The organism is Marinobacter sp. W-8, assembly GCF_044342215.1.
Taxonomy (GTDB): domain Bacteria; phylum Pseudomonadota; class Gammaproteobacteria; order Pseudomonadales; family Oleiphilaceae; genus Marinobacter; species Marinobacter nauticus.
This window is the reverse complement of the sequence record NZ_CP172297.1, coordinates 1379449-1436562: the sequence shown is the minus strand read 5'-3', so window position 1 is coordinate 1436562 and position 57114 is coordinate 1379449. Positions and strand designations below refer to the sequence as shown.

General features: G+C 56.4%; 51 protein-coding genes and 6 tRNA genes (1 of these 57 only partly in view). 22 read left to right on the top strand and 35 right to left on the bottom strand.

Annotated features, from left to right (window positions below):
- Positions 1-400: 400 nt before the first annotated feature.
- The 4 genes from ACF8YQ_RS06585 (at position 401) to ACF8YQ_RS06570 (ending at position 3720) form a co-directional block, all read left to right on the top strand.
- The gene (locus tag ACF8YQ_RS06585) at positions 401-1306 is read left to right on the top strand and encodes a phage tail tube protein (RefSeq protein WP_396622938.1); all 906 of its coding nucleotides are present in this window, start codon (positions 401-403) and stop codon (positions 1304-1306) included.
- Positions 1307-1566: 260 nt separating this feature from the next.
- The gene (locus ACF8YQ_RS06580; RefSeq protein WP_396622937.1) at positions 1567-2100 is read left to right on the top strand and encodes a hypothetical protein; all 534 of its coding nucleotides are present in this window, start codon (positions 1567-1569) and stop codon (positions 2098-2100) included.
- Positions 2101-2173: 73 nt separating this feature from the next.
- Positions 2174-2605, top strand: coding sequence for a hypothetical protein (locus ACF8YQ_RS06575; protein WP_396622936.1), 432 nt, complete (start codon positions 2174-2176; stop codon positions 2603-2605).
- A gap of 539 nt (positions 2606-3144) precedes the next feature.
- The gene (locus ACF8YQ_RS06570; RefSeq protein ID WP_396622935.1) at positions 3145-3720 is read left to right on the top strand and encodes an HNH endonuclease signature motif containing protein; all 576 of its coding nucleotides are present in this window, start codon (positions 3145-3147) and stop codon (positions 3718-3720) included.
- 296 nt (positions 3721-4016) lie between these two features.
- Here ACF8YQ_RS06570 and ACF8YQ_RS06565 read toward each other — a convergent pair.
- The 4 genes from ACF8YQ_RS06565 to ACF8YQ_RS06550 form a co-directional block, all read right to left on the bottom strand.
- Positions 4017-4101, bottom strand: a tRNA-Leu gene (locus ACF8YQ_RS06565).
- Positions 4102-4166: 65 nt separating this feature from the next.
- Positions 4167-4242 (bottom strand) — tRNA-His (locus tag ACF8YQ_RS06560).
- Between the two features lie 88 nt (positions 4243-4330).
- Positions 4331-4407, bottom strand: a tRNA-Arg gene (locus ACF8YQ_RS06555).
- A 32-nt stretch (positions 4408-4439) separates the two neighbouring features.
- Positions 4440-4516: transfer RNA gene (locus ACF8YQ_RS06550), tRNA-Pro, on the bottom strand.
- Between the two features lie 222 nt (positions 4517-4738).
- On the opposite strand from ACF8YQ_RS06550, the gene folD reads away from it, so the two are divergent.
- On the top strand, positions 4739-5599 hold the full coding sequence (gene folD / locus ACF8YQ_RS06545) for a bifunctional methylenetetrahydrofolate dehydrogenase/methenyltetrahydrofolate cyclohydrolase FolD (RefSeq protein WP_023009946.1): 861 nt from the start codon (positions 4739-4741) through the stop codon (positions 5597-5599).
- Between the two features lie 93 nt (positions 5600-5692).
- Here folD and ACF8YQ_RS06540 read toward each other — a convergent pair whose 3' ends face one another.
- The 3 genes from ACF8YQ_RS06540 to ACF8YQ_RS06530 form a co-directional block, all read right to left on the bottom strand.
- Positions 5693-7873: a malate synthase G gene (locus tag ACF8YQ_RS06540; RefSeq protein WP_396622934.1), complete on the bottom strand. Its 2181-nt coding sequence runs from the start codon at positions 7871-7873 to the stop codon at positions 5693-5695.
- Positions 7874-8019: 146 nt separating this feature from the next.
- Complete coding sequence (gene cysS, locus ACF8YQ_RS06535) at positions 8020-9411, bottom strand: cysteine--tRNA ligase (protein ID WP_396622933.1); 1392 nt, start codon at positions 9409-9411, stop codon at positions 8020-8022.
- Positions 9411-11090 carry a glutamine--tRNA ligase/YqeY domain fusion protein gene (locus ACF8YQ_RS06530; RefSeq protein ID WP_396622932.1) on the bottom strand — a complete coding sequence of 560 codons (1680 nt, stop codon included), beginning with the start codon at positions 11088-11090 and terminating at the stop codon, positions 9411-9413. The genes cysS and ACF8YQ_RS06530 overlap by 1 nt, the downstream gene beginning before the upstream one ends.
- 161 nt (positions 11091-11251) lie before the next feature.
- Here ACF8YQ_RS06530 and ACF8YQ_RS06525 point away from each other — a divergent pair, with 161 nt between their 5' ends.
- The gene (locus ACF8YQ_RS06525; protein WP_011785324.1) at positions 11252-11752 is read left to right on the top strand and encodes a peptidylprolyl isomerase; all 501 of its coding nucleotides are present in this window, start codon (positions 11252-11254) and stop codon (positions 11750-11752) included.
- Complete coding sequence (gene lpxH, locus ACF8YQ_RS06520; protein WP_396622931.1) at positions 11749-12474, top strand: UDP-2,3-diacylglucosamine diphosphatase; 726 nt, start codon at positions 11749-11751, stop codon at positions 12472-12474. Before ACF8YQ_RS06525 ends, lpxH begins: the two co-directional genes overlap by 4 nt.
- On the opposite strand, the gene ACF8YQ_RS06515 is transcribed toward lpxH, so the two are convergent.
- The 3 genes from ACF8YQ_RS06515 to ACF8YQ_RS06505 form a co-directional block, all read right to left on the bottom strand.
- Positions 12458-13327 carry a hypothetical protein gene (locus ACF8YQ_RS06515; RefSeq protein WP_396623282.1) on the bottom strand — a complete coding sequence of 290 codons (870 nt, stop codon included), beginning with the start codon at positions 13325-13327 and terminating at the stop codon, positions 12458-12460. The two genes, lpxH and ACF8YQ_RS06515, sit on opposite strands and share 17 nt — an antisense overlap.
- Positions 13328-13376: 49 nt before the next feature.
- Positions 13377-13778: an acyl-CoA thioesterase gene (locus ACF8YQ_RS06510; protein ID WP_396622930.1), complete on the bottom strand. Its 402-nt coding sequence runs from the start codon at positions 13776-13778 to the stop codon at positions 13377-13379.
- 106 nt (positions 13779-13884) lie between these two features.
- Positions 13885-14655 (bottom strand): ferredoxin--NADP reductase, encoded by a 771-nt coding sequence (locus ACF8YQ_RS06505; RefSeq protein WP_222562572.1) that lies wholly within the window; start codon positions 14653-14655, stop codon positions 13885-13887.
- A 136-nt stretch (positions 14656-14791) separates the two neighbouring features.
- Between ACF8YQ_RS06505 and ACF8YQ_RS06500 the strand changes: the two genes are divergently transcribed.
- Positions 14792-15697 (top strand): LysR family transcriptional regulator, encoded by a 906-nt coding sequence (locus ACF8YQ_RS06500; RefSeq protein WP_396622929.1) that lies wholly within the window; start codon positions 14792-14794, stop codon positions 15695-15697.
- Here ACF8YQ_RS06500 and ACF8YQ_RS06495 read toward each other — a convergent pair.
- Positions 15670-16281 (bottom strand): tRNA-(ms[2]io[6]A)-hydroxylase, encoded by a 612-nt coding sequence (locus ACF8YQ_RS06495; protein ID WP_396623281.1) that lies wholly within the window; start codon positions 16279-16281, stop codon positions 15670-15672. The genes ACF8YQ_RS06500 and ACF8YQ_RS06495 overlap by 28 nt on opposite strands.
- A 257-nt stretch (positions 16282-16538) precedes the next feature.
- Between ACF8YQ_RS06495 and acnB the strand changes: the two genes are divergently transcribed.
- Positions 16539-19133: a bifunctional aconitate hydratase 2/2-methylisocitrate dehydratase gene (gene acnB / locus ACF8YQ_RS06490; RefSeq protein WP_396622928.1), complete on the top strand. Its 2595-nt coding sequence runs from the start codon at positions 16539-16541 to the stop codon at positions 19131-19133.
- Between the two features lie 299 nt (positions 19134-19432).
- Here the strand turns inward: acnB and putP are convergent, their stop codons facing one another.
- The 12 genes from putP to ACF8YQ_RS06430 all read right to left on the bottom strand — a co-directional run bounded on the left by putP (position 19433) and on the right by ACF8YQ_RS06430 (position 30029).
- On the bottom strand, positions 19433-20923 hold the full coding sequence (gene putP, locus ACF8YQ_RS06485) for a sodium/proline symporter PutP (RefSeq protein WP_023009935.1): 1491 nt from the start codon (positions 20921-20923) through the stop codon (positions 19433-19435).
- A gap of 312 nt (positions 20924-21235) precedes the next feature.
- Positions 21236-22015, bottom strand: coding sequence for an AraC family transcriptional regulator (locus ACF8YQ_RS06480; RefSeq protein WP_114434996.1), 780 nt, complete (start codon positions 22013-22015; stop codon positions 21236-21238).
- A 98-nt stretch (positions 22016-22113) separates the two neighbouring features.
- The gene (gene tmk, locus ACF8YQ_RS06475; protein ID WP_114434995.1) at positions 22114-22758 is read right to left on the bottom strand and encodes a dTMP kinase; all 645 of its coding nucleotides are present in this window, start codon (positions 22756-22758) and stop codon (positions 22114-22116) included.
- The gene (mltG, locus tag ACF8YQ_RS06470; protein WP_396622927.1) at positions 22755-23825 is read right to left on the bottom strand and encodes an endolytic transglycosylase MltG; all 1071 of its coding nucleotides are present in this window, start codon (positions 23823-23825) and stop codon (positions 22755-22757) included. The genes tmk and mltG overlap by 4 nt, the downstream gene beginning before the upstream one ends.
- Positions 23825-24643, bottom strand: a complete 819-nt coding sequence (gene pabC / locus ACF8YQ_RS06465) for an aminodeoxychorismate lyase (protein WP_396622926.1) — start codon at positions 24641-24643, stop codon at positions 23825-23827. Before pabC ends, mltG begins: the two co-directional genes overlap by 1 nt.
- A gap of 6 nt (positions 24644-24649) precedes the next feature.
- Complete coding sequence (fabF, locus tag ACF8YQ_RS06460; RefSeq protein WP_396622925.1) at positions 24650-25897, bottom strand: beta-ketoacyl-ACP synthase II; 1248 nt, start codon at positions 25895-25897, stop codon at positions 24650-24652.
- 125 nt (positions 25898-26022) lie between these two features.
- A complete protein-coding gene (gene acpP, locus ACF8YQ_RS06455; protein ID WP_008938713.1) occupies positions 26023-26256 on the bottom strand; it encodes an acyl carrier protein in 234 nt (77 codons plus the stop codon).
- 132 nt (positions 26257-26388) lie between these two features.
- Entirely contained in the window at positions 26389-27132 is a 744-nt protein-coding gene (gene fabG / locus ACF8YQ_RS06450) for a 3-oxoacyl-ACP reductase FabG (RefSeq protein ID WP_396622924.1), read from the bottom strand.
- Between the two features lie 16 nt (positions 27133-27148).
- On the bottom strand, positions 27149-28087 hold the full coding sequence (fabD, locus tag ACF8YQ_RS06445; protein WP_272998699.1) for an ACP S-malonyltransferase: 939 nt from the start codon (positions 28085-28087) through the stop codon (positions 27149-27151).
- A 127-nt stretch (positions 28088-28214) separates the two neighbouring features.
- The gene (plsX, locus tag ACF8YQ_RS06440; protein ID WP_396623280.1) at positions 28215-29219 is read right to left on the bottom strand and encodes a phosphate acyltransferase PlsX; all 1005 of its coding nucleotides are present in this window, start codon (positions 29217-29219) and stop codon (positions 28215-28217) included.
- Positions 29220-29261: 42 nt separating this feature from the next.
- Positions 29262-29441 carry a 50S ribosomal protein L32 gene (gene rpmF / locus ACF8YQ_RS06435; protein ID WP_011785345.1) on the bottom strand — a complete coding sequence of 60 codons (180 nt, stop codon included), beginning with the start codon at positions 29439-29441 and terminating at the stop codon, positions 29262-29264.
- 30 nt (positions 29442-29471) lie between these two features.
- The gene (locus tag ACF8YQ_RS06430; protein ID WP_011785346.1) at positions 29472-30029 is read right to left on the bottom strand and encodes a YceD family protein; all 558 of its coding nucleotides are present in this window, start codon (positions 30027-30029) and stop codon (positions 29472-29474) included.
- A 141-nt stretch (positions 30030-30170) separates the two neighbouring features.
- Between ACF8YQ_RS06430 and ACF8YQ_RS06425 the strand changes: the two genes are divergently transcribed.
- The gene (locus ACF8YQ_RS06425) at positions 30171-30764 is read left to right on the top strand and encodes a Maf family protein (protein WP_396622923.1); all 594 of its coding nucleotides are present in this window, start codon (positions 30171-30173) and stop codon (positions 30762-30764) included.
- 13 nt (positions 30765-30777) lie between these two features.
- On the opposite strand, the gene ACF8YQ_RS06420 is transcribed toward ACF8YQ_RS06425, so the two are convergent.
- From ACF8YQ_RS06420 to rluC, 3 genes are read right to left on the bottom strand one after another with little or no spacing between them, the layout of a single operon-like run.
- Positions 30778-31827, bottom strand: a complete 1050-nt coding sequence (locus tag ACF8YQ_RS06420; protein WP_396622922.1) for a S49 family peptidase — start codon at positions 31825-31827, stop codon at positions 30778-30780.
- 29 nt (positions 31828-31856) lie between these two features.
- On the bottom strand, positions 31857-32507 hold the full coding sequence (locus ACF8YQ_RS06415) for an HAD family hydrolase (protein ID WP_023009931.1): 651 nt from the start codon (positions 32505-32507) through the stop codon (positions 31857-31859).
- Entirely contained in the window at positions 32507-33574 is a 1068-nt protein-coding gene (gene rluC, locus ACF8YQ_RS06410; RefSeq protein ID WP_396622921.1) for a 23S rRNA pseudouridine(955/2504/2580) synthase RluC, read from the bottom strand. Before rluC ends, ACF8YQ_RS06415 begins: the two co-directional genes overlap by 1 nt.
- A gap of 630 nt (positions 33575-34204) precedes the next feature.
- Between rluC and rne the strand changes: the two genes are divergently transcribed.
- Both rne and ACF8YQ_RS06400 read left to right on the top strand, forming a co-directional pair.
- A complete protein-coding gene (gene rne, locus ACF8YQ_RS06405) occupies positions 34205-37375 on the top strand; it encodes a ribonuclease E (protein ID WP_396622920.1) in 3171 nt (1056 codons plus the stop codon).
- 2 nt (positions 37376-37377) lie between these two features.
- The gene (locus ACF8YQ_RS06400) at positions 37378-37920 is read left to right on the top strand and encodes a YecA family protein (RefSeq protein WP_014421126.1); all 543 of its coding nucleotides are present in this window, start codon (positions 37378-37380) and stop codon (positions 37918-37920) included.
- A 4-nt stretch (positions 37921-37924) separates the two neighbouring features.
- Here ACF8YQ_RS06400 and ACF8YQ_RS06395 read toward each other — a convergent pair whose 3' ends face one another.
- Positions 37925-38791 carry a PHP domain-containing protein gene (locus tag ACF8YQ_RS06395; RefSeq protein ID WP_396622919.1) on the bottom strand — a complete coding sequence of 289 codons (867 nt, stop codon included), beginning with the start codon at positions 38789-38791 and terminating at the stop codon, positions 37925-37927.
- An 87-nt stretch (positions 38792-38878) separates the two neighbouring features.
- Between ACF8YQ_RS06395 and ACF8YQ_RS06390 the strand changes: the two genes are divergently transcribed.
- The 4 genes from ACF8YQ_RS06390 (at position 38879) to ACF8YQ_RS06375 (ending at position 41756) form a co-directional block, all read left to right on the top strand.
- Positions 38879-39178, top strand: a complete 300-nt coding sequence (locus ACF8YQ_RS06390; protein ID WP_011785354.1) for a YciI family protein — start codon at positions 38879-38881, stop codon at positions 39176-39178.
- A 117-nt stretch (positions 39179-39295) separates the two neighbouring features.
- Positions 39296-39964: a TIGR04211 family SH3 domain-containing protein gene (locus ACF8YQ_RS06385; protein WP_011785355.1), complete on the top strand. Its 669-nt coding sequence runs from the start codon at positions 39296-39298 to the stop codon at positions 39962-39964.
- 5 nt (positions 39965-39969) lie between these two features.
- Positions 39970-40260 (top strand): PilZ domain-containing protein, encoded by a 291-nt coding sequence (locus ACF8YQ_RS06380; RefSeq protein WP_014421122.1) that lies wholly within the window; start codon positions 39970-39972, stop codon positions 40258-40260.
- A gap of 83 nt (positions 40261-40343) precedes the next feature.
- The gene (locus tag ACF8YQ_RS06375; protein WP_396622918.1) at positions 40344-41756 is read left to right on the top strand and encodes an IS1182 family transposase; all 1413 of its coding nucleotides are present in this window, start codon (positions 40344-40346) and stop codon (positions 41754-41756) included.
- A 162-nt stretch (positions 41757-41918) separates the two neighbouring features.
- Here the strand turns inward: ACF8YQ_RS06375 and rraA are convergent, their stop codons facing one another.
- Both rraA and ppsA read right to left on the bottom strand, forming a co-directional pair.
- Positions 41919-42398, bottom strand: coding sequence for a ribonuclease E activity regulator RraA (gene rraA, locus ACF8YQ_RS06370; protein ID WP_014421121.1), 480 nt, complete (start codon positions 42396-42398; stop codon positions 41919-41921).
- A gap of 32 nt (positions 42399-42430) precedes the next feature.
- Positions 42431-44803: a phosphoenolpyruvate synthase gene (ppsA, locus tag ACF8YQ_RS06365; protein WP_226597767.1), complete on the bottom strand. Its 2373-nt coding sequence runs from the start codon at positions 44801-44803 to the stop codon at positions 42431-42433.
- A 132-nt stretch (positions 44804-44935) separates the two neighbouring features.
- Between ppsA and ACF8YQ_RS06360 the strand changes: the two genes are divergently transcribed.
- Complete coding sequence (locus ACF8YQ_RS06360; RefSeq protein ID WP_036148851.1) at positions 44936-45751, top strand: pyruvate, water dikinase regulatory protein; 816 nt, start codon at positions 44936-44938, stop codon at positions 45749-45751.
- A 44-nt stretch (positions 45752-45795) separates the two neighbouring features.
- Here the strand turns inward: ACF8YQ_RS06360 and ACF8YQ_RS06355 are convergent, their stop codons facing one another.
- Positions 45796-48720 (bottom strand): insulinase family protein, encoded by a 2925-nt coding sequence (locus tag ACF8YQ_RS06355; RefSeq protein ID WP_396622917.1) that lies wholly within the window; start codon positions 48718-48720, stop codon positions 45796-45798.
- Between the two features lie 99 nt (positions 48721-48819).
- Between ACF8YQ_RS06355 and ACF8YQ_RS06350 the strand changes: the two genes are divergently transcribed.
- The 3 genes from ACF8YQ_RS06350 (at position 48820) to ACF8YQ_RS06340 (ending at position 51930) form a co-directional block, all read left to right on the top strand.
- Entirely contained in the window at positions 48820-49281 is a 462-nt protein-coding gene (locus ACF8YQ_RS06350; RefSeq protein WP_011785361.1) for a hypothetical protein, read from the top strand.
- A gap of 114 nt (positions 49282-49395) precedes the next feature.
- A complete protein-coding gene (locus tag ACF8YQ_RS06345) occupies positions 49396-50781 on the top strand; it encodes a PEGA domain-containing protein (protein WP_396622916.1) in 1386 nt (461 codons plus the stop codon).
- A gap of 51 nt (positions 50782-50832) precedes the next feature.
- Entirely contained in the window at positions 50833-51930 is a 1098-nt protein-coding gene (locus tag ACF8YQ_RS06340) for a response regulator (RefSeq protein WP_396622915.1), read from the top strand.
- Here the strand turns inward: ACF8YQ_RS06340 and ACF8YQ_RS06335 are convergent.
- Positions 51910-52617: an NTP transferase domain-containing protein gene (locus ACF8YQ_RS06335; protein WP_396622914.1), complete on the bottom strand. Its 708-nt coding sequence runs from the start codon at positions 52615-52617 to the stop codon at positions 51910-51912. The two genes, ACF8YQ_RS06340 and ACF8YQ_RS06335, sit on opposite strands and share 21 nt — an antisense overlap.
- Between ACF8YQ_RS06335 and ACF8YQ_RS06330 the strand changes: the two genes are divergently transcribed.
- The gene (locus tag ACF8YQ_RS06330) at positions 52609-53463 is read left to right on the top strand and encodes a 6-carboxytetrahydropterin synthase (protein WP_396622913.1); all 855 of its coding nucleotides are present in this window, start codon (positions 52609-52611) and stop codon (positions 53461-53463) included. The two genes, ACF8YQ_RS06335 and ACF8YQ_RS06330, sit on opposite strands and share 9 nt — an antisense overlap.
- A 126-nt stretch (positions 53464-53589) precedes the next feature.
- Here ACF8YQ_RS06330 and ACF8YQ_RS06325 read toward each other — a convergent pair.
- From ACF8YQ_RS06325 to gltX, 3 genes are all read right to left on the bottom strand, one after another.
- Positions 53590-53665, bottom strand: a tRNA-Glu gene (locus ACF8YQ_RS06325).
- 7 nt (positions 53666-53672) lie between these two features.
- Positions 53673-53748: transfer RNA gene (locus ACF8YQ_RS06320), tRNA-Ala, on the bottom strand.
- A gap of 116 nt (positions 53749-53864) precedes the next feature.
- On the bottom strand, positions 53865-55346 hold the full coding sequence (gene gltX / locus ACF8YQ_RS06315) for a glutamate--tRNA ligase (RefSeq protein ID WP_396622912.1): 1482 nt from the start codon (positions 55344-55346) through the stop codon (positions 53865-53867).
- A 142-nt stretch (positions 55347-55488) separates the two neighbouring features.
- Here gltX and ACF8YQ_RS06310 point away from each other — a divergent pair, with 142 nt between their 5' ends.
- Positions 55489-56427 (top strand): zinc ABC transporter substrate-binding protein, encoded by a 939-nt coding sequence (locus ACF8YQ_RS06310; protein WP_396622911.1) that lies wholly within the window; start codon positions 55489-55491, stop codon positions 56425-56427.
- On the opposite strand, the gene ACF8YQ_RS06305 is transcribed toward ACF8YQ_RS06310, so the two are convergent.
- A protein-coding gene (locus tag ACF8YQ_RS06305) for an AEC family transporter (RefSeq protein WP_396622910.1) crosses the window boundary here: on the bottom strand, positions 56407-57114 show its 3' portion. It continues 207 nt past the right edge of the window; the window shows 708 of its 915 coding nt (coding positions 208-915); the start codon falls outside the window, past its right edge — the gene reads right to left on this strand; its stop codon occupies positions 56407-56409. The two genes, ACF8YQ_RS06310 and ACF8YQ_RS06305, sit on opposite strands and share 21 nt — an antisense overlap.

Genomic DNA, 57114 nt, shown 5'->3' with positions numbered 1-57114 from the left:
CATCACACAAAGATTAGGAGATTGGTCTAATGACACAGGTGTAAAAATCTATACAGACAACAGGAAGATGTCAGATATCACATCACCAGTTGTTAAATTAGATATTGTGTATGGCCCTACTCGTATACAGGGACGCAACACAGCCCCTGTCACCAGTCGTACAGGCAACATAGCGTTACGCATCTTTGCCCCCAAGGATAGCGGTAGTGCTGCATCGTATGAGATTGCAGAGCAGCTACAGGACATCTTTAGCTTTGTGCAATGGCTACCCAGTACACATACCTACGAGGGACAGATAGTGCCATCACCTAACTCTAACCTGTACCAACTTAATCTACTGATCAGATTTCGATACAACCCATAATTGCGCAATTAAAATAAAAATAAAGGAAATAAATTTATGTCCGATCTAAAAAAAATAGAAGTTGCTTTCCGCTCTACCGGCAGTGCAGACAACTTTAAATACATCACTTACGTAACTGAGTCTCTAAACACCTCTAACGACACCAAAGAGAGCCCGAACCAGCGTCAAAACCGCCAGCTATCTAACACCCGCATCATGTCATCTGAGGTGTCTGGTAGCCTAGATATTGCCTTTGCTCAAGACGAGTACGATAGCTTTTTAGAGTCTGCACTGTGCAGCACTTTTGATGTAAACGGTGATGTGATCATCGGAGAGGAAAAGCAGAGCTATGACATCCTCAAAATCTACACCTACGAGGACGGCACACAGGACGCGGTTTTGTTCGAAGGTATGCACGTAAACACCCTGTCAATTGAAATCCCAGAGCAAGACTATGTAACCGGCTCTATCGGCTTTGTAGGCACACACAGGACGTTTAACTATGACCTAACCGGCCTGACTATCGATCCAGCTACTAAAGGTGAAGAGTACGACGCATCTAATCAATTCGGCTCTATCGCTATCAATTCTGGCGCAATCGGTGTGATCAAAAACATCAGCCTATCAATTGATAATGGTTATCAAGCAGTTACCGGTATTGACTCACAGACACCTTTTAAACAAAAACAGGGTGACATTGCTGTGACTGGCAGTATTGAGGTAGTGATGTCTAAAGACGCCTTTGCGCTCTACAAGACCTCTATCACCAATACCCCGGCTGATATCCAGTACAGTCTAGACAATGGCTCTACTAGCTACGCTATGTCGCTACCACGCGTTAACCTTGCCGGTGATCTGCCATCTGGTAACAACACTGACGTTATCACTATGTCTCTAGACATGACCGCCACTTTTGATGCTACCCAAGGATCAGTACTCAAGATCAGCAAAACCACTGTGTAATGCTGTCAGTGACGAACTAGCCTTTGTTAGAGCTGGCCTTTGTTAAATTACTAAGCCCCTGATTATTGGGGCTTTTTTATTTCCAACAATCCCAGATTGGCACATGTGTCAGACACACTTTTGAAAACACTATGTAAATCATCACCTTACAAACTACACAATGGATACTGTATCCAACGTGTATGAAGTCTACCCATCACAGGCCCCACGGTTTAGACTGCACCAACAAGAACGGACAGACACACGCTTAAGGAGTTAGCTTGGCTATTCCCCGCCTTACCGACTTTACCGCCATGATGCACGACATAGCTGCATCGGCAAAAATTGCCACCTGCCTGCTAGTTACATCAGGTTTCTATCTACTTTCAAAAAGGTTTGAGCTGTATAGCTGGGGAGAATTACCACAGTGGGTAGACGGTATTGCTGTTGCCGTGTTGATCTACAGCGCTGTTTCCATAGTTTGGGAGGCAGTACCGCGTATCTGGAAGCTCCTAGTAAATGCAGTGATGACACCTATACGCCACTACGAAGCCAATAGACTTGATCACTATCAAAGGTTTGTGTTGCTTTGCCTTGCGATAAAACCCGCCGAATCTATGCAGATTAGAGATATGAACCATGAGGCAATAGATACAACTGAACTCGTACTCATCAACGCAACAAATGAGTTAGCTCAAAAGGGCCTCATTAGTATTAGCAGGTCATACTACGGGGACAGTATAAGACTTACTAAACGAGGGGCAGCACGAGCGATAGAAGTACAGGAGCATCACAAGAAAACCAACGAGGTTTGAACCCTAAACGCTTTAGCCCTGACAGTCTCCGATAAATAGTATCTGTGATTACTAATTATAAGGAGAATCAATCATGGCTTTAGATATTACCAACAAATCATTCCTACCAAGCGACGAAACTAAGTGGGTAGATGTGCCCAACTATCCCGGCACACGCTTTAAGATCAGACCCGCTTACACCATGGATTACAACCTTGCTCAAGCCAATTACGACAACTGGCTACAGAGACAGATAGCGCAAACCACTGACGGCTCTGATTGTGATGTGCGAGTACATCCACACGATAAGCGTAAGCTACCCCTACAGGCTGAGATACTAGCTCTACACGTTGTACAGGACTGGGAAGGTGTCGTTGCAAGTGGTGAGACCATCGAATTTACCCCTGACAACTGCACTGAACTCCTGACCAACAACCCGGACATTTACGGTTACATCAAAGCACAGGCTGAAGAGTTTGCAATAGAACTATCAGAGAAGGCTTACAAGACGCGAAAAAAGCAGTAAAGGTGCTGCACTGGCAGCTTACTGTAGGTAACCGATCTAGTAAGGATCACAGGGCACGAGAGCTACTTAGACAGATGGGGCAACAGATAGCCCCTGATCCTGACCCACCTGAGTATGACCCGATCACAGGTTACATCCTGACAGTCTATAACACTGTCACTAGGGCAAGGCGCTACGTAGATACTCAACCCCTACCGCTCTCTATGGCTGACATCAAAGCCTACTACGACACTCACACAGTGCCCTCTCTGATCAGCAAAGAGCTACTGCAACGCGTAATCATGGATTTAGATGACACTTTATTAGATCACTTGAGAGACATGCGTAAGTAATCCTGTCAGCACCTTTAACACATCATCAGGGGGTACGGGTAAAAATAAAAATATATACCCATCGTGCCCTCTCTCCCCCTCTCTAGATTTTCACTTTTAAATTTCTCACTTATTACTTTTAACCATCACGATTTAAAGTAATTTGTTGAATCTTGACAGATTAAAAAAGTGTGAGACACCTATTTTATCAAATAGGAGTCTAATACAGTGAGTGATATAATAAGAAGAAAAGAAGATTTAACCCTAGAATTATTAAAAGAGTGTGTAGAGTATAACCCTGATACGGGTGAATTTAAGTTCCTGCATCGACCGTCTTATCATTTTAAATATGACCATATTGCCAAGATGGTCAATACCAAGTACGCAGGGACTGTAGCCAGTGGTTTAAATGATCAGGGCTATCTAATAATCCGTTTGTTCCGGTATGGATACCGTGCCCATCAATTGGCTTATCTATGGATGACAGGACAATGGCCACCACCCGGATTTGTAATTGATCATATCGACCGGGTTAGAGATAACAACAAGTGGTCTAATTTAAGGCTGGCTACATTATCTGACAATGCACGTAATGCGAGTTTATCCAAACGCAATACATCAGGCGTTACAGGTGTGTACTGGGATAAACAAACTAAAAAATGGCGTGCAATGGGCGGATATAGAAAAAACGGAAAGAGACATTATTTTCAGCTTGGTAGATACGAACATAAATTTGATGCGATATGTGCCCGTAAATCATGGGAAGTAAAAGTAGGTGGCTTTACCCCTCATCATGGCACCTGAGAAGCTACAGGAGACGTTTTTAAAAGAAAGTAGAGGCTATGTAGCACTATCCCTATAAAGGCCCTCAGAAGGGCTTACAGGGCTTGCCTCTCACCCTACCCCAACCAGCCATAAAAAAAGCCCCTAGATTGTCTCTAGAGGCTTCCTTAAATCAGACCGAAAAACGTTCAGTCTGACTCTAGACCCACAGTGATTGGCAGGATGTGCTGACACTGATTGGCACATTTTTGGCACATTTTGAAATCACACTCAAAAGGCCCTGCTCTACAAAATCCCGTAAGTCTTTGATTTAAAAGTGGTGCGAGAGGAGAGACTCGAACTCTCACGGGTTGCCCCGCTGGAACCTAAATCCAGTGCGTCTACCAATTCCGCCACTCTCGCATATCCGGCGCAACTCTGAACCATAACAGGCAATCAGGGAGCTCGGAAACAAACAAGGGGAAAAGTGGGGTGGACGAAGGGGTTCGAACCCTCGACCGCAGGAGTCACAATCCTGAGCTCTACCAACTGAGCTACGTCCACCACATCAGGGAGGTGCCTGCCGGCACACTACTGCTTACTTCAACTTTGCTGGTTCGGCGAGTCCGGTACCAATCTGCGATTAACGAGATGGCGCGCCCGGCAGGACTCGAACCTGCGACCATCCGCTTAGAAGGCGGATGCTCTATCCAGCTGAGCTACGGGCGCTTGACCGTTCGCCCACCTGAATATCCAGAAAGTGGTCGGGGTAGAGAGATTCGAACTCCCGACATCCTGCTCCCAAAGCAGGCGCGCTACCAGACTGCGCTATACCCCGTTAACTGAACAACAAGTGCCTCAGCAAAGTTGGCGCGCATATTACCGGCGCCGATCGCGTCCGTCAACACGGAATTGAAAATTCCTTGCCGAGACAGCTCTATAAGCGACCACTCAAAACCACAGGAGTTCCCGACCGCTCCCTCCACATTGGCGTTAACCCTGAAGCATGAGACAATGCCCGGCCTTCACTTTCTTACGCCCAAACCGACAAGACGGAAACATGAGCGCCAAACTGATTAATGGAAAAGAAATTGCTGCCCAGGTCCGGCAACAGGTGGCCGCCGGGGTCGAAGCCAGAAAACAGAAGGGCCTGAGAGCGCCAGGCCTGGCCGTGGTACTGGTCGGTCACGATCCGGCCTCCCAGGTATACGTTGGCAACAAACGCAAGGCCTGCGAACAGGCAGGCATCCTGTCACTGTCCTATGATTTGCCGGAAGATACCTCCCAGGCGGCACTGGAAGCACTGGTTGACGAGCTGAATGAGAACCCCGCCGTTGACGGCATCCTTGTTCAATTGCCTCTGCCCTCACACCTGGACGCCGACCCGATTCTGGTAAAGATACGCCCCGACAAGGATGTAGACGGCTTTCACCCTTACAACATCGGCCGCCTGATGCAACGCAAGCCTACCCTGCGCCCTTGCACACCGGCAGGTGTCATCACTCTTCTGGACTCCATTGGAACCCCCTATAAAGGCCAGCATGCGGTTATTGTGGGCGCCTCCAACATCGTCGGTCGCCCCATGAGCATGGAACTGCTGCTCAAGGGCGCCACAACAACGGTATGTCATCGGTTTACCGACAACCTCGAGAAATTTGTCGGGGAAGCCGACATCCTGGTTGCAGCAGTGGGCAAGCCGGGCATTATCAAGGGCGAGTGGGTCAAACCGGGCGCCACCGTCATTGATGTGGGTATCAACCGGATGGATGATGGCAAGCTCTGTGGCGATGTCGATTTTGATGCTGCAGCAGAGCGTGCGGCTTACATCACCCCGGTACCGGGCGGCGTTGGCCCCATGACCATTGCTACCCTGCTGGAAAACACCCTGTACGCCGCGGACGTGCTGCACGCCGACACCTGACGCGGCATTCTTCGCATTTTTCGCATTTTTCGTTAACGGGCACAGGCCCAATAAAAAACCCCGCCGAAGCGGGGTTTTTTATTGGCGGGCGTTTTACTGCCCGTATTTGGCCTTGGCCTTCTGACGATAGGCGTGCAGCAGCGGCTCAGTGTAGCCGGCCGGCTGTTCGCGACCTTTCAGAACCAGATCCACAGCGGCCTGGAAGGCAATGCTGTCGTCAAAGTTCGGAGCCATGTTGCGGTATGCCGCATCACCAGCGTTCTGTTTATCAACAACCGCAGCCATGCGCTTCATGGTTTCCATGATCTGCTCTTCAGAGCAGATGCCGTGGTACAACCAGTTGGTCAGCAGCTGCGAAGAAATACGCAGTGTCGCACGGTCTTCCATCAGGCCCACATCGTTGATGTCAGGCACCTTGGAGCAGCCCACACCCTGGTCGATCCAGCGTACAACGTAGCCAAGGATACCCTGGGCGTTGTTGTCCAGTTCCTGCTGAATGTCTTCGGCGCTCAAGGAGGACGGATCCTCCATCACCGGCACAGTCAGGATGTCGTCCAGAGACGCGCGCTGACGGTTAGCCAGCTCTTTCTGCACATCAAACACGTTCACCTGATGGTAGTGGGTGGCATGCAGGGTAGCGGCTGTCGGAGACGGAACCCAGGCGGTGTTGGCACCAGCCTTCGGATGACCGATCTTGGCCTCCAACATACCTGCCATCAGATCCGGCATGGCCCACATACCCTTACCAATCTGGGCAACGCCAGACAGACCAGCTTCCAGGCCGATGTCCACGTTCCACTGCTCGTAGGCATTGATCCAGGCAGCCTGCTTCATCGGGCCCTTCCGGATGAAGGGACCCAACTCCATGGATGTGTGAATCTCGTCACCGGTACGATCCAGGAAGCCGGTATTGATAAACACGGTGCGCTCTTTGGCCGCGTGGATACAGGCTTTCAGGTTCACAGTGGTGCGGCGCTCTTCATCCATGATGCCCACTTTCAGGGTGAAGCGCGGCAGACCGAGAGCGTCTTCAACACGACCAAAGAATTCATTGGTGAACGCCACTTCTTCAGGGCCGTGCTGCTTGGGCTTAACAATGTACACAGAACCTTTGGTGCTGTTCTGGAATTTACCGTCGCCCTTCAGGTCGTGGATGGCGATCAGGGAAGTCACCAGGCCGTCCATCAGGCCTTCAGGAATTTCGCTACCATCTTTCAGCAGAATGGCCGGATTGGTCATCAGATGGCCAACGTTACGAACGAACAGCAGACTGCGGCCCTTTAGGGTCAGCTCACTGCCATCGGCGCCTGTGTAGGTGCGGTCGCCATTCATGCGGCGAGTCATCATCTGGCCGCCCTTCTCGAAGGACTCTTCCAGATCGCCCTTCATCAGGCCGAGCCAGTTCTTGTAGGCGACAACCTTGTCATCGGCATCTACCGCAGCAACGGAATCTTCGCAGTCCATGATGGTGGTCAGGGCCGATTCCATCAGAACGTCTTTAACGTGGCCACCGTCATCCTTGCCGATCGGATGGCTGGCATCAATCTGGATTTCGAAATGCATGCCATTCTTAACCAGCAGAACGCCAGTGGGGGCATCGGCAGCGCCGGTGTAACCTACAAAACCGGACTCGTCTTTCAGGCCGGTCACGTCACCGTTCTGCAGCTTCACCGCCAGCTTGCCGCCGTCGATGTAGTATTTTGCGGCGTCTTTATGGCTGCCGGAAGCCAGAGGCGCTGAGCCATCCAGCAGATCCCGGGCCCACTCAATCACCTTGGCACCACGAACCGGATTGTAGCCACGGCCCTTCTCAGCACCGTCTTCCTCAGAAATAGCGTCGGTACCGTACAGGGCATCGTACAGACTACCCCAGCGGGCGTTAGCCGCGTTCAGGGCGAAACGGGCATTCATGACCGGCACAACCAGCTGCGGGCCGGCCATGGTGGCGATTTCCGGATCCACATTGGAGGTGGAGATTTTGAAATCCGCCGGCTCATCTACCAGGTAGCCGATGTCTTTCAGAAACGCCTTGTACTCGGCCATGTCCAGTTTCTGGCCCTTGTGCTCGCGGTTCCAGGTATCCATTTTTTCCTGGATTTCGTCACGCTTGAGCAGCAGCTCGCGATTACGCGGAGCGAGCTCGTTCACAATCTTGTCGAACTCGGCCCAGAACTTGTCAGCGTCAATACCGGTGCCCGGAATCGCTTCGTTGTTTACAAAATCATACAGATTCTTGGCGATCTGGATGCCGCCAACTTGAACGCGTTCTGTCATCGTTGCTTGCCTCAATGGGTTTGTAGTTCCCGACTCCCCTGATGGCGCTGATAGCGCGGGGACGTTCTGATTAGAGCGCCGCATTGTACGTGAAATTCCCTACAAGGTCATTCCCACAGGTACAATGCGACATTGCGCGAATCAACTCAGTCCTGGCTCCGGCGCCAGATAGTACCCTCACGACTGTCATCCAGGATGATACCCTTCTCCAGCAGATCATCACGAATGCGATCGGCCTCCGCAAAGTCTTTGGCCTTGCGGGCATCGGCACGAGCCTGAATCATGGCCTCGATGTCCTGTGCAGTTAACTCACTGCCGGTATCCGCCTGGAAAAAGGCTTCCGGGTCCTGCTGCAGCAGGCCGAGCACAGCGCCCAGCCGCACCAGAACGGCCGCGCTGCGCTTGGCGGTTTCTTCATCACCTTCCCGACGATGATGATTGATGTCGTTTGCCACTGCGTGCAGAACAGCAATGGCGCCAGCAGTATTGAAATCATCATCCATGACCTCGGCAAAACGACGGTCGTGATCGGTTTCCGCTACATCCGCTTCTTTCGCCGGCACGATACCCCGCAGGGCATGATAGAGCTTGGTCAAAGTTCGCCCGGCTTCCGCCAGGTTGTCTTCAGAGTAATCCACCTGGCTGCGGTAGTGGCTGGACACCAGGAAATAACGCACCACTTCCGCCGGGTACTTTTCCAGAATCTCGCGAATAGTAAAAAAGTTGCCCAGCGACTTGGACATCTTTTCCTTGTTCACCCGAATGGCGCCAGCATGCATCCAGGTGTGCACAAAGGTGTGACCAGTGGCACATTCTGACTGGGCGATTTCGTTTTCATGGTGAGGGAACAGCAGATCCGGCCCGCCACCGTGAATATCGAAGGTGTCGCCCAGGCACTTGGTGGACATGGCGGAACACTCAATATGCCATCCGGGGCGCCCTTCGCCCCACGGCGACTGCCAGCTCACCTCGCCTGGCTTGGCGGCCTTCCAGAGCGCAAAGTCCGCAGGGCTGCGCTTGGCCTCCTGCACATCCACACGAGCACCGGCCACCAGGTCTTCCAGCTTTTTCTTGCTCAGTTTGCCGTAATCCGGGAAAGACTCCACGGCAAAGTACACGTCGCCATTATCGGCAGCATATGCGTGGCCGCCAGCGATCAGCTTCTGGATCATGGCAAGGATATCGTCGATAAAGGCAGTCGCCCGAGGCTCCTCATTGGGTGACAGCACGCCGAGCTTCGCCTCATCCTCGTGCATGGCCCGGATCATCCGGTCGGTCAGGTCGGTATACACCTCACCGTTTTCATCAGCCCGGCGCAGGATCTTGTCGTCGATATCGGTAATGTTGCGCACGTAGTGTACGTCGTATCCGCGATGCCGCAGATACCGAGTCACCACGTCAAACGCCACCAGCACCCGGGCATGCCCCAGATGGCAATAGTCGTAGACAGTCATGCCGCACACGTACATACGAACCTTGCCAGGCTCCAGGGTTTTGAACGCTTCCTTTTGCTGTGTCAGCGTATTGTAGATACGCATTACTTGCCTCCCTTACCCCAGGAATCCCGCAGCGTTACGGTACGGTTGAACACCGGCTTGCCAGCTTTTTCAGTCAGTTCCTGGTCGCAGAAAAAGTATCCTTCGCGCTCGAACTGGTACGGCAAGTCGGTACGAGGCTGAGCCAGACTTTTCTCAACGCGGGCACCTTTGAGTACGACCAGAGATTCGGGGTTCAGGTGATCCAGAAAATCGCCTTCCTTGTCGCTGTCAGGAGACTCGTGGTTGAACAGGCGGTCGTAAAGATTGATATCCGTCTCCACGCTGTCGCTGGCCGACACCCAGTGAATCACGCCATTGGGTTTGTAGCCCTCCGGGTTCACGCCCAGGGTATTCGGATCGTATTCGCACTTGAGCTCGACAATCTCGCCGCTGCCGTCACGCACAACCTCTTTGCAGGTCATCACGTAACCACCGCGCAGCCGCACCGCCTGGTCCGGGGCCAGCCGCTTCCACTTACGCGGCGGCTCTACCTCGAAATCTTCCCGGTCAATAAACAGGGTCTGACTCCAGGCCACTTCCCGCTCGCCCATATCCGGATTCTGCGGATGCACTGGCAGAGTGAGGGTTTCCGTCTGGTCAGCCGGATAGTTGGTCAGGGTGACCTTGAGCGGACGCATCACGCACATGGCGCGGGGCGCACGGTTGTTCAGATCTTCCCGGATAGCGTGCTCCAGCATACCGACATCCACGGTGCCACCGGCCTTGTTCACGCCGATCATGTCGCAGAAGTTGCGAATGGACTCCGGTGTGTAACCACGACGGCGCATGCCGGAAATCGTCGGCATCCGGGGATCGTTCCAGCCGTCCACCACGTTTTCATCCACCAACCGCTTCAGTTTGCGCTTGCTGGTAATGGTGTAGTTCAGATTCAGCCGGGCAAATTCGATCTGGCGCGGATGACAGGGGATGGTGATATTGTCCAGCACCCAGTCGTACAGCGGCCGGTGATCCTCGAATTCCAGGGTACACAGGGAATGGGTAATCCCTTCCAGAGCATCGGAGATCGGATGGGTAAAGTCATACATCGGATAGATGCACCACTTGCTGCCGGTCTGGTGATGATCCGCGTAGCGAATCCGGTACAGAATCGGGTCCCGCAGGTTGATATTCGGGGATGCCATATCAATCTTGGCCCGCAACACCAGCTCACCGTTCTGGAACTTGCCGTCGCGCATGTCCCGGAACAGCTGCAGGCTTTCCTCTACCGGGCGATCCCGGTATGGGCTGTTCTTGCCGGGCTCTTTCAGGGAACCCCGATATTCGGCCATCTGCTCCGCATTCAGGGCACAGACATAGGCCTTATCGTTCTGAATGAGCTCTTCGGCAAAGGCATAGAGCTGATCAAAGTAATCCGACGCGTAACACACCTCGCCGGCCCACTCATAGCCCAGCCACTCCACGTCCTGCTTGATAGCGTCGATATACTCCTGGTTTTCCTTTTCCGGGTTGGTGTCGTCAAAGCGCAGGTTGCACTCACCGTTAAAGGTTTCGGCAATGCCAAAGTTCAAACAGATCGATTTGGCATGACCAATGTGCAGATAGCCATTGGGCTCCGGGGGAAAACGGGTGACCACCTTGCCGGTGTGCTCCCCTTTGGCAATGGCGTCTTCAATAAGGCTCTGGATAAAGTTGTGGGCTTTCTTCGACTCGGCGCTCATACAATCTCTGTTAACAGGGAATGAATCATGGGAGCTGTCCGGATGCTCCGTTTAAACCGCCTATTATACTCACAAATCCACGCCGGACTCATGCACCGGACGAAACTCTTGAGTACAATAGCCACTTTCAACATTCCGATCCCAAAACACAGGAAACCCTGATGATTCTGCTGCAGACAAACTTCGGTGATATCAAGCTGGAACTGGACTACGAAAAAGCCCCGGAAACCGCCAAAAACTTCGAACAGTACGTTCGCGACGGCTTCTACGATGGTTTGATTTTTCACCGCGTTATCAGCAACTTCATGATTCAGGGCGGCGGTTTTGAGCCAGGCATGACGCCGCGCAAAACCCGCGAACCTATCCAGAACGAGGCTGATAACGGCCTGAGCAACATGGTCGGCACCATTGCCATGGCCCGCACCATGGACCCCCACTCCGCCACCGCCCAGTTCTTCATCAACGTTGAGAACAACGGCTTCCTGGACCACACCGCCAAGAACGCAGAGGGCTGGGGCTACTGCGTATTCGGCAAGGTGGCCGAGGGCATGGATACGGTCAACAAGATCCGCGCCGTTCGCACCACCATGCGTGCCGGCCACCAGGACGTCCCGTTTGAGGACGTAGTGATTGAAAAAGCCGAGGTTCTGGAGGACGCGTGACCACGCTGTTTATCTCGGATCTGCACCTGGAAGAATCGCGCCCGGATATTACGGGTGCGTTTCTGTCCTTCCTCAAAGACAAGGCTCTGGGCGTTGAGCGTCTTTACATTCTCGGCGACTTTTTTGAAGCCTGGATTGGAGATGACGAGCGCACCCCGCTGCAGGAACAAGTAGCGGCGGCCTTGCGGGAGGTGCGGGACACAGGCACCGATATTTACCTGATGCACGGCAACCGGGACTTCCTCATTGGCGAAGATTTCTGCGCGCGCGCCGGCGCCACCCTGCTGGATGATCCGACGGTAGTGGATCTGTATGGCACACCTGCCCTACTGATGCACGGTGACAGCCTCTGCACGGCCGATGTGGAATATCAGAAGTTCCGGGCCAACATGCGTAACCCGCAAACGGTGAAGATGCTTCTCTCCCGCCCACTCAAAGATCGTCAGCTGATGGCACGGCAACTGCGGGAAATCTCCATGGCGAAGAATCAGGGCAAGGCTGAGACCATCATGGATGTGACCCCCGAGGAAGTGGTGAAAGAACTGGAAGCCCATGACGTCCAACTGATGATTCACGGCCATACCCATCGCCCCGCCATCCATGAACTGGAAGCCAATGGCAAGCCCGCCCGCAGGATTGTATTGGGAGACTGGGATAAGAATATCTGGTGGCTGGAAGCTCGCCCGGGGCAGGAACCCGAGCTGCTCAAGAGGCCTTTGTAGCCATCGTGTCGGTGATGGGCTCCCGGTAGGTTTCCAGCCGTTTTAGCCAACCGGGCAGCCAGCGCTCCCGCTCAATCGGATTTTCGGCATTTCGAGCGCGGCGGGTCAACACCTCCCCCGCCGCCACCCGGAAAGCATCAAGGGTCGATTGCCCCGGCTCCGGATCCATGGCGAGGAGCACCTGCAACAACCCCCAACCCTCACCTTTGTAGCGCTCGGATTCAGCAAGCCCTTCACCTTTGAAATTGACATAATCCATCAGCGCATAGACGCCACCCGGGGTAGCGCTCAACTCCTCAAGATAACCCTGAACAACTTTCTGACGATGATCGGGAACCTCATCCAGAATAGTGCCCAGCGACTGCTGGGCGCGGCGAAAGATGAATTCTGCCTGCAAACCCTGAGTGCCTGCCAGAAACTCCCGAAGTTCGGCAACGCGGACCGAATCCTGCATCTGCATAAAGGCCGCGCGATCCGGCCAGGGAGCATCCAGAGGATCAAGCGCGCGCAACCAGTCCGGCACCGACGCCTGGCGCTGATTCATGTAGGCAATCAACTGCGGAAAGCTCTCGACAAAACGGCTGTCAACCCCCTCCGGATACCAGATGAAGTGCCCTATACCCAGGGACGGGAAGGCTTCTCCCTCGTTCCAGTGCACGAGGCACTGGAACCGCCCCGCGCATTCATTCTGGAAAATCCTCTGGCCGACCCAGTCCAGTTGAGCCGGCTCCAGGGCCAGGGAAATATCCACATCCGAAACCGCCCGCCGGGAGGAACCCGATGAATCATCGGGCGCACCCTGCTCTTCCCCGGAATCACAGCCGGCCAGCAGCAGAGAGCCTGCCAGCGCCATCGCCAGACAAGAAAGCCTTGAGGTCACAGCTCCTCCATTGACGGCACCGTTACGCCGTATCCTTGACCTTATGTTCAGCCAATTCTGCCTTGATGGCGTCAGGGATGGGAACAGACTTTTCATTTTCGTAATCGAAGTGAATCAGTGTCGCGACACCACGGGCGATCTGCTTGCCATTCTGCCAGGCCTCCTGAACCACCTGGAACGAGCTGTTACCAATGTTGCCCACGCCGGTTCTGATCTCAACGGGCATGTGCCAGTAACTCTGGGCCAACAGGTCGATCTCCAGCCGGGCAATGATCAGCGGCCAGGTTTTTACGTCCAGCGACGGGTGGAAAATCCGAAATATCGGAGTACGTCCCTGTTCGAACCAGACCGGCAGGGAGGTATTGCTGATATGGCCAAGCGCATCGGTGTCACTGAAGCGAGGCTGAATGTCGAGGGAAAACATGGGCATAGTCCGCTGTGAAAGAGCGCAAACTATACACACAAATTTTGTCGCAAAAAAAATCCTGTGGCGTTAACCACAGGATTTTTCGCTAGTACTTTAGTCGCAGTTACTGCTCCACAAAAGCCCGCTCAATCACATAGTGGCCCATGTCGCCACCACGGGCTTCTCGGAAGCCCATGTTATCGAGAATGGCGCAGGTGTCCTTAAGCATGCTCGGGCTGCCACATATCATGAAGCGGTCCTGTTCCACGTCGAAGTCCGGCAGCCCCAGATCCCGGGTGATCTTGCCGGTCTCCATGGCATCGGTCAGCCGGCCCTGGTTGCGGAAGGGCTCGCGGGTAACGGTCGGGTAATACACCAGCTTGCCACTGACCATTTCACCGAAGAACTCGTTCTCCGGCAGTTCTTCAATCTCACTCTGGTACGCCAGCTCGGAGATGTAGCGCACACCGTGGGTGAGAATCACCTTGTCATAGGCTTCGTAAACTTCCGGATCCTTGATGATGCTCATGAACGGTGCCAGCCCGGTGCCGGTGCTGATCAGCCAGAGATTTCGGCCCGGCAGAAGATTATCCAGCACCAGCGTACCCGTCGGCTTGCGGCTGACGAGAATCTCGTCACCCACTTTGATCTGTTGCAGGCGCGAGGTCAGCGGGCCATCGGGAACTTTGATAGAGAAAAACTCCAGCTCTTCTTCATAGTTCGCACTGGCGATACTGTAGGCGCGCATCAAAGGCTTACCGTCCGTCTCCAGACCAATCATCACAAAATGACCATTCTTGAAACGGAAGCCGGGATCCCGACTGGTCTTGAAGCTGAACAGCGTGTCGTTCCAGTGGTGCACACTGGTTACGGTTTCTTTCATCAGGTTGCTCATGGGAGCCCTCGCCTATTAACGTCAGTCCATCAGGAATTGAGGATAGTTTAACCTTTTGCTTGAAATCGACAAAACGGGCTGTTTTCATAAGGCTATTCGATTTTTCCGATAGATAATTTCCACCGGAAGACACATCATGAAATACAGCTTTCGTCAGCTCGAAGTTTTCCTGGCCGCCGCCCATTTCCAGAACATCACCCGGGCTGCCGAATCACTGGCCATGTCCCAGTCCGCCGCCAGCAGCGCCCTGAAAGAACTGGAAAATCAATTCGATATCCAGCTCTTTGACCGTGTCGGCAAACGGCTGCAATTGAACGAGCTTGGCCGCCTCTACCGCCCCAAAGCCGAGGCCCTGCTGGCGCAGGCCACGGAACTGGAACAGGCCTTCAGTAAGCATTCAGAAGTCGGTGCCCTGAAAGTCGGCGCTACCCTGACTATAGGGAACTATCTGGCCGTAGGCGTGATGGCCAAATACATGAATACCCCTACCCGCCCGAAAGTTTCACTCGAGGTGGCCAACACCAGCGCCATCGCCCGTCGGGTTCGGGATTTCGAACTGGATATCGGTCTGATTGAAGGCGAACTGCAGTCCCCGGAGCTGGAGGTGATTCCCTGGCGGGAAGACGAACTGACGGTATTCTGCTCCCCATCCCACCCCCTGGCCCGAAAACAGGCTCTGACCGACGAGGACCTTCGACAGGCGGTCTGGATTATGAGAGAACAGGGATCTGGCACGCGACAGAGCTTTGAAAGAGGGATGCACGGCCTGTTACCAGACCTCAACATCCTGCTGGAACTGGAACACACCGAGGCCATCAAACGGGCGGTCGAGGCAGACCTGGGCATTGGATGCCTGTCAAAAGTCGTCCTGGCCGATGCCTTCAAGCGCGGCAGCCTGGTCCCCCTGAGTGTGCCCGACTATCGGAAATTCGACCGCCAGTTCTACTTCATTCTGCACAAACAGAAATACCGCAGCGCCGGAATCGCCCGCTGGATGTCACTTTGCCAGGAGCTTCAGCCTGCCGAAACCGGGCCGCTGTGAAAGCGGAACTCGGAATCCGGGGATTCGATCAGCTTTTGCTCGATGGCCAGGAACTCCGCGACGCGGTCATCCACCGGGCCACCATTGGCCTGCTCGGCCAGCTTCAGGTAATCCTGGTAATGACGCGCCTCGGATTTGAGCAGGCTGCTGTAGAACTCAGCCAGTTTTTCATCCAGCGACGGAGCCAGCGCGGCAAAACGCTCACAGGATCTGGCCTCAATAATGGCACCGACGATCAACACATCGACCAGCCGCCCCGGATCTTCTGTTCGCACCGCTTCCCGCAGGCCGGCGGCATACCGCGCCGGTGACAGGTGGGTATAGGTAATTCCGCGCTTTTTCATGATCGCCAGTACCTGCTCGAAGTGCCTCAGTTCCTCACGGGCCAGACGCGACATCTTGTTCAGCAACTCGGTGTTATCCACGTATCGATACATCAGACTCAGCGCCGTGGACGCCGCCTTCTTTTCACAATGCGCATGGTCGATCAGCAGCAGGTCCTGGTTCGCCAGGGCGCTGTCAATCCAGGTTTGCGGGGTACGGCACGGAAGGAAATCGTGAATTTCTTGCAGGGCGTCGTTCATATCGGGGTTCAGGCTGAAAATTCGGGAGGCCGGAGTATAACGCACTTAGCAGATTCCTCCGACCTCTGTCCAACTTAACTTTATAAGGGGTTTCCTATAGAATGCAGCGCCAGATCAAGGAGTCTCTGAATAAATCCTGAAACCCCATCAGTGATTTGAGGCGTTATTCAGAGGCTCCTGCGGCCTTTTCGCCAAAAAACTCCCGCCGGGCATCACGCCCACAGCGCGGAACATTCCAACTGATGAGGGTCCATATCGTGTTAGAAGCCTATCGTGAACACGTTGCCGAACGTGAAGCCCTGGGTATTCCTCCCAAGCCCCTGAACGCCGAGCAGACCGCTGCCCTGGTTGACCTGCTGAAGAACCCGCCGGCCGGTGAAGAAGAAACCCTGGTTTACCTGCTGGAAAACCGCATTCCGCCGGGTGTAGACGAAGCAGCCTACGTTAAGGCTGCTTTCCTGTCTGCCATCGCCAAGGGTGAAGCGTCTTCCCCGCTGGTCAGCAAAGAATACGCTGTGAAGCTGCTGGGCATGATGCAGGGCGGTTACAACATCGAGACCCTGGTTGAGCTGCTGGACGACAGCGAACTGGCCGAACTGGCCGGTGAGCAGCTGAAGAAAACCTTGCTGATGTTCGACGCCTTCAACGACGTGAAGGAAAAGATGGACGCAGGCAACGCCGTTGCCAAGTCTGTGGTTGAGTCCTGGGCCAACGCCGAGTGGTTCACCAACAAGAAGAAGGTTCCCGAGAGCACCAAGATGGTGGTGTTCAAGGTTACCGGCGAAACCAACACCGACGACCTGTCTCCGGCTCCGGATGCCTGGTCCCGCCCGGACATCCCGCTGCACGCCCGCGCTGCCTATAAAATGGAACGTGACGGCCTGAAGCCGGAAGAGCCCGGCGTAACTGGCCCGATGAGCCAGATCGACGAAATCAAATCCAAGGGCCTGCCCGTTGCCTTCGTTGGTGACGTAGTGGGTACCGGTTCTTCCCGTAAGTCTGCCACCAACTCTGTTCTGTGGTTCTTCGGCGAAGACATCCCGGGCGTGCCGAACAAGCGTGCCGGCGGTGTCTGTATCGGTAACAAGGTTGCCCCGATCTTCTTCAACACCATGGAAGATGCCGGCGCCCTGGTATTCGAGGCCCCGGTCGACAACATGAACATGGGCGACGTGATCGAAATCCGCCCGTACGAAGGCAAGATCCTGAACGAAGCCGGTGAAACTATCTCCGAGTTCAAGTTCAAGTCTGACGTTATCCTGGACGAAGTTCAGGCCGGCGGCCGTATTCCGCTGATCATCGGCCGTGGTCTGACCAACAAGGCCCGCCAGGCTCTGGGCATGGGCGCTACCGACATTTTCCGTCTGCCGAAGGATCCTGAAGCTGGCGACAAGGGTTTCACCCTGGCCCAGAAGATGGTTGGCAAGGCTTGTGGTCTGCCGGAAGGCAAAGGCGTTCGTCCGAACACCTACTGTGAGCCGCACATGACCACCGTAGGCTCCCAGGACACCACTGGCCCAATGACCCGTGACGAGCTGAAAGACCTGGCGTGTCTGGGCTTCCAGGCAGACCTGGTGATGCAGTCCTTCTGTCACACCGCCGCTTATCCGAAGCCGGTTGACGTTGAAATGCAGCACACCCTGCCGGACTTCATCCGCACCCGTGGCGGTGTTTCCCTGCGTCCGGGCGACGGCATCATCCATTCCTGGCTGAACCGCATGCTGCTGCCGGACACCGTAGGTACCGGTGGTGACTCCCACACCCGTTTCCCGATGGGCATCTCCTTCCCGGCCGGTTCCGGCCTGGTGGCATTTGCCGCTGCAACCGGCGTTATGCCGCTGGATATGCCCGAATCGGTTCTGGTTCGCTTCAAAGGCGAAATGCAGCCTGGCATCACCCTGCGTGACCTGGTACACGCCATCCCGCTGTACGGCATCAAGCAGGGCATGCTGACTGTTGAGAAGAAGGGCAAGATCAACGAGTTCTCCGGCCGTATCCTGGAGATCGAAGGTCTGGAGCACCTGACTGTCGAGCAGGCATTCGAACTGTCCGACGCCTCTGCTGAGCGTTCCGCTGCCGGTTGTACCATCAACCTGTCGGAAGACTCCGTGGCTGAGTACCTGCGCTCCAACATCGTTATGCTGCGCTGGATGATTGCTGAGGGTTACGGCGATCCGCGTACCCTGGAGCGTCGCGCCCAGCAGATGGAAGAGTGGCTGAAGGATCCGAAGCTGATGCGTGCTGACAAGGACGCAGAATACGCCCACGTGATCGAAATCGATCTGGCTGACATCAAAGAGCCGATCGTGTGCTGCCCGAACGACCCGGACGACGCCAAGTTCCTGTCCGAAGTGGCTGGTGACAAGGTAGACGAAGTGTTCATCGGTTCCTGCATGACCAACATTGGTCACTTCCGTGCCGCTGGTAAGCTGCTGGAGCAACACAAGGGCGCCCTGAGCACCCGTCTGTGGATGTCTCCGCCCACCAAGATGGATCAGCAGCAGCTGATGGAAGAAGGCTACTTCAACACCTACGGCACCGCCGGTGTTCGCACCGAGATGCCGGGCTGCTCCCTGTGCATGGGTAACCAGGCACGTGTAGCACCGAAGTCAACGGTCCTGTCTACCTCTACCCGTAACTTCCCGAACCGTCTGGGTGATGGTGCCAACGTGTACCTGACCTCCGCGGAACTGGCTGCTGTGGGCGCGGTACTGGGCAAACTCCCGACTCCGGCGGAGTACATGGAGTACGCCAAGGACCTGAACAGCATGTCCAAAGAGATCTACAAGTATCTCAACTTCGACCAGATGGAAGAGTACACCCAGAAGGCGTCTGAGGCTTCCGTAGCCTGAGATCTTCTGAGGTAGCCTACCTCTGATCTGAAAACGCCAGCCTTCGGGCTGGCGTTTTTTTGTGTCCCGGTAAACCAAAACAATTGCTACCCAGGGAAATCTGCGCCTGTACTACGCCGGCGTGGGGCGGGTATGTCTTTTCTGCAGGGAAAAAGATGTCTGAGCGCAGCGAGTTATTTTTCCCGGAAGAAAGGACATACCCACCCCGCGACCCGCCCCCAGAACCCGAATTCCTGCACAAAAAAGGGCTCCCCGCGGGGAGCCCTTATCAGAACACTGATTGTTACCAGTGAATTCTGTTACCGCTCGATGTGCTGGTACTCACCGGCATCGGAAGTGGCCAGAGTCACCACAACAATAGCGATAAACGCAGCAATGAAGCCCGGGATAATCTCATACACACCCGGGCCGCCCATGAACTCACCGTTCCAGCCCAGAGAGATCCAAATCATCACCGTTGCTGCACCTACGATCAGACCAGCCAGCGCGCCTGCACCGTTGGTACGCGGCCAGGTCAGGGCCAGGATGATCAGAGGACCGAAGGCAGCACCAAAGCCCGCCCAGGCGTTACTGACCAGCCCCAGAACCTGGGAATCCGGATCAGACGCGATAAAGGCTGCCACCAGGCCAACCGCCACAACACAGGCCCGGCCAACATTGACACACTCTTTATCCGTGGCTTCCTTGCGCAGGAACAAACGGTAGAAGTCTTCGGTCAGCGAGGCGGAGGAAACCAGCAACTGACTGGAGATGGTACTCATGACTGCCGCCAGCAGAGCGGCGTACAGGAAACCGGTAATCAGCGGGTGGAACAACAGATCTGACAGAACAATGAAAATGGTTTCCGGATCAGCAACGTCCAGACCATTCCGCACAGCGTAGGCGCGGCCAAACACACCCAGCGCGATCGCGCCAATCAGGGAGATGCCCATCCAGGACATACCGATGTTACGGGCAGTCCCTACCTCACCCACGGTACGGATAGCCATGAAACGCACGATGATGTGCGGCTGGCCGAAATAGCCGAGCCCCCAGGTAACCGCCGACAGCCAGCCAATCACCGTGAGCCCTTCCGTCCACGACAGGAGGGTTGGATCCACACTGTTCAGGGTCTCTGAAGCCTGGGCGAAACCACCACCGCCTTCGCCGAACAGCACCACTGCAGGCATGATGACCAGAGCGAGCATCATGATGCAGCCCTGCACGAAGTCCGTCATGCTCACCGCGAGGAAGCCGCCGACCACGGTGTACGCCAGCACCACACCCAGGGTGATCACAATACCGGCGGCATAGTCGCTCATTCCACCGAAGTTAAAGATACCAGCGAAGGCGCTTTCAAACAGCTTGCCGCCGGCAACCAGGCCAGAGGCGGTATAAACCGCGAAGAACAGCACGATAACGATGGCGGATACTGTCCGCAGCGGCAGAGCCTTGGTTGGGAAACGGTTGGCCAGAAACGCCGGGATGGTGAGTGCATTGCCATAATGCACGGTCTGCTCCCGCAGCCGGGGTGCAACCACAACCCAGTTAATGAAAGCACCAACAAACAGACCGATACCAATCCAGGCCGAGGCCAGACCGGTAACATAGAGGGCGCCGGGCAAACCCAGCAGCAACCAGCCACTCATGTCTGATGCGCCGGCTGACAAAGCCGCAACTTTAGGACTGAGGGCACGGCCCCCCAGCATGTAATCCTCAGCAGTGGCTGATGATGTGCGCATGGCCCAGAGGCCAATTACGATCATCAGGGCGAAATACGCAAATAGACTGATCCAAACTCCAATAGCCATATGGCTCCTCCGGTTTTATGAGTCGGATAAGATCCGCTCGATTGGCACAACACCAGATCAAAGATCGGCACTGTGTGCCGTTTTTTTGTATGTCTCGGATTCGTCAGACCTGTAGCAAGAATCAACTTGCCGGGATTCCTCATTGAATATAGCTGATCGCCAGATCTTTGCGACCAGCCAGCTCAGCTCCGGAGCCTCGGTCCTCGGGCGATATAAATTAGTATTACTACGGATTCGAGGCTTACAAAATCCTACGATTATTTTGCAGAATCCTACGGGACTGACGTCAAAACCTACGAATCCGTGCCCGAATCAGGCCACATGTTCATTAAGCTGTAGCCTCGAGGGTGTAATACCCCGGTGTTTTCTGAGCGCGTTGGTCAGCGCACTTTGCGATGAAAAGCCCGTGCGATAACTGATTTCAGAAACCGAAAGCGAGGTCGAGGAAAGCAGCCCAACGGCCTGATCGAGGCGGGTCTGCAGCAGAAACTGATGCGGCGTGGTCCCGGTAACCTGACGAAAAATTTCGTGAAACCGGCTCACACTCAGGCATGCGACACCGGCCAGATCCTGAACGGTTATCTTGCGGTGAAGATTGCCGACGATATAGCGGCGGATGTCCTCGGGGTTGAGACTGTTTCTGTTACTGGAAACGGGGGGCCGGTCGACGATGCGCTCAGCCATGCAATGAAGAATACTGGCGGCGAGGTGCTGATGCAGCGCCCGGTTATCCGGTGAACGGTCGAATTCACCGGCGGCAAACTGAACCAGGCCTTGAATACGGTTGTCCATCTGCACCGTACGGGGCTTCTCAAACAGGCGCATCAGTTTGTCGTAGTCTGAGTGTAGCGGTGTCGACAGTGCTGCACCGAACGGATCGACATTGATGACCAGCACGTGGTTTTGCTGATCGCCGCAATAATCGTGGCGCGCCTCTGTAGGTACCAGACAGGCTTTCCAGGTGTCGAGGCAGGCGCCGGATCCATCAATGCTCAGCTCCGCCTGCCCGCGCACACCCACCACAATCTGGTGGTGTTCATGGTGATGCTGTTGGGCAGCCGTGGGTAGCTTCAAAAGTTTCGCATTGAGCATTACTACTGAAAGCCGTTATCGAGAATGTTCCTCAATTAAAGCAGAACATTACAAAAAGTGCACGAAAACACCGGGATTCGCCAGCGATCTGTCTGCTGTCAGTCAGAAACCGGCAGTTTTGCCAATGCGGTCAGGAGAGCTGACACACTCTCGGATACCTGCTCGAGGGGTAAGGCGGCGTTTACCACATGGTAGCGCCCGGGCATTTCCGTCGCGCGCTCCAGATAGGTTTCCCGTATCCGCTGAAAAAATGCCTGCGCCTCCTGCTCAAACCGGTCAAGCTCACCGCGCTTTCGAGCACGAGCCATACCGGTTTCCACAGGCGCATCCAGCAGGATAACGTGGTCCGGACGCACCTCGCCCTGAACCAGAGCCTCAAGCAACGCAATCCGTTCTCTGGCGACGCCTCGGCCACCACCCTGATAGGCGAAGGTAGCATCGGTAAACCGGTCACAGAGCACCCACTTACCGGCGGAAAGTGCCGGGAGGATTCTGTTATAGAGGTGCTGAGCCCTGGCGGCAAACATCAGCAGCAGCTCGGTGGTTTCGTGTACTGGCTCTTCTCTGGGGGCGAGCAACAGCTCACGAATGCTTTCTGCCATGGGGGTACCACCTGGCTCACGGGTAACAATGTAGTCAATGCCAAGTCGATCCAGGGTTTTCGCAGCGTTATCCAGCTGTGTCGACTTGCCAACCCCTTCGGTACCCTCGAATGTAATGAATCGCCCTCTGGCCAAAATCATTGCTCTCCGTTACTGCTGGTTTCAGAACCCGGGGCCGGGAACGAACGGTAATCTTCCCGACGGTTCAGCTGGAACTCACGCACGGCTTTCTGGTGTTCGGCAAGCGTGCGGGAAAACTTGTGGCTGCCATCACCCCGGGCGACGAAGTACAGGGCATCGCCGTCATCCGGATGCAACGCAGCGTGAATGGACTCTCGCCCCGGTAACGCAATGGGCGTTGGCGGCAGGCCATCAATGCGATACGTGTTATAGGGTGTCCAGGTACGAAGGTCACTGCGGCCAATCCGGCCCCGGTACTTGTCCCCCATGCCGTAGATGACGGTTGGATCCGTCTGCAGGCGCATACCCTTCTGCAGGCGCCGGACGAACACACCGGCCACCTGTTGTCGCTCGCCGGCCACTCCGGTTTCACGCTCCACAATCGACGCCATGATCAGTGCCTCATAGGCGTTGTCGTACGGAAGCCCTTCCTCACGGTTCTGCCACTCTTCCTCAAGGACCTCGGTCATGATGTTGTAGGCCCTTTTGAGAATATCGAGATCGGTTTCACCACCGTGAAACAGGTAGGTATCCGGGAAAAACCAGCCCTCGGGATGCTGCCCTTCGGCTCCCAGAGCCGCCATGATCTCCTCATCCGTCCAATCGGTGCTCTGCCTGGTGAGCCTGTCGGTGCGCGCCAGCGCTGCCCGCATCTCGGCAAAGGTCCAGCCCTCGATAAACTGCACGGACCAGAGCTTGACCTTACCTTCTACCATCTGGTTGATCATGTCGACCGGGGTCATACCAGAGGTGAACTCGTAGTCCCCAGCCTTGATCAGGGTCTGCTCCGGGTTCAGGCGCCCGTGGATTCGCAGCCAGAGCGGATCATCCACAAACCCTTGCGCAGTCAGTGCCCGCGCCACTTGGCCAAACGCCGTACCGGGCTCAACAGAAAACAGGGTCGGCTCGTCAAGGACAACCGGATTCTCAAGCGTTTTCAGCCCCTGCCAGAGCCAGAGACCACTGCCGGCAACCGCCAGGACAGCAAGAGCAACAATACCTACGAGAAGCTTTTTGAACACGCGCATCAATCCGGTCGCTTATGGGGGTCACAAATTGTCGCAAGCCGGTTGTCCAGAGGCAAATCATGGCCCGCCAGATTGCGAACCGGAACAACTCCAAGCACGCTATTGGTCAGGTACAGACCCTGGCATTCGCGGCCCAGCAGGTCCTCCACCTGCAGTTCACATTCCCGGAACGGCTCACCCGCCGCGAGCAGGCATTCGATCACCTTTCGGCGCATCACACCGGAAACCGCCAACGAGGCCGCCGGAGGTGTTCTCCAACCATCAGGGCCATGCAGGAATAAATTGGTTCGGGTACCTTCAACCACATGCCCTGCCGCGTTGGTCATCAGCAATTCAAACGTTGGATCCTTCATCTCACGGGCCGCCATGACCTGCTCCAGCCGATTGAGGCTCTTGATGCCAGACAGGAGTGGATTGACCGTCAACGGTACCCGGGAAAAGTCCACCATAACCCCGGTTTCGGGCGGTAGCGGAGGAAGAACAGAATGGAAAAGATACAGATGGGGGCTGACATCAGCTGCCGGCCGGTATCCGCGGCCACCGCTGCCGCGGGTTACCACCAGTTTGAGCACCCAGTGGCTGATGCCATGAATGGCGCCATAGCGCTTCATTGCATTGGCAACCGCTGACTCCAGTTCGGGCCGACTCAGACGAATACCCAGGCGCCCGGCATCCCGCACCAACCGGTCAAGGTGATAGACCAGCAAAGGCGCGGAATCCCCGTTCACCCTGATGGTTTCGAACAGGCCATCTCCATATGCCAGCCCCCGGTCACCAGGGAGCAGGCAGTCGTCGTCTGCCCAGTAGAGCTTCAACACCCGGGCTCAACCCTCGTAGCGGCTGACGATCAGGGTCCCATTGGTGCCGCCAAAGCCGAACGAATTCGACAACGCGACCTTCACATCGGCATCTCTGGATTTGTGTGCCACAAAGTCCAGATCACAACCTTCATCCGGATGATCAAGGTTGATGGTGGGCGGCAACACCCCGTCCCGGACTGCCAATACCGAGAATATAGCCTCAACTGCACCCGCGGCGCCCAGCAGGTGTCCGGTCATGGATTTGGTGCTGCTCATGGCCAGTTTTTCCGCATGGCTGCCAAACACCGATTTGACTGCAGCCACCTCAGCCACATCGCCAACCTGAGTAGAGGTTCCATGGGCATTGATGTATCCGACCTGGTCCAGGCTGATGCCGGCATCGCGGATAGCATTCTGCATGGAGCGTGCCGCGCCCTCACCATCGGCCGGGGGCGCCGTGATGTGGTGGGCATCATCGCTCATGCCAAAGCCGATAACTTCGCCGTAAATGGTTGCTCCACGCGCCCTGGCGTGTTCCAACTCTTCCAGAACCACAACGCCGGCACCATCACTGAGCACAAAGCCGTCGCGGTCACGGTCCCAGGGACGACTGGCCTTTTCCGGCTCATCGTTGCGGGTCGACAGGGCCCGGGCGGAGGAAAATGCCGCCACGCCGCTGCGTGTGGTCGCCATTTCAGAGCCGCCGGCCAGCATGACATCGGCATCGCCGTAGGCGATGGTTCTGGCGGCATAGCCGATATTGTGTGTTCCGGTGGTACAGGCGGTCACGATCGCAATATTCGGCCCCTTGTAGCCGAAACGGATCGCCGCATTACCGGAAATCATATTGATGACGGATGCCGGCACAAAAAACGGCGAAACCTTGCGCGGGCCGGCCTTATCCATCTGAAGAACGTTCTTTTCGATGTATTCGAGGCCACCGATACCTGAACCTATGGCAATCCCTACCCGCTCCTTGTCGAGCTTGCTGTATTGCTCAAGGCCGCTGTCATCTACCGCCTGCTGCGCTGCAATCAGACCATAGTGAATAAAGGCATCCAGCTTTCGTGCTTCCTTGCTGGACAACCAGGGCTCCATATCAAGATCCTTGACGGCACCGCCAATGCGAGTGGTGTACTCGGACGCGTCAAAGCGGTCAATCAGTCCGATGCCACTGCGTCCGGCACGAATGGCTTCCCAGGAAGACGTCACATCATTCCCCACCGGAGAAAGCATACCCATTCCCGTGATGACAACCCGTCGCTTGCTCATATCCCCAATCACCCGATTGTTCCGTGTCTGATGGTTCACTATTGGCCAATATCCGGCCAATAAAAAAGCCGTCCTTCAATAAGCCCAAAGGACGGCTTTTGCCTGGCTATCTGATTCGCAGGGTATCAGGTGTGCGCGACGATGTAGTCGATCGCGTCCTGAACGGTGCCCAGCTTTTCGGCCTCTTCGTCAGGAATCTCGGTCTCGAATTCCTCTTCCAGGGCCATAACCAGCTCAACAGTGTCCAGTGAGTCAGCGCCAAGATCCTCTACAAAAGAAGATGTGTTCTGAACTTCGGACTCTTTCACGCCCAACTGCTCACATACAATCTTCTTAACGCGCTCTTCAACTGTACTCATAATGTCCTCACTTTATGTGTCAACCAAGCAACTCTATGGCTGCCAGTTTAGTTTAAACCCTACCTGCAAACAAGCAGGGATTCTGTCAAACATGTTGTGCGACAAGGGGTTGCACACCAGCCCGGAACGGACTTAACCCATGTACATGCCGCCATTCACATGAATGGTTTCTCCGGTTACGTAAGCGGCGCCTTCCGATGCCAGGAAAGCCACCACAGCGGCAACCTCCTCCGGCGACCCCAGGCGACCAGCCGGTATGATTTCCAGCATAGCCTCACGCTGCTTATCGTCCAGTTTTTTGGTCATGTCTGTGTCAATAAAACCAGGTGCCACGCAGTTCGCCGTGATACCGCGGTTAGACATTTCCTTGGCCAGGCTACGGGTAAAGCCTTCAACACCGGCCTTAGCCGCACAGTAGTTGCCCTGCCCGGGATTCCCCATACCAGCTACCACCGAGCTGATATTAATGATTCTGCCCCAACGGGCTTTCGCCATACCGCGCAAGACCGCCTTGCTGGTGCGATAGACGCTGGACAGATTGGTTTCCAGAACCTCAGACCAGTCGTCGTCTTTCAAGCGCATCAGAAGGTTATCACGGGTGATGCCGGCATTATTGACCAGAATCAGGGGCGCACCTGATTGCTCGGCAAGCTGCTTGAGGCCAGCCTCGATGCTCTCGGGCTCTGCCACATTCATAACAATTCCATAGCCACTGAAACCCGCTTCTTTCAGGCCATCGGTAATGGCCTGGGCGCCCTCGGCACTGGTCGCGGTACCCACCACTTCGGCTCCCTGCCGGGCAAGCTCATGAGCAATGGCTTTGCCAATGCCCCGACTGGCGCCGGTTACCAATGCAACTTTGCCTTCCAAAGACATAATTCACTCCGTGTAATCAGGACTGACCAAAGGCCTTAAGGGCTTCAGCCAGAGAATCAGGACTCTCGATACCGTGAACCGGCAGAGAACGATCGATACGCTTGATCAATCCGGCCAGCACCTTGCCGGCGCCACACTCAACAGCCACACCCACCCCTTCGGTGGCCAGTCGCTGTACCGAGTTTGTCCACAGCACCGGAGAGTATAGCTGCTTGAGCAGATTGGCTTTCAGGGCCTCCGCATCCCGCGCCGGCTCGGCATTGACATTCTGAACTACCGGAATGACAGCATCGTTAAAGCGGATATCCTCAAGAGCTTCCGCCAACTGTTCCGCCGCTCCCTTCATGAGCGCACAGTGGGAGGGAACCGAGACCGGCAACGGCATGGCCTTGCGGGCACCTTTGGCTTTGCAGGCTTCAATGGCCCTTTCAACGGCCGCTGCGCTACCGGCAATAACCACCTGGCCCGGCGCGTTAAAGTTCACTGCGGCAACCACATCACCCTCAGCAGACTCCTCACACGCCGACACCACATCCGAGTCCTCAAGACCCAGAATGGCCGCCATACGCCCCTGCCCTTCAGGCACGGCATCCTGCATCAGTTCACCGCGCAGCTGAACCAGCTTTACAGCTTCAATAAAATCCAGACTTTCCGCCGCCACCAGGGCGCTGTATTCACCCAGACTGTGGCCAGCAACAAAATCCGGCCGGGGGCCGTCAGATACACACCACTGCCGCCACAGCGCAACACTTGCGGTCAGCAGAGCAGGCTGAGTAACCATGGTTTTATTGAGCTCTTCGGCGGGGCCATGCTGACAAAGATGCCACAGGTCATAGCCAAGAACGTTGGACGCCTCGTCAAACGTTTCGGTGATCATCGGCCACGCTTCAGCGGCAGCAGATAACATGCCGAGTGACTGGGAGCCTTGTCCGGGAAAAACAAACGCTGATTTCATAAGCGGAATCTTATCGTCATTGAAGGGTTACTGAAGATTAGCCAATAGTACACTCAGGGCCAATTATCCGCGAATAAGAGCCGGGATGCGGGACGACTTTAGTCGCGCTCCCGGTAACGAGGAGGGATCATAACATCAGATCATCGAGTCTTTCGTTGATCCTTCGTGGCACTTCCAGCTGAACCTCACGAACGGCCTGCCGGATCGCCGCCAGCATCGCCCGCTCATTGGCGTTGCCGTGACTCTTGATGACCACACCCTGCAACCCGAGCAGACTGGCGCCATTGTGCCTGGAAGGGTCCATCAATTGCAGAAGTCGCCCGATAATCGGCCTGGCCAGCAAGCCCACAAAACGACCGTACATGGAGCGTGTGAATGCCTGCTCCAGCAATTCGATCAACAGGCCGGCAACCCCCTCTCCGGTCTTGAGGGCTATATTGCCCACGAAACCGTCACACACTACAACATCGGCGACATTGCGAAAAAGGTCACTTCCCTCGACATAACCGATGTAGTTGATGGTGTCGCACTGGGCCAGCATGTGTGATGCGAGCCGGACCTGTTCATTACCCTTGATTTCTTCCTCACCGACATTCAGCAGTGCCACCCGTGGCTCGGACTGGCGGCAGATAGCGGATGCCATCAGGGACCCCATCAGGGCGTACTGGTAGAGATTCTCCGCTGTGGAATCGACGTTGGCACCAAGATCCAGGACATGGCAACGGCCACGCAGAGAGGGGATCAGCTTTGCGATGGCAGGACGTTCAATCCCGGGATACATCCGAATGATCGAGCGACCGAATGCCATCAGCGCACCGGTATTTCCGGCACTGACACAGCCCTGCGCTTCTCCGTCCCGCACGAGACTGAGCGCAATGGCCATAGAGGAGTTTTTCTTGTGGCGGAGGGCATGGGAAGGCCGCTCATTCATACGAACTACGTCGGCAGCCTCAACAATGCGAATACGGGCATGCCCCTCATGCAACAAAGCCTCGAGCTCGCTCCGGATTCCCACCAGAACAAGACTCAAGGCTTCGTTTTCACGCACTGCTTCCAGCGCAGCATGGACGACAACCGCGGCACCGCGATCACCGCTCATAGCATCAATGGCAATGGTGACCGGCGTGTTCACCACTCGTCCATGCGGCACAGGTCAGAAGAAATTCCCGACGAATTACTCGTCGCGAGCCTCAACTACCTGCTTGCCACGGTAGAAACCGTCTGGAGACACGTGATGGCGACGATGAACTTCACCAGTTGTTGCGTCGGTAGACAGAGCAGCAGCACTCAGTGCGTCGTGTGAACGGCGCATGCCACGCTTTGAACGAGTTTTGCGATTTTGCTGTACAGCCATGGTTATGCTCCTGACCTATTTTCGAATACGTTAATGCTTTGTCGTCTTAAGTCCCGCCAGAACACTGAACGGGTTCTCTTTTCTTTGCTCTGTCTCGGGCTCTTCGGCAGCCTCGGGCTCTTCGAGCGCTTCAAGATCTTCTTTTGCCGGACACTCCTCCCGCTCGTGGAGCGGAAATGGCGGCAGCACCAGAAGCAACTCGTCTTCCACCATTGCCCAGAGATCGGCGTTGAAATCTTCTACCAGAAATGGCTCCAACGCTTTCGGCAACCGCTGCGCCTGCTCATCACTGATGACCAGACCGAGATCAAAACGGGATTCCAGAGTCACCTGCATGTCACCCATGCAGCGCTGGCATTCCAGAATGACCGGCGCAGACAACTCACCCGACACTATCCGGCGACGCTCCCCATCCCGATAGAAAGACAGCTTTACGCTGCACTCACCATCTTCTGGCAGTCCCGGCACAGCTTCACGAAAACGAGAAAGCCCCCTGAAAGGAATCACCCCTTCAAGCGTTGTGTTCTGCTCTGCCAACTTGTTCGGGTCGACAGATCTGGGCAGTTCGACGATCGGCGCTTTGGACATAGGCGCGCAATTTTAGGGGCGAGACCAGCCTCTGTCAAAGACTTAATCGACTTTCTACCGGGCCTTTCGCCCGGAATAGGGGTATTTTACGATATCAGCCCGAAAGAACTCCCATATCCAACCGACCGGACCTGAAACCCTATGCTTCCTCCCAAGCTGCTACTGGCCTCTTCCTCACCCTACCGAAAGCAATTGCTGGCCCGGCTCAACCTTGCGTTCGACACTGCCAGCCCCGACATCGACGAAACACCCATTCCAGGAGAAGCAGCCGAAGCCCTGGCCGTCCGACTTGCAGAAAGCAAAGCAAAAGCTCTCGCCCCGCGCTTTCAGGACCATATCATCATCGGCTCCGACCAGGTGGCGGCATTACCGGATGGCAGCCTGCTGAGCAAACCCGGCCGCTACGACACAGCAAAACAGCAATTGATGCGAAGCAGTGGCAACCGGGTGCGCTTTCTCACCGGTCTGGCCGTTCTGGATACCCGAAGCGGCAACCTTCAAACGCACTGCGAACCGTTTGAGGTGCACTTCAGGGACTTACAGGAAGAGGAAATTGAAGGCTACCTGCAGAAAGAGCAGCCTTACGACTGCGCGGGCAGCTTCAAGATGGAAGGTCTTGGCATCGCCCTTTTCAGCCGCCTTCAGGGCGACGACCCCAACAGTCTGATCGGCCTGCCGCTGATTGCGCTCACCCGTATGCTGAGAGAACTGGGCATCAATCCATTGCTGGACTGATGCCCGAGGCAACTTATCGGAGCTCCAGTCGTGACTCCATCAACCGGGTTGCGACACCTTCACCAACGGCCACCCCCAGCTGATCCACAAACTCCTGAAAAGGAGAGCGGCTGCGACTGTAATCGACAAGCTCCTCTTCGCCCACCAACTGGCGCGCGACCCAGGATGAACTGCCCAGACCATCTACAAGTCCCAGCTCTACCGCCTGCTCACCACTCCAGACCAGACCACTGAACAGCCGGGGATCATCCGCAAGGCGATCGCCCCGCCCCTGTCTGACCGCTTCAATGAACTGCTTATGGGTGTTTTCAAGCACGCCTTGCCAGAACGCAACATCTTCCTCCTGCTCCGGCGAGAACGGGTCCAGGAAAGCCTTGTTGTCGCCTGCGGTATAAAGACGACGATCCACGCCAATCTTTTCCATCGCCTCAGTGAAGCCAAAACCACCGGCCACTACACCAATCGACCCGACCAGACTTGCCCGGTTGGCGTATATCTCATCGGCTGCTGCGGCAATGTAATAAGCGCCCGATGCGCCAATATCAGAAATCACCGCGTAGATCTTCTTGTCGGGATACTCCTCCCTCAACCGCTTGATCTCATCATAGACATAGCCGGACTGCACCGGACTGCCACCCGGGCTATTAATCCGCAGCACAACCGCCTTCGAGCTCTCGGCCTCAAACGCGGCACGCAATGCCCCGACCAGGTTATCTGCGCTGGCCAGCTCATCAGCAGCAATTGGGCCATTCAACTCTACCAGCGCGGTATGGCTCCCCACTGTGGCCCCGACGCCTTCTCCGAATGGAGCACGAATCATGAACAGCAGCGCAAACAGATATCCGAACGTGAGCAGCTTGAAGAAAATACCCCAACGACGGCTGCGCCGCTGCTCCGCCTGCAAGGACATCACCAGCTTTTCGATCAGACGCCAATCACGCCCCGTCTCCGGCGGCATCGACGGCTTCCTGCCGCCAAACAAGCCACCTCGGGCGCCCCGGGCTTCTGGCTCAACGGGCTTATCACCCCACTCCGACTGCTTATCCGAATCCCACTCGCTCATCCGTATTCCTTACTTGCAACGTCCTACTATTAGCGCAGACCCAACACCTTCCGGAGGTCCGCCACTGAATTCACCACTGCATGGGGATCATAGGTCTCAAGCACATCCCGTTTGTGCACCCCCCATTCCACACCAATCGAGGGCATACCAATACGCTGAGCCATCTCCAGATCGTAACGGGTATCGCCAATCATCACAGCCTCTTCCGGTTCATAGCCGTAGAACGCCAGAATTTCCTCCAGCATCAACGGATGCGGCTTGGACCGGGTTTCATCCGCACAGCGCGTGATATCAAAATGCGACCCCAGACCACTGGAGGTCAACGCCAATTCAAGACCCCGCCGACTCTTGCCAGTCGCCACCGAACACCCACGCCCGGAACCCCGGAGATCGGCAACCACATCGGCCATGCCGTCGAACACATTCTGGGGCGTGGTCACCTTCTTGAAGAAGTAACCCGCATAACCTTCACGGATACGAACCATCTCCTCACGACTCAGCCCCGGGTACAGCTTCTCCAGCGCCTCAATCATGCCCAGACCAATAATGTCGCGATAGGCCTCTCGCTCCAGCTCTGGATACCCCAGCTCCGTTGCTGCCTGGTGCAGGCTGTCAGCGATATGGTCCACTGAATCAATCAGCGTTCCGTCCCAGTCAAAAATAACGACTTTTACCTTCATTAAGACCGCTTCCCGCTTCGCTTGGTCAATTCTTCGAGCACCCCGGAAAAGGGCCCGTCGTATACTGCTTCCAGCCGCATGGGCTCGCCCGAACCCGGAAGCGAAAACTCAAGAGCCCTGGCGTGCAACATCAAGCGCTGCCCACCAATGGCCCGGAAAGCTTTCAGGCTCGCATCATCCATATACTTGTCATCGCCGGCAATCGGATGACCCGCCCAGGCACTGTGTACCCGAATCTGGTGAGTCCTGCCGGTCACCGGCGATGCCTCAACAAGACTATACCCCTGAAATCGCTGCAAACAGGCAAACAAAGTCAGGGAACTCTTGCCCTCCTCACTGACCCGAACCCGACGCTCGCCATTAGGCATCTCAAAACGCAACAGCGGCTCAGCAACACGATCAACATTTTCCGGCCAACTTCCGACCACCAGAGCGTGGTAATACTTGCGAATCCGCTTCTGCCGCAGCTCATCCTGCAAAAACCGCAGAGCAGAACGCTTTTTAGCCACCATTACCAGACCAGACGTATCGCGATCCAGACGATGAACCAGCTCCAGGAACCTGGCTTCCGGCCGGGCCGACCGCAACACTTCAATCAAACCGAAACTCAGTCCGCTTCCGCCATGAACCGCTATACCGGAGGGCTTGTTCACCACCAGCATTTCATCGTTTTCGAAAACGACCGCAGCCTCCATAACCCCCTGCACCCGACTGCCGGGCTTGGGCTGCTCCGCCCTGGCTTGCTGCACCAGCGGCGGAATTCTGACCACATCCCCCGGATTAAGACGGGTATCAGGCTTTACACGCCCCTTGTTTACCCGCACCTCACCCTTTCTGACAATGCGGTAGACAATGCTTTTGGGCACCCCCCGCAATCGTGCAAGCAGGAAATTATCCACCCGCTGCCCTGCCATATCCTCATCAACGGTAATCCACTGAACCTCTGTCGCCACCTTTCCCGGAACACGATCAGTCCCCGTTTTTACAACGGCCTTTCCGACTTCACGGACCTTCCCACTGGAGGGGCGACGACCCTTTGTCTTACGGGAATCGGGGGAGCGCGACATGTAAACCCTTGCGTTGATGAATTGCGGCATCGTATGGCCGCCCCTGCATACCGGGACGGACGCAACTGAGGAGTTGCCTGCCCACGCCGTACCTGCTATATTCCGGCGTGCTCTGCCGTTTGTCTACGGCCTGACGAACTCTGGTCAGAAGCCGGAGCGGCTGCAGTATACCGATACTGATTAAGAGTTTGAACGCTGCAAAACCAATCATTAACGGATGCAGCGGGAAACAGACTCCCGGAATCACAGGCCAGACCGAGAAAGGCTGTTACCTGCTCCGGGAGAGGAAAACCGACTGGAAAACCGTCGGGCGACATCGCGAAGAATCATTGCCACGCAAACCCGGGCCGTCCAGCAAACCAATACGACGTGAGACCCAGGGGTTTGTGTGAACCTGAAACGGATATTATGCGTCAACAGACTCTCACCCTATTCGACCTCGACCTGCCCACCGGCAGGCGGGATGTCGGCGGTGGTCTCAGACACCCAGGATTGCACCCCATAAGGGTATGATCCGTCTGGCCGCCGGCCTGCCTGCTGTAAAGGGCCCGCGGCACGCACATCCTGCTTCGCTGATGCGAATCCCCCCGGTTTTCTGTCACCAACAAACGACAGGAACCCTTTCTTTCCATGAAAAGAATGCTGATCAATGCAACTCATCCCGAAGAGTTGCGCGTCGCGCTGGTTGACGGCCAACGGCTGTTCGACCTTGATATCGAATCCAGTACCCGCGAACAGAAAAAGGCCAACATCTACAAGGGCCGCATTACCCGGGTAGAACCCAGCCTTGAAGCGGCTTTCGTTGACTTTGGCGCAGAGCGCCACGGCTTCCTGCCCCTGAAGGAAATCTCCAAAGAGTATTTCAAGAAATCGCCCGGGCAGATTGAGGGCAAAATCAACATCAAGGATGTTGTCTCTGAAGGTCAGGAAGTGATCGTTCAGGTCGACAAGGAAGAGCGTGGCAACAAGGGCGCCGCCCTGACCACTTTCATCTCCCTGGCTGGCCGTTATCTGGTGCTGATGCCGAATAATCCCCGTGCAGGCGGTATCTCACGCCGGATTGAAGGCGATGACCGAGCCCAGTTGAAAGAGGCCATGAACGGTGTCCAGGTGCCGAAGTCCATGGGCATTATTGTGCGTACTGCCGGTATTGGCCGCACCACCGAAGAGCTCCAGTGGGACCTCGACTACCTGGTACAGTTCTGGGAAGCCATTACCCAGGCGGCTGGCGAGCGCAAAGCGCCTTTCCTGATCCACCAGGAAAGCAATGTCATCATCCGCGCCGTGCGCGATTACCTCCGCCAGGATATCGGCGAAGTCCTGATCGATGCCGATAACGTTTACGAAGACGTGTTGAGCTTCGTTCGGGCGGTCATGCCCACCTTCGAGAACAAGATCAAGCTGTACAAGGACGAAATCCCTCTGTTCAGTCGTTACCAGATCGAAGGCCAGATCGAAACGGCGTTCCAGCGCGAAGTGAAACTGCCCTCCGGCGGCTCGATTGTCATCGACCCGACCGAAGCCCTGGTGTCCATTGACATCAACTCATCCCGGGCCACCAAGGGTCAGGATATTGAAGAAACGGCCCTGCAGACCAACCTTGAAGCGGCCGAAGAAATCGCGCGGCAACTGCGCCTGCGGGATATGGGCGGCCTGATCGTTATCGACTTCATCGACATGACGCCAGCCAAACACCAGCGGGAAGTCGAGCAGAAGATGCGTGAAGCGCTGGAACTCGACAGGGCCCGCGTTCAGGTTGGCAAGATCTCGCGTTTCGGCCTGCTGGAAATGTCACGCCAGCGTCTGCGTCCCTCACTGGGCGAGACCCGCAGCGAGGTTTGCCCACGCTGTGAAGGCCAGGGCACCATCCGGGGTATCGAATCTCTAGCGCTGAGCATCATGCGCCTGATCTACGAAGAATCCTCCAAGGAGAAGACCGCAGAAGTACGAGCCATGGTGCCGGTTTCTGTGGCCACCTTCCTGCTGAACGAAAAACGCAAGCAGCTGGCCGACATTGAAGCCCGTCAAGGCGTAGCGGTTGTGGTCGCACCTGTGCCCAACATGGAAACGCCGCACTTCGAGATTCTGCGCCTGCGTCAGGACGAAACCTCTCCAGAGCATGTCTCCAGCCATCAGGTAGCTCAACAGTACAGCGAGCGCGAGGAAGAGGCAGCCGTAGAAGTTGCAAGTGCCGAGAAACCGGTGCGCGAACAGGCCGCCGTGAAAGCTATCCGCCCCTCTGCGCCAGCCCCAACACCGACAGCCGCTGCGCCAACGGCTGCTGCTGAGCAGGAAGAAGGCCTGTTCCGCAAACTGGGCAAGAAGATCGCGTGCTTCTTCCGGGGCGAAGAACCGGAGCAGGAAGCCAGCCGCGACACCAACCGCAATCGGAGTGAAGAGCGTCGGAACCAGGCGCGCCAGGATCGCCGCAAATCCCGCGTTGCCCGCGATGACCAACGCTCCGGCGGCAACCGCAGCGGCAACGATCGCCGCCAGGGTAGCCAGCAGAACCGTGGCGACGACAACCGGGGCCGCAATCGTGGTGGCCGTGGTGACGATCAGAATCGCGGTGAACGCGGTGGCCAGAACCGTTCCAACCGGGACGACCGCTCTGGCGACAGCAAGGGCAACGACAACCGCCGGGACAACCGCAAGGACTCACAGGGTCGCGGCCAGAACCGGAACCGTCCCCAGCGTGACCAGAAAGGCCCGCAGGACAACCGGGAACAGCAGGAGTCCCAGAAGGGACCTTCCAACGACAAGCAGGGCGGTGACGACAAGCAACGCAAACCACGCCGGCAACGTAACCGGGACGGCTCCCCCGCCGAGACGCCGGCATCTACGCCAGCAGCACGCAAAGCGGAACGCAGCGAGAAGCACCAGAAAGATACCCAGCCGGAAAAAGCGGCTGACAAGACTGCTGCTGTGGACGCTAAAGCCAGTGAGCCGCACGTAGATAAAGCCGAGCAAGCGGCCGCAACAACGCCTGAAGCCAAGGCTGCGCCAGAGAGCCGCAAGCCTGAACAACAGGAAATGGCCGAGAAGCCGGAGACCAAAACCGAACAGGCCGAGCAAAAAGAGGCTCCGTCAGCAGAAGACAAGCCTGAAGCAAAGGATGAGAGCAGCCGCAAAGAAAAGTCTGACGGCCGCAGAGGCCGCAGCTCCGGCCGCCAGCGCAAGCCTCGCTCTGCGGACAGCGCCGAAAAATCCGATGGTGCTGAAGACAAGGGTGACAAGGAGAGCTTGACGGCAGAAGCCGAGCAGAAACAGGCTGTCAAGCCTGAGTCTGCCGAGCAGGTAACCGGAAAAGACGCCGAAAAGCCTGCAGAAAAAGCCAGCGCCGAACCTGCCAAAGACGAGGAAAAAGAACCGGCGAAAGCAGAGCCCAAGGCACCCCAGCAAGCCAAGGCTGACTCACCGAAATCGGCTGAGCCCAAAACCGGTGCAGCTTCTGACCAGAAGCCTGCCGAGGGCAAAACCGAGAAAGCGCCGGAACAGAAGGCCGAGACCGAGAAACCCGAGCCAAAAGCGGAGACCGCGCCGGAAAAACAGGCCGAATCCGCCAGCGAAAAACCCGCTGACAAACCAGAGCAGCCTTCGGAGCCTGCAAAAGCCAAGCCAGCTCCGGCTAGCGAAAAGCCAGCGGAGCAGAAAGAAGAGGCTCAGGAAGCCAGTGCCCCGGAAGGTATCCCGGTGACTCCGGGCCGGGCCTATAATGACCCAAGAGAGGTCCGCAAGCGCCAACGCGCGGCCGAAGAAGCCAAAAAGGCAGAAGAGGCCAAGCAGGCCGGGAGCAACTGATCATGCTGAGCAACTCGGACATCGAAGCGCTGGAAGACATTCTGTTCGCAGAACCCTGGGGGGATCATGCCCTGGACTTTTTCGGGTTCCACGGCGTGGTGTGTGCCAGCGTGATCGGGCCGGTCAGCCTGAAGGCGGAAGATCTCTTCCGCCTTGCCACCGGCACCGATCAGCTGCCGGATACCGGCATTCCTGACACCTTTACCCATTGTGTAAATGAGCTTGCACGGGATATGGCCCACGCCCTGGATATGGGCCAGCCACTGGAGCTGCCGGAGCCAGAAGACGGCGACCCGATGAACGCTCTGGAAAACTGGTGCGCGGGCTTTGTCGATACCTTCCTCGAGCACGAGGAGGCCTGGCTTCAGGCTGCGGATGAGGATGAAGTGGCGGACCTTATGGTGCCGATGCTGACACTGTCCGGCCTGTTTGAGGACGAGGACTTCCAGAAAGTCCGGAATGACGAGAAGCTGTCAGCCAAGATGGCAGAGGCCATCCCGGACTCTCTGACCGATCTCTACCTGCTGTTCCACGCACCGGACTGAAGCCTCAGGCTTCAATCGGTTGCCGAAAATGATGCCAGACGGGCTCCAGCCCCTCTGGCATTTTCATTATGCGCCCCAGCTCACACCAGGGAGCTCCAGGGAAGTGAAAATCACTGCCCTGCGAGGCCCAGAGTTTTTCCCGCCGCGCCAGCTCGGCCACAAACCCCAGATCGCCACTGGACTGGCCTGATACTGACACTTCAATGCCCTGCCCTCCGGCACGGCCGAAATCCGCAGTCAGCGCCCTTAAACGGGTTGCGGTAAGACGGTATTTTCTGGGGTGGGCCAGCACAGCAATTCCGCCGGCCGACACAATCCATTGCACCACCTCCGACAACTCTGGCCAACACGCCTTCACATCCCCGGGTTTGCCTGTACCCAGATACCGTTTGAACGCATGCGCCACCTTGGGTACGACACCGTCTTCTACCAGTACCTCGGCAAAATGCGGGCGCCCGGGCACCTCCCCTCCGGCCACTTTCGTCGCCCGCTCAAGGAGCTGGTCCACGTTCAGGCGGCTTAGCCTGTCGGCTATCATCCGAGCCCGCTGCCAGCGGTTCTCGTTCTGGCGCTCAAGTGCGGCGAGAAACGCGGGATCACGTTCGTCAAAATCGAGCCCGACCACATGAATGGTATGGCTACGCCAGACACAGGAAAGCTCCACACCGTTAATCAGGGACAGGCCGGAACCTGACGCCGCGCTTCTCGCCACCTCAAGGCCAGCGATGGTGTCGTGATCGGTCAACGCCAGATGGCTAACCCCCTGCTCAACGGCTCTGGCTACCAGAGCCTCGGGAGACAGCGCGCCATCGGATGCCGTGCTATGGCAATGCAGATCAATGCACGTTCTGGAGTCTTGGGGTATAGTCACGAACATTCCTGATTAACGAAACGGGCACCAGTGTAGCAGCCTTCAGGCAGTGCCCCTAACCTCAGCTGATCGCAGACCGGAGAACCCATGTATTACGCCATCATCAGCGAAGACATTGCCAACAGCCTGCCCCTGCGCAAAGAAGCCCGGCCTGCCCACCTGGCCCGACTGGAACAGCTCAAGGCCGAAGGCCGGTTACTGGTAGCTGGCCCCCATCCGGCCATTGATTCGCCCGATCCGGGCGAAGCAGGCTTCAGTGGCAGCCTGGTCATCGCTGAGTTCGAATCGCTGGAGAAAGCTCAGGCCTGGGCCGATGCCGATCCCTATGTCGATGCCGGCGTGTATGAAAAAGTAATCGTCAAACCCTACAAGGTAGTGCTGCCCTGAACAAAGCGGCCGCCAGCATGAGCGGATTGTAACGCTCAGGTGCTTGAATAGCGGCCACCTTGTGACAGAATTGCGGGTTTAAATCATCAGTAATATCACTATCAGGGAACGTACTCCGTGACACCGCTCCGTCTCCTTTTCAGCCTTGTGCTTATTGTCAGCTCCGTTTCCGTTGCGCAGGCGCGCACCGTCTGGGTCGATGATCAGCTTTACCTGCCTGTGCGCTCGGGCGCTGGCAGCCAGTACCGGATCATCGAAAACGCGGTTCCCAGCGGAACGCCACTGGAAGTTCTCGAGACCGGTGAGAGCTATACCCGCGTACGCACCCCGAAAGGCACCGAAGGCTGGGTATCGAGCCAATACCTGAGCAATGAACCCATCGCCGCAGACCAACTACGAAGAGTCAGCCAGCAGCTGGATGCGGCACGGGCCGAGCTGACCGAAACACGGCAGCAACTGGCAACCGTTACCGAAGAACGAAATTCTCTGCAGAATGCCGAGAATAATCTTTCCAATCGAGCGGAAGACCTGCAAACTGAACTACAACGCATCAAGAATATTGCCGCTGACTCCATCAATCTTGAGCGTCGTAACCGTGAATTGCGCGAAGAAAACCAGAAACTGCGGAATGATCTGGAAGTACTGACAGCGGAAAACGAGCGTCTTGAGGCCAGCAAGGAATCTGATTTCATGCTTCTGGGCGCGGGCCTCGTGTTTGGCGGCGTACTGCTGGCCCTGATCATTCCCATGCTCAAACCGACAAGAAAAACCGACAACTGGGCGTAAAGGTGATGAAAGATTACTCTGAGAAGCGCGACTTCCATCGTATGCAGGTGAACAGCACCATCACGATTATCGGCAACGATGGTGAAACCCACACCGGTATCTGCCGGGATCTCAGTGCCGCCGGTATGCAAGTAGCAGTGGAACGACCGTTCAGGATTGGCGAAGAGCTGAGAACCCGAATGGAGTCCGCTGGGGATCAGTTCCCGCCCCTGGAGACGCTCGGTGAGGTGGTGCGTTGCGAGCCGGATGGTGATGGTTATCTGCTCGGAATCAACATCATAGAAGTGACCCAATAAAAAACGGCGGCCCAAAGGAGGCTGTGTGAAAACAGCCTCCGAAGCTGGCAAAATAACCGCGACATGGCTCGCGGTTATTTTTTATGAGGCATCTTGAAGGCACCCCTCGAAGTCAGGCGCTGTTGCTCCCACCCAGCGTTGAAGATTATGTCCCCGAAGATCACCCGGTTCGCGTCATTGATGCGTTTGTGGATTCACTGAATTTGTCAGAGATGGGGTTCAGGAAAGCTCAGACGGCTCATACCGGCCGCCGCCCTTACCACCCCGGCGATTTGCTCAAGCTTTATATCTACGCCTACCTCAACCAGACCAGCAGTACCCGACGGCTGGAAAAAGAATGTCATCGCAACCTGGAAGTGCTCTGGCTGATGAAGCAGCTGGCACCGGATTTCAAGACCATCGCGGACTTCCGTAAAGATAACGGTGACGCGGTCAAGAAGGTGTGCCGGCAGTTCATTGTGTTCTGCAAACAGGCAGGACTGGTCAGTGGCCAGTTGGTGGCGATTGATGGCAGCAAGTTCAAAGCGGCCGCCAGTAAAGACCAGGCTGTTACCCGCAAGCAGCTGGAGAAGCAGCTGGGCAAGCTGGATCAGAAAATTGATCGTTATCTCGCTCAGCTGGCGGCATCGGAACAAGGTGATGACGCCGATCTGAACCGTGACAAAGTATCCGAAGCCTTGGCTTATCTGGAAACCCACAAGGCGGAACTGCAGGATGAGCTGAAGACGCTGGTCGATGAGGATAAGACTCAGCTCTGTCGTACAGAGCCGGACGCCAAGCTGATGAAATCTGGCCGGGAAGGCACGGTGGTGGGCTACAACGCGCAGAATGCCGTTGACGAGGAATACCAACTGATCGTTCACCACGACCTGACACAGGCAGGTAGCGATAACCAGCAACTGAAACCGATCGCCCAAGAGACCCATGATGTACTGGAGGGCAGACTAGAAACCCTCGTTGCCGATGCCGGCTACTCCAACGGTCAGCAGATCAAAGAGCTTCAGTCTTCTGGGTACGATGTGGCAGTGCCATCGAACCGGGCGGTCAACAATCAGGGAAACGGCGAGTACTTCCAGAAACGTGACTTCACCTATTTGCCCGAAGAGGACGCTTACCTCTGCCCTGCTGGAGAGCGGCTGCCTCACAAGACGGTGAGCAACAAGGATCGTCTGCATCTGTACGCACGTTCAGGCTGCAATCAATGCCCGCTCCAGAGCCAATGCACCAAGGCGGATAGACGCTGGGTCACACGCCACTTCAATGAAGAGGCTCTGGAGAAAGCAACGAACGCCGCCACACCTGAGCGGATGATCCGTCGGATGGCTACCGTTGAGCCGACCTTCGCTACACTCAAGAGAATGCTGAATAAAGGGAGATTTACCTGCTGGGGTCTGAGTTCTGCCAGTAGTGAATACAGTCTGGGGGTGCTGAGTTACAACCTGATGCGGGCGATCAACGTGCTGGGCGTGAAGGGGATGCTGGCAAGGCTGGCTTGAGGCGCTTAGGCCTCTTTATTGCCTGTAAATATAGGCTGATTGAAAGCAAAAATGCCCCGGACGATGTCCGAGGCATTTTGCGGGCCTGCTCAGAAGCTATGTAAATCGTGTTTTTACACAGCCTCCAAAGGCCGCCGTTTTTGTCTGTGCCGAGGCCGCAGCTTAAACCAGCGGCTTCTCGGAGACGATGATGCCGTTGTTATCGGCATACACGTACTGCCCCGGCTTGAACGTCACACCGTGAAAAGTCACGGGGATATTCAGATCACCGATACCACGCTTTTCAGTCTTGCGCGGCACGGTACCCAGGGCCTGAACCCCCAGATTAGTCTGTCCAATCTCATCTACATCACGGATGCAGCCATAGATGATCAGGCCAGCCCAGCCGTTTTCCGCGGCTTTCTCGGCCAGCATATCCCCCAGCAGAGCATTGCGCCTGGACGCGCCACCGTCAACCACCATCACGCGGCCGTTACCGGGCAGCCCAACCTGCTCTTTAACCACTGAGTTGTCCTCAAAGCACTTCACGGTCACAATTTCGCCGCCGAACTGGCGCACGCCACCGTAATTATTGAAGCCAGGTTCGACCACCTGCACTTCCGGAAATTCGTCACACAGATCCGGAGTAATAATCTTGCTCACGTTGTCGCTCTCCTTTTCCCAAGTGTTGGTGATCAGTCGATCTTCTCGTCGGCCAGGAAGAACCAGGTATCGAGTACCGAATCCGGGTTCAGAGACACAGTATCAATGCCCTCATCCATCAGCCACTTGGCCAGATCCGGATGATCTGACGGGCCCTGACCACAGATGCCGATATACTTGCCAGTTTTCTTGCAGGCCTGGATAGCGTTGGACAACAGCGCCTTCACCGCATCGTTACGCTCATCGAACAGGTGGGCAATAATGCCGGAATCCCGGTCCAGACCGAGCGTCAGCTGAGTCAGATCGTTGGAGCCAATGGAGAAGCCATCAAAGTGCTCCAGGAACTGCTCCGCCAGAATGGCATTGGCTGGCAGTTCACACATCATGATGACCCGCAAGCCGTTCTCGCCGCGCTTCAAGCCGTTTTCCGCCAGCAGGTTCACCACCTGCTCTGCTTCACCGACAGTCCGTACGAACGGCACCATCACTTCAACGTTGGTCAGTCCCATTTCATTGCGGACCTTCTTCAGAGCCCGGCACTCAAGCTCGAAACAGTCGCGGAAGGTATCGGAGATATACCGGGACGCACCGCGGAAGCCCAGCATCGGGTTCTCTTCGTCCGGCTCGTACAGAGTGCCGCCAATCAGGTTGGCGTACTCATTGGATTTGAAGTCGGACAAACGCACAATCACCTTCTTGGGTGCGAACGCCGCTGCCAGGGTGGAAATACCCTCCACCAGCTTGTCCACGTAGAAATCCACCGGTGAGGCATAGCCGGAAATGCGCTTTTCCACGGTCTGTTTGATGTCACGGGGCAGACCGTCGAAGTTCAGCAGCGCTTTCGGGTGCACGCCGATCATGCGGTTAATGATGAACTCAAGGCGGGCCAGGCCCACACCTTCATTCGGCAGCGCCTGGAAGTCAAAGGCGCGGTCCGGGTTGCCCACGTTCATCATGATCTTGAACGGAATGTTGGGCATGGAGTCCACGGTATTCTCACGCAGCTCGAAGTCCAGGGCACCCTCGTAGATCATACCGGTGTCACCTTCGGCACAGGAGACGGTCACGTCCTGACCATCCTTGAGCACCTCGGTGGCATCGCCACAGCCCACCACCGCCGGAATGCCCAGCTCCCGGGCAATAATGGCCGCGTGACAGGTACGTCCGCCACGGTCGGTCACAATGGCGGAAGCCCGCTTCATCACCGGCTCCCAGTCCGGGTCGGTCATATCGGTAACCAGCACGTCACCGGCCTGTACCCGATCCATTTCGTTAATGCTGGTGATGATCTTCACCGGGCCACTGCCGATCTTGTGGCCGATACTGCGGCCTTCTACCAGCACTTTGCCGGTTTCTTTCAGCAGGTAACGCTCCATCACATTGGCAGCAGCACGGCTCTTGACCGTTTCCGGGCGGGCCTGAACGATGTAGATCTTGCCGTCATCACCGTCTTTGGCCCATTCAATGTCCATCGGGCGCTGGTAATGCTTTTCAATGATCATGGCCTGCTTGGCCAGTTCTTCCACTTCCGCATCGGTGATGGAGAAACGGTTTCGGTCTTCCTGCTCTACCTTCACGGTTTCAACAAACTTACCCTCGCCAGGCTCGGAATGGTAAACCATCTTGATGGCCTTGCTGCCCAGGTTACGGCGCAGTACCGACGGACGGCCGGCTTCCAGGGTCGGCTTGTGTACATAAAACTCGTCAGGGTTCACAGCGCCCTGCACCACGGTTTCACCGAGGCCGTATGAGGACGTAATAAACACGACATCGCGGAAACCGGACTCGGTATCCAGAGTGAACATAACACCGCTGGAAGCGGTTTCACTGCGAACCATCTTCTGGATACCGGCAGACAACGCTACCAGTTTGTGATCAAAACCATGGTGCACGCGATAGGAGATCGCCCGGTCATTGAACAGCGAGGCAAACACCTCTTTCACCGAGGTACGAACCTGCTCCAGGCCCACCACGTTCAGGAAGGTTTCCTGCTGGCCGGCGAAAGAGGCATCAGGAAGGTCCTCCGCGGTGGCGGAGGAACGCACCGCGACAGCCATCTGGTCATTACCGGCCTGAAGCTTGGCATAGGCTTCTTTCAAGGCGTTATCCAGAACTTCCGGAAACGCGGTGTCGATTACCCACTGGCGAATCTGGGAGCCAACCCGCGCCAGTTCGTTAACATCGTTAACGTCCAGGGCATCCAGGGTTTCATCAATGCGGTCTTTCAGGCCATCGGTGGCCAGGAATTCCCGGTAGGCGTGTGCAGTTGTTGCAAAACCGCCAGGAACGGTAACACCTGCATTGGCGAGATTACTGATCATTTCACCGAGGGAGGCATTCTTGCCTCCAACCCGGTCTACGTCGGACATTCCCAGGTGGTCAAACCAGATAATGTAATCTTCCAAAGCGTGTCTCCCTTGAGTCTGTGTAGCGCGGAGTCTCGAATCTGGCGTGTATGATACTGTAAGCTGCGGAAATTACCTAGGGAGGCAACCAAAGACTCCCGGGAACAAGTTCAAACCAGACCGGATACGACCATGAAAAGAACGGCGTTTTTTATCTCTGATGGCACTGGCCTTACGGCAGAAGCGCTCGGCCATGCCCTTTTGGCGCAGTTTGAGAAAATCGAGTTTGAGCGGGTTACCGTGCCCTATATCGACGACGAGGAAAAGGCCCGCGATCTTGTCAGCCGCATCAACAAAGCGTCGGAAATCGACGGTGAACGGCCGCTGGTGTTCGACACCATCGTTAATGGCAGTATCCGGGAAATCATCAGTCGGGCCGACGGCTTTATGGTGGATATCTTCGGCACCTTCCTGAATCCCCTGGAGCAAGAACTTAACTCATCTTCCTCCTACACCGTGGGCAAATCCCACTCCATCAATAACGCGGGCAGCTACGAGCGCCGGATCCACGCAGTCAACTTTGCGCTGGACAATGACGACGGTGCCCGCACCCGGCATTACGACGAGGCCGACCTGATTCTGATCGGAGCATCCCGCAGCGGTAAAACGCCCACTTGCCTGTACCTGGCCCTGCAGTATGGCATCAAGGCCGCCAACTATCCGATTACCGAAGAAGACCTGGACGACCAGAAGATGCCCGCAGCGCTCCGGCCCCATAAGGAAAAACTGTTTGGCCTGACCATCGAACCGGAACGCCTTGCCACCATTCGTAACGAGCGCCGGCCAAACTCCCGCTACTCGTCGTTGCAGCAATGCATGCATGAGATTGAGGAAATCGAATTAATGTACAAGCGGGAGCGGATTCCCTATCTGAATACTACGGCGTATTCCGTTGAGGAAATCTCGACCAGAATCATGGTGACAACGGGCCTGAAGCGGCACCGCTGAGGCAGGAAACCCGGCAGAGAGCCAATGGCCCTCTGCCAGTCAGATCAAAGTTCCTGAATGTCCATGCCAAGCCCTTCCACAACCGCACGGTTGTCGGGGCTTGTCACCACTGCCACATTGGCCTTTTCAGGCGCAAGCCAGGTCTTGGCCACGCGCTGAAGCTCGTCCAGAGTGACACCAAGAACCCGCTCACGGAAACGTGCTCGCTGCTCCGGCGTGCGCCCGAACAGCTTGTTGTGGTAAGCATGGCGAGCCGCTCCGGCTGGCGAGCGGGGCCGGTCGAGTTGGCCGATCACACCCAGAATGGCCTCTTCCAGAGCCTGATGCTCATGCGTTTCCCCGTGCAACCAGTTCAGCGCCGCATCGAAGTCGTCGAGGGTTTCCGCAAGGCGGGGATCCCGATAGGAGAAGAACCGGAAAACACCATTCACGCTGTCCTGGCCAGCACCGCCACCGTAGGCTCCACCTTTTTCGCGAATGGCCCGATGCAGGTAACCATTCCGGAGGAATCCACCCAGCACCGTCAGCGCAGCCGCATCCGGGTGATCCACCGCAACCGTTGGGTAGGCTTTGCCGCAGAAGTTAACCTGGGTAGAAGTCAGCCAGGCCTCCCGGGTGTTATAGCTGACCGGCTCCATGGACCAGTCGCCCTCACCCTCTGCAGACACTCCGCTCCAGCAGGAGCCCAATTCATCCAGCATGGGCGCCAACTGCTCGTCCTCACCAATCAGCAGGAACTGCCGGTTCTGGCTGCGAATACGGTTGTGCAGCGCGGCCAGCTTGCCACAGAAATCGGCCAGACCGGCTTCATTTTTAAGCTGCTGATCGAGTTCCTTCGTGCCGCGAATACCAGCCAGACCACCCAGACGGTACGACAACCAGGCACCGGAACTGACGCCCTGAGCCGCTGCGCCCATGGCCAGGGCATGCCCGCTGCCCGTCACCGCCTGCTCACGGCGAGCCCGGATCTGGGCAATGATCTCACGAACACGCTCTTTTTCGTCAAAACGGGCCCCGGTGTAGACATCCTTCAGCAGGCGGGTCAGCGCTTTGCTGTTGCGGCTCAGCGCCTTGCCACTGAAAATCAGATAGCCGGCCATGGCCTGAACATCATCAATCTGCCCCTTGGCAGTAAAAGAAGCGCCGATGCCGCCGGATTCCGCAGAAATACGATCCTGCATTTGCAGGTAATCCAGCTCTCCACACCCCACTTCGGAAATCAGAGTGGTGTAATAAGGCAACAGCAACAGTTCGTCTTTACTCAGAGCCGGCAGCGGTAGCACCACCTGCTGATACACCAGGCCATTAGTGCCACGGGAATAAACGGTCGCACCGGTTTCGGCATCGTACCGCCCCTCCGGCTCCGGCATCTGCAGCGGTACATCTTCCAGCCCCACTTTGGGCAGTATGGAATCGTCATCCTTGCGCATCTGGCGCTCTTCCAGTGCCTGGGCACGCTGCACAATATGGCTGATGTCATCGTCGGACAGCTCCGCCTTGCGCCGGGCGAGGGTTTCCTTGATGGCCTGCTGACGACGGCCTTCGAGTTTTTCATCCGGGCGCAGGGTCAGGGTTACCCGGTGCGGGTTCTCCAGCAACTTGCGCCGGATCAGCCCGGGCACATACTCGGGATCCTTGATTTTTTCCCTCAATGTGGCCAATACCGGCTCGAGATCCAGCAGTTCCACCGGATCACCACCATGAACCATGGGGGCAATCGCGCTCATGATCAGTTGCAAGCCGTAGGGGAACTGGTCTCCTGCAATCTCCCGCTGGTGCAGTTCCAGCTGATGCAGGATGGCCTCGAGGCGCTCCTGGCTGACACCGTCATCCACCACCTTCTGCAGCGTAGACTCAATCAGCTGTTCCAGATCCGCCCGGCGCTCCGGCTCGCTGCCCTCAATACCGCAAACGAAGGTCATTTCCCGGTTGGAATCCTCCAGCCCGCACATGGGAGACGGCGCATGGCCCAGGTCTGTGGTTTCCAGCGCCCGCATCAACGGCGATGCGCTGTTTTCCAGCAAGACGGCAGACAATAACTGGCCTTCAAGATTTTCCTGCAGGTCGAAGCTGTGGCCCAGCAACCACCCCATCACAATGTGGGTCTTGTTGTCGGTGCCCTCACCTTCATTTACCGCATAGCCCTGCTCTACCCGGACCGGCGCAAACATGCGCTTCTCGTCTTTCACCGGCAGTTCAATATCCAGTCGATCGAACCGTTTCAGAGCCAGTTCTTCAAACTTTTCATGGTGTTCCCGCGCCGGGATATTGCCGTAGGTCGCAAAAATCGCGTTGCTCGGGTGGTAGTGGTGGCGATAGAACTTCACCAGATCGTCATAACTCAGATCGACAATATGATCCGGCTCGCCGCCGCTGTTGTAGTGGTAGGTGGTGGTCGGGAACAGATGGCTGGTCAGGTTCTGCCAGAGCTGGGAGGTGGGTGCACTCATGGCCCCCTTCATCTCATTGTAGACCACACCCCGGTAGACCAGATCGCTGGATGGGTCATCCGGCTTGTCAAACTCCAGGCGATGACCTTCCTGGGCGAAATCCAGCGGGTCCAGCTTGGAGAAAAACACGGAATCCAGGTACACCGACAGCAGATTGTCGAAGTCCTTCCGGTTCATGCTGGCAAAAGGATAAGCGGTCCAGTCGCTGCTGGTGAACGCATTCATGAACGTGTTCAGGGACCGGCGAATCATCATGAAGAACGGATCACGCACCGGATAACGCTCACTGCCGCACAGGGCGGTATGCTCCAGGATGTGGGCGACACCGGTCGAATCCATCGGGAACGTTCGCAGGGCAACGAAGAAGACGTTCTCGTCGTTATCCGCCGCCAGGTGAAGATGGCGTGCACCGGTCTTTTTGTGGCGATACTCCTCAACCTCCAGGTTCAGGGTGCCGATCCGGTGACTGCGAAGTTTCTCAAAAGCCGGGTGGATTGCGTTGTCAGTCACTGCTGCCATTAAATAATCCTGTGTATAGAACAATTGGAGAATTACAGGGTAACACGTAGTATCGGATATCATGCACGGAACAGACTCAACAAGGTAGCCTGCCAATCCATGACAGACCGCAGCCCAGACAAATCCCATATCGACGCCCCGGAAGTTGCCGCCTGGTGGGCCGAAAGGCGCCAGTATCTGGAGCGAATCCGCAAAGTTCCCGAGATTCGACAGCGATTCTGGCGGGAAGTTGCCATCTACCTGTTACGGCGTGTGCTGTGGTCTTACGGCTTCTTCCCCATCTTCATTGCCTTCTGGCTACCCTTTGTGCTGGCCAGCTTCAACCCGGTGGTCATGGCCGGCGACCTGATCCCTTTACTTCAGGAGTTCGTCAACTCCAATCCGGAAGAACAGGCCACGACCATCAGCACCCTGATGATCGCCTGGCTGTCGATCGGCTCCTTTTTCCTGATTTTCGATTTTGTGCTGACCCCGTTCCGGTCACCCTATCAATATGAAGCCGATGTATACATGAAGTCCTGGGAGCAACTTAACCATGATCAGCTTCCGGACAAAGTGTGATACGACCGGCATTCTGATCAAGTTCAGACACTTTCTGTTACATAACGTTGCAGACAGTGGTTAAGATGAATCCATAACAAAGCATCCGGAACACTTGGATCACGAGGTTTTGTCATGGTCGATTTCAGGCCGCTGCTGTTCATCAATGCACTTGCGCTCATGCTTCTGGTTACCGCCGGATTCGCATCGGTTCGCAAAGATCTGGATACCACCGAGACCACAGCTCCGGCTCTGGCGCAAACCGTGGAGCATGCCACCGCGCCGGAAACCTCAGCCGCGACAGCACCCACAACCCGGATTGAAGCCGAAACACCGGCACCTGAGGCTGAAGAGCCACTGTTTGCTGATACCCGCGAGACACCATTGGCAGACACTCCGGAGACGCCGCAGCCCGTCGATAACGCGCTTCAGGCCACCGGCGAACAGACCGAAACAGCAGCAAACAGCGAACCGTTCACCGTTGAACCAATGCCCGAAAACCCGGAAATGCTGGCCATGGCCGAACCGGTTTCGGCTATGCGTTCCCAACGCGACGTGCCGGAGACAAAACCGGCGCCCGAGCCTCCGAAAACCGGCACCCTGGTGTTACGCTCCAACGTGGTGGGCGATCAGGTTACGATCAACGGTAAATCCTATGGCGCCACCCGCCTGGACCTGGAGCTGGACCCCGGCCGCTATGACATCACCATCGAAAAGCCAGGATACCAATCCTGGAGCAATTCAGTGGCACTGGAAGCCGGCGACGAACTCACGCTGGTCGGCAAACTGGAAGCCTTCACCACCGTAAGCTACAGGAATGGTGAATGGCGCGGCGGCGTCACCACTGGTGATGGCACCTGGGAAGATAGCACCGGCCTGCGTTATGAAGGCCACTTCGTGGACGCCGAGTTTGATGGTTCCGGTACCGCCTGGTACGCCGATGGAAGCCGCTACGAGGGCGACTGGAAACAGGGCGAACGGCACGGTGAGGGGCGCTGGCGCTCCGCAGACGGCACGACTTATACCGGCCAGTTCCAGAACGATCAGTTCCACGGCAAGGGCACGCTTACCCTGGCCAACGGCGACATATTGACCGGAAACTGGGAGCAGGGCCGCATGAATGGCCATGGTTCCCTGACCACTGCCGATGGCATGCTGTACGTTGGTGGCTTTCGGAATGATGAATTCCACGGCCAGGGCGCCCTCACCTACCCGGACGGACGCTCCTACGAGGGCGAATTCTCCAACGGCGAATTTCATGGCAAGGGCTCTGAAGTCTTTGCTGACGGAAAGAAATACGATGGCCAGTACATGGAAGGCAAGTTCCACGGCAAAGGCCTGCTGCGCAACCCTAACGGCAGCTCCATCGAGGCTACTTTCCGCCATGGCGAACCCTATGGACAGGTTCGCCTGACAACCGCGGCCGGCGAAGTGTTTACCGCCCGCACCACGGAACCCGGTGTCTGTTATCGGGAAAAGAGTTATCGGGCAACCCAGTGCCCGCAACTGGAAGGCTGGTAATCACCCGGTCGCAGCACCCACGCGTTTGCAGTAACAGGTTGAGGTAGTGACATGGCAATCAAAAATGCTCTGCTGGTGGACGACTCCAAAGTTGCCAGGTTTGCGCTAAGCAAACTGCTAGAGAGTCGGGACATGGAAGTGAACATGGCGGGATCAGCAGAAGAAGCGCTGGATTTCCTGAAGAGCCACGACCGGCCAGACGTAATCTTTATGGATCACCTGATGCCCGGCATGAATGGCGTGGAAGCCACCAAGGCCATCAAAAACAACCCGGAAACGGCCGGTATTCCGATCATCATGTGTACCTCCAAGAAATCCTCGTCCTTTATGGAAGAGGCGCGCAACTTTGGTGTGTACAACATCCTTACCAAGCCGCCTCACAACGAAGGTCTCAACCTGATGCTGGAGCAACTGGCCAGTGACGTCGAGCAGGGGAACGTGCCAGAAGCACCTGCTGAAATGAACGGCCATGACCTGCGCGAGTCAGATGAAGAACCCATGGACTTTCCGGAGGATGCCTCTGTGCAACTGTCGCCAAAAGCTGAAAGCAGCCTGAACGGTCACAGCGCCCCGAATGTGGTGCCTCTGACCAGCGACCTGATTGAGCAGATTGCCCGCTCGGCGGTCAAGACTCATATCAACAACCGGCTGCATGAACTGCTCAGCTCTCTTTTCGACGAGCAGTTCGATCACCTCAAGCGTGCGCTGGATGAAACCCGCAGCAAGCAGGAAGCCACTATCGAGGAGCGCCTGGAGTCACTCAGCAAGATGCTGGATGAACGCACCCGCAACCTGCGCGACGAAGTGGCTGCCGAAGTGAACCTGAACCTGGGTCGCGAACTTACCTCCCTGAAAAAAGAGCTGTCCAAAAACGCCGGGTTCACCTCGGAGCACATGGCAGAGCTGAAGGATCACATTACCAGCGTACAAACCATCGATACCGAGTTCTGGCAAACCCTGCAGTCGGAAGCCATTCAGCAGGCCCACGAGATTTCCCGGGAGACCGCCGAGGACATTGCCCAGCGCACCATCGATCTGTACGTGTCTCAGCAACGCTCGGCCAACTCGCGCATCTATACCGTTGGCCTGGCCATCAGTCTGGGTATTTTCAGCGTAGGAATCGCCTGGTTATCCGGCCTGTTCGGCTAATTGCCCACGGACCTGCCGCCAGTCCTGAGGGGTGTCAACGTCCTGTTGCACCCCGGCTATGTCAACCGGGCAGGCTCCGGCCCGGTTCAGAACCGCCCCAGCCCCCGCATCGCCTTCCAGCGATAACAGATCCTCCCAGAGCACTTTTGGAATCCAGGCTGGCACACCTACCCGCTTGCCATAACTGGCTGCCCAGGGCACATCAGGCTGCCGCCGGGCATTTGCGGACAATCGCCTGAGCCCTCCCCTATCCAGCAAGGGCTGGTCTGCCAACACCACAAACACGCCCAAAGCAGTGGGAGAAAGCGACTGCAGGCCGGCAATCAACGACGTCGACAAGCCCTCACGCCAACGCTCGTTAACTACCCAGCGCGCCGGTTGCCGATCGCAGCGAAAACGCACCAGAGGGTAACCTGCGCCAGCCACCACCCACGTCTGCGCCGATAGCTGCCGCGCCTGACCAATGGCGTGCCCCAGCAATGAACCGCCATCAGGCAGTTTCAAGACCTGTTTGTAGCGCCCCATTCGTCTCGCTTGGCCAGCTGCCAGCACTAATGCCGGAAACTGCGGATCCTTGCTGCTATGATTCGCGTTTATGATGCGCCCCCTGAAACTGCTGAATGCAGCGATTTTTGCTAGAATTCCGCCATCATGCAACCTGACCACACCGGACCCTCCATGAACCATCTCTTTGTCGACAACCTCACTGTGATTGATTTCGCCTATCTGGATCCCGCTCGAGGACTGGTTGGCGAAAGCTGGATTGCCGATGTGGTGCTGGGAGGAGAACTGGACGACCAGGGCATGGTCTTTGACTTCAGCAACGTCAAGCGCACCATTAAACGGGTGATTGACGAACGGGTAGACCACCGGTTGGTGATTCCCCGGGGCTACGAAGGCCTGCAATGGAACGAGGACGCGCCCAACACCTTCCGATGGGCACTCACTGGCGGCGGCCACATCGAGCATAGCTCACCGGACGAAGCCGTTGTCTGGCTGTCCTCAGACCGGGTCGTGCCCTCTGCCGTGGCAGCCCTGTTGGAGAAAGAGCTGAAAGCCGTCCTGCCCGGCAATGTTATCTCCGTCGACATCAATCTGCGCGAAGAAGTCATCGAAGGCGCTTACTACCACTATGTTCACGGCCTGAAAAAGCACCTGGGCAACTGCCAGCGCATTGCCCATGGGCATCGCTCCCCGATACGCATTGACCGCAACGGACACCGGGCCTATGACCTGGAAGAACGCTGGGCGAAGCTCTGGCAGGATATCTATGTGGGCACGGAAGAAGACGTGGCTCGCCGGTTCGTGGGCGAGGATGGCATTGGCTATATCACCTTCGAGTATGAAGCCAACCAGGGAGAGTTTGCCCTGACACTGCCTGAGCACCGGGTATACATGCTGGAAACGGACACAACCGTAGAGCTGATTGCCGCCCACATTGCGGACAAACTGAAAGCGGAGTTCTCCGGAGAGGAAATCCGGGTAAAAGCCTACGAGGGAGTGGGCAAAGGCGCTATCGCCATACGAGCCTGAACCGGCCATCCGGGATTGGCGCCCTAAACGGCGCGAATCCCGCCGACCATTCGTTCAGACACAAAAAAACCGCCCGAAGGCGGTTTTTTTGATGGCTATCCGGTGGACTAAACCGTCAAGCCTAATTGGCGTCCCCTAGGGGGTTCGAACCCCTGTTGCCGCCGTGAAAGGGCGGAGTCCTAGGCCACTAGACGAAGGGGACTAGAAATTGGTGGAGCCAAGCGGGATCGAACCGCTGACCTCAACACTGCCAGTGTTGCGCTCTCCCAGCTGAGCTATGGCCCCTCAACGGATGCGTATATTAAGGATCCGCCCTTGGGGCGTCAACACCCGATTCCGCTTTTTTTAAAGTTTTTTGAACATCCCTGTTCGCATCGTTCAATTAACCAACAAACCGCTCATCAAACACCCAGAGCGGCGTATTCCTTCTCCACTTTCTTGGTTTCTTTCTTGGAAAAGCCCCCCATAACCTCAAGGGCATGACGCAAACGGGAGCGGGTCATGTCCGGGCCAAGCAACGCCATGGAGTCCATCACCGACCAGGAGTTGGGCGTCCCGGCAATGGCCACAAAGATCGAGAACATGAAATCGCCCATCTTCAGGTCCATGGCTTTCGCCAGCGCCTTGATGTCGGCAAAGATAGTGTCCTTGCTCCAGTGGCGCTGAGCTTCCAGTTTCCAAAGGGCAAACTGCAGCACGCGCTTGATCTGGCCTTCATCCAGTTTGTTATGGGCAAAGTCCTCCGGTTTCAGGTTCAGCATGCCGCTGAACATGAACTGGGCCATAGGGGCAACGTCAGAGAACACCTCTGCCCTGCCCTTGATGTGCGGCACCAGCGCTTGCAGGTCGTCACGGTTGAACCACCACTGGTGCATGCGCTCCATGAATTGCTCGTCGCTCAGCTCATCGCGAATCCACTGGCCGTTCAGCCAGCGCAGCTTCTCCACATCAAACACCGGGCCACCGAGGGACACACGCTGGATATCGAAGCTCTCAATCATCTCATCCAGAGTGAATTTCTCACGCTCGTCCGGCATGGACCAGCCCATACGGCCCAGGTAGTTGGTTACAGCTTCCGGCAAGAAGCCCATGCGCTCGTAGAAGTTGATGCTGGTGGGGTTCTTGCGCTTGGACAGTTTGCTCTTGTCCGGGTTGCGCAGCAGCGGCAGGTGACACAGCTCCGGCATGTCCCAGCCGAAGTACTGGTACAGCAGCTTGTGCTTGGGCGCGGAATTGATCCATTCCTCACCTCTCAGCACGTGGGTAATGCCCATCAAATGGTCATCAACCACGTTGGCCAGGTGATAGGTGGGCATACCATCAGACTTCAACAGAATCTGGCAGTCCACCTGGGCCCAGTCGATCTCGATGGTACCCCGGAGCATATCCTGAATTTCACACACGCCTTCATCGGGCACTTTCATACGGATAACGTACGGATCACCCGCATCCAGACGGCGCTTCACCTCGTCTTCCGGCAACTCCAGATCGCCCTTGATGCCAGGATTCAGGCCCTGAGCCTTACGCTCTTCACGGATGGCATCCAGCTCTTCCGGTGTACGGAAGCAATAGAAAGCATGGCCGGCGGTGACCAGGTCTTCGGCATACTGACCGTACATGTGCTTGCGCTCAGACTGGCGATACGGGCCGTGGGGGCCGCCAACGTCGGGACCTTCGTCCCAGTTCAGGCCCAGCCACCGCAACGCAGTCAGAATATCCTGCTCGGATTCAGCGGTACTGCGGGCCTGGTCGGTGTCTTCGATGCGCAGAATGAACTGGCCACCGTGCTGGCGAGCAAAGCAAAGGTTAAACAGGGCCACGTAGGCGGTACCAACGTGTGGATCGCCGGTGGGCGACGGGGCAATTCGGGTGCGTACTGTCATGAAACCATCCTGAAAATAAGTGGCCGATTTATAAAGGGCGCATTATAGCGACCATCCTGCGGTTTCGCATGGGCGGCTTTTGCATCCGCGACAAATATTGTTATATTATAACGTTTCACGCATATGCAGGATTCGATACACCATGCCGCAGAAAATCACCCGCCTGGCCATTGCACTCTCAGCCCTGGCTATCGCAACACCCGCCGCCGCGACCAATGTGGTTGCGTCCATTAAACCCGTTGAGCTTCTGGTCAAAGCCGTCGCGGGTGACAGCGTAGAGGTTTCAACGCTGGTACCACCCGGTTCCAGCCCCCACAACTACAGCATGAAGCCCTCTCAACGGCGTGCCCTGGAACAGGCGGATGTCATCTTCTGGGTGGGCCCGGATATGGAAACCTTCCTCAACCGTCTGCTCGGTGGCAAGGAGTTCGCCGGGCGGGCGGTGGCTTTCCTGGAGAACGAAGGTGGTGAATCTGAGCACGACGAGCATCATGATGAGCATGACCACCATGGGCATGATCACGAATCCGAAGCCCATCACCACGATCACGGCGACGGCGAAGACCCGCACATCTGGGTAGACCCGTTGCTGGCGGTGGACATGGCGAAAGATATCCGGGATGCACTGGCCGAACTTGAGGGCGCAAACCCCGAGCAGCTGAATGCCAACCTGGAGCGTTTTCAAACCGAACTGCTCAACAAAGAGCAGAGTATTCGTGCGAGCTTTGCAGGCCTGGATAACGTCAGCCTGTTCGCGTATCACGATGCCTTTACTCGCTACGCCGAGCACTATGGGCTAACGCTGGAAGGCGTTCTGACCCTGAACCCGGAACTTTCCCCTGGCGCCCGACACATCGCCGATGTTCAGGCCAAGCTCGAAGCTGCCAATCACCCGTGCCTGCTGACCGAGCCCCAATTCAACCGCCAGTGGTGGCGTTCCATTACCGAAGGACTGAACGTCACCTTCAGCACCTGGGACCCGCTGGCAACCGACATTGAATCGACACCGGCAGGCTACATCGAGTTTCAGCAATCTGTGGCCGATGCGGTTCTCAAGTGCTTACCAGAGCAGGCTCAGTAGCACCGGAATAGAGACCATCGCCAACAGGGTTTGCCCGCTGATGATCCCTGCCATCAGCGGCGCATCCCCACCAAGCTGGCGCGCCAGAATGTAGGCCGACGTGGCAGTAGGCAAGGCTGCCAGCAGCACCGCCACCTGCACCAGCAGCCCTTCCAGCCCGAGCATCCAGGCCAGGCCCGCCGTCATCAGGGGAAACGCCACCAGTTTCAGGGCCGACGACACAATAAATGGAACCGAACCGCCACGCAGGGCACTGAGCTGCAAGCCAGCCCCCACGCACATCAGCCCCATCGGCAGCGCCAGATTGCTCAACGGCTCCAGTATGCCCGCCAGCAAGGGATGAAACCCTACCTGAAAATAGCTCCAGAGCACGCCAATGACCGAACCGACGATCAACGGGTTGGTGACAATCGCCCGAATCACCGCCGCCAGATTGATTTGCTCTCGCCCTGCTACCAGAGCGAACATCAGAATACACAGCAGGTTCAACAACGGCACCATAAAGGCTACGGCGATAGCCGTGAGCGAGAGCCCATCATCCCCCAGGAGCATGCCACCCGCGGCCAGGCCCACGTAGGAATTGAAACGAATCGCACCCTGGTATACCGATGAAAACACCGGCCCGGACCAGCCCCAGAGCCACTGTGCAGCCACCAGCACCAGCGTCATAGCCAGCAGCATGGCGAC

What these genes read in the sequence shown, in the direction of transcription:
- ACF8YQ_RS06585 (WP_396622938.1), top strand. Translation starts at nt 401, where the DNA reads ATGTCCGATCTAAAAAAAATAGAAGTTGCTTTCCGCTCTACCGGCAGT.
- ACF8YQ_RS06575 (WP_396622936.1), top strand. Translation starts at nt 2,174, where the DNA reads ATGGCTTTAGATATTACCAACAAATCATTCCTACCAAGCGACGAAACT.
- folD (WP_023009946.1), top strand. Translation starts at nt 4,739, where the DNA reads ATGAGCGCCAAACTGATTAATGGAAAAGAAATTGCTGCCCAGGTCCGG.
- ACF8YQ_RS06540 (WP_396622934.1), bottom strand. Translation starts at nt 7,873, where the DNA reads ATGACAGAACGCGTTCAAGTTGGCGGCATCCAGATCGCCAAGAATCTG.
- cysS (WP_396622933.1), bottom strand. Translation starts at nt 9,411, where the DNA reads ATGCGTATCTACAATACGCTGACACAGCAAAAGGAAGCGTTCAAAACC.
- ACF8YQ_RS06530 (WP_396622932.1), bottom strand. Translation starts at nt 11,090, where the DNA reads ATGAGCGCCGAGTCGAAGAAAGCCCACAACTTTATCCAGAGCCTTATT.
- ACF8YQ_RS06525 (WP_011785324.1), top strand. Translation starts at nt 11,252, where the DNA reads ATGATTCTGCTGCAGACAAACTTCGGTGATATCAAGCTGGAACTGGAC.
- ACF8YQ_RS06515 (WP_396623282.1), bottom strand. Translation starts at nt 13,327, where the DNA reads ATGGCGCTGGCAGGCTCTCTGCTGCTGGCCGGCTGTGATTCCGGGGAA.
- ACF8YQ_RS06510 (WP_396622930.1), bottom strand. Translation starts at nt 13,778, where the DNA reads ATGTTTTCCCTCGACATTCAGCCTCGCTTCAGTGACACCGATGCGCTT.
- ACF8YQ_RS06505 (WP_222562572.1), bottom strand. Translation starts at nt 14,655, where the DNA reads ATGAGCAACCTGATGAAAGAAACCGTAACCAGTGTGCACCACTGGAAC.
- ACF8YQ_RS06500 (WP_396622929.1), top strand. Translation starts at nt 14,792, where the DNA reads ATGAAATACAGCTTTCGTCAGCTCGAAGTTTTCCTGGCCGCCGCCCAT.
- ACF8YQ_RS06495 (WP_396623281.1), bottom strand. Translation starts at nt 16,281, where the DNA reads ATGAACGACGCCCTGCAAGAAATTCACGATTTCCTTCCGTGCCGTACC.
- putP (WP_023009935.1), bottom strand. Translation starts at nt 20,923, where the DNA reads ATGGCTATTGGAGTTTGGATCAGTCTATTTGCGTATTTCGCCCTGATG.
- ACF8YQ_RS06480 (WP_114434996.1), bottom strand. Translation starts at nt 22,015, where the DNA reads ATGCTCAATGCGAAACTTTTGAAGCTACCCACGGCTGCCCAACAGCAT.
- tmk (WP_114434995.1), bottom strand. Translation starts at nt 22,758, where the DNA reads ATGATTTTGGCCAGAGGGCGATTCATTACATTCGAGGGTACCGAAGGG.
- mltG (WP_396622927.1), bottom strand. Translation starts at nt 23,825, where the DNA reads ATGCGCGTGTTCAAAAAGCTTCTCGTAGGTATTGTTGCTCTTGCTGTC.
- fabF (WP_396622925.1), bottom strand. Translation starts at nt 25,897, where the DNA reads ATGAGCAAGCGACGGGTTGTCATCACGGGAATGGGTATGCTTTCTCCG.
- acpP (WP_008938713.1), bottom strand. Translation starts at nt 26,256, where the DNA reads ATGAGTACAGTTGAAGAGCGCGTTAAGAAGATTGTATGTGAGCAGTTG.
- fabG (WP_396622924.1), bottom strand. Translation starts at nt 27,132, where the DNA reads ATGTCTTTGGAAGGCAAAGTTGCATTGGTAACCGGCGCCAGTCGGGGC.
- fabD (WP_272998699.1), bottom strand. Translation starts at nt 28,087, where the DNA reads ATGAAATCAGCGTTTGTTTTTCCCGGACAAGGCTCCCAGTCACTCGGC.
- rpmF (WP_011785345.1), bottom strand. Translation starts at nt 29,441, where the DNA reads ATGGCTGTACAGCAAAATCGCAAAACTCGTTCAAAGCGTGGCATGCGC.
- ACF8YQ_RS06430 (WP_011785346.1), bottom strand. Translation starts at nt 30,029, where the DNA reads ATGTCCAAAGCGCCGATCGTCGAACTGCCCAGATCTGTCGACCCGAAC.
- ACF8YQ_RS06425 (WP_396622923.1), top strand. Translation starts at nt 30,171, where the DNA reads ATGCTTCCTCCCAAGCTGCTACTGGCCTCTTCCTCACCCTACCGAAAG.
- ACF8YQ_RS06420 (WP_396622922.1), bottom strand. Translation starts at nt 31,827, where the DNA reads ATGAGCGAGTGGGATTCGGATAAGCAGTCGGAGTGGGGTGATAAGCCC.
- ACF8YQ_RS06415 (WP_023009931.1), bottom strand. Translation starts at nt 32,507, where the DNA reads ATGAAGGTAAAAGTCGTTATTTTTGACTGGGACGGAACGCTGATTGAT.
- rluC (WP_396622921.1), bottom strand. Translation starts at nt 33,574, where the DNA reads ATGTCGCGCTCCCCCGATTCCCGTAAGACAAAGGGTCGTCGCCCCTCC.
- rne (WP_396622920.1), top strand. Translation starts at nt 34,205, where the DNA reads ATGAAAAGAATGCTGATCAATGCAACTCATCCCGAAGAGTTGCGCGTC.
- ACF8YQ_RS06400 (WP_014421126.1), top strand. Translation starts at nt 37,378, where the DNA reads ATGCTGAGCAACTCGGACATCGAAGCGCTGGAAGACATTCTGTTCGCA.
- ACF8YQ_RS06390 (WP_011785354.1), top strand. Translation starts at nt 38,879, where the DNA reads ATGTATTACGCCATCATCAGCGAAGACATTGCCAACAGCCTGCCCCTG.
- ACF8YQ_RS06380 (WP_014421122.1), top strand. Translation starts at nt 39,970, where the DNA reads ATGAAAGATTACTCTGAGAAGCGCGACTTCCATCGTATGCAGGTGAAC.
- ACF8YQ_RS06375 (WP_396622918.1), top strand. Translation starts at nt 40,344, where the DNA reads ATGAGGCATCTTGAAGGCACCCCTCGAAGTCAGGCGCTGTTGCTCCCA.
- ACF8YQ_RS06360 (WP_036148851.1), top strand. Translation starts at nt 44,936, where the DNA reads ATGAAAAGAACGGCGTTTTTTATCTCTGATGGCACTGGCCTTACGGCA.
- ACF8YQ_RS06355 (WP_396622917.1), bottom strand. Translation starts at nt 48,720, where the DNA reads ATGGCAGCAGTGACTGACAACGCAATCCACCCGGCTTTTGAGAAACTT.
- ACF8YQ_RS06350 (WP_011785361.1), top strand. Translation starts at nt 48,820, where the DNA reads ATGACAGACCGCAGCCCAGACAAATCCCATATCGACGCCCCGGAAGTT.
- ACF8YQ_RS06345 (WP_396622916.1), top strand. Translation starts at nt 49,396, where the DNA reads ATGGTCGATTTCAGGCCGCTGCTGTTCATCAATGCACTTGCGCTCATG.
- ACF8YQ_RS06340 (WP_396622915.1), top strand. Translation starts at nt 50,833, where the DNA reads ATGGCAATCAAAAATGCTCTGCTGGTGGACGACTCCAAAGTTGCCAGG.
- ACF8YQ_RS06330 (WP_396622913.1), top strand. Translation starts at nt 52,609, where the DNA reads ATGAACCATCTCTTTGTCGACAACCTCACTGTGATTGATTTCGCCTAT.
- ACF8YQ_RS06335 (WP_396622914.1), bottom strand. Translation starts at nt 52,617, where the DNA reads ATGGTTCATGGAGGGTCCGGTGTGGTCAGGTTGCATGATGGCGGAATT.
- gltX (WP_396622912.1), bottom strand. Translation starts at nt 55,346, where the DNA reads ATGACAGTACGCACCCGAATTGCCCCGTCGCCCACCGGCGATCCACAC.
- ACF8YQ_RS06310 (WP_396622911.1), top strand. Translation starts at nt 55,489, where the DNA reads ATGCCGCAGAAAATCACCCGCCTGGCCATTGCACTCTCAGCCCTGGCT.